Raw genomic sequence first — 52886 nt, 5'->3', positions numbered from 1 at the left:
TTGATGTCTTCACGAACTGGCATGGCAGATGTGGAGAAATGAAAATGCCGGGAGGCGTTCGACCTGCCCGGCATCTGGAGACTGGCTGATGAAGGCTGATACTGTCCTCTGGAAGTCAGAAAAAATGTTAGTATTATAGCTGGTAGAAATATTATATAAATATATTTATATAATATATTTTAATGTGCTACAATTGTAACGCAACTCCACTTTGAAATTGCTTTGGCGGCTGCGAGAGCAACCGCCTGCCACAAAGGCGTGCGCGCAATGTATTTGCGCAGGTAAACGCCGAAGTGGGCGTCCTTACACGTTACGAATGCACATTCTTAACGTTAATCTGCCCGAGAGCGGACCGTTTTCAGCAGCACACATGCCTCGCGCGGCGTCCGGAGAACGGGCGTCGCGTTTTTTATCGCGCGCCGAAGCCCGGTACGTGGAAGCGCCGCTCCAGCCAGCGCAGCAACCAGGTCGCCAAGGTGACCATGATCAGATAATAGGCCCCCACGGTAAGAAAAACTTCGGTGAAACGGAAGGTGTCCGAGGCCACCACTTTGCCCTCGCCCATCAGTTCCATACAGGTGACCAGATAGGCCAGGGAGCTGTATTTGATCAGATAGATGATTTCGTTGCCGCAACCGGGCAGGGCCCGCCGGGCGGCCTGGGGCACCACGATCCAGACCACGGTCTGCCAGGTGTTGAAGCCCAGGGCCTGGGCCGCGCTGATCTGGCCCTGGCGGATGGAAAGCAGCGCCCCGCGCACGTATTCGGACTGATAGGCCGCCGTGCAGAGAATGAAGGAGGTCAGGGCCGCGCCATAGGGCGCAAAGTAGATGCCCAGCTTGGGCAGGGCGTAGTAGATCATCATCAGCTGCACGGCCAGGGGCACGCCGCGCAACAGAGCGGTGTACCAGTCGCCCAGGCGGCGCAGCCAGCGCGGCCCGAAGGCGCGCATACAGCCGATAAGCACGCCACCCACAAAACCCAGACTGCCCGCGGGGATGATCAGGGCGAGGGAGACCAGCAGCCCTCTGTTCAGGGCGGGCAGCAGATCGTGGCTGAAAAAGACCGTATCCAGCATGCGCGTTCCCGGCGGTTAAGCGCCCATCTCCAGAAGGCGGGCGCAAAAATCGCGGGTGCGCGTGGCCGAACCTTCGGCCAGCAGCACGTCCGGGACGCCCTGCTCAATAATCCTGCCGCGTTCCATGAACAAAATTTCCGAGGCCAGAGCCCGGGCGAAATCCATCTGGTGGGTGGCCATGATCATGGTCATGCCGCCGCGCGCCAGATCCCGGATCACAGCCAGCACCTCGCCCACCAGTTCCGGGTCCAGGGCCGAGGTGGGTTCGTCCAGCAGAATGACTTTGGGGTCCATGGCCAGGGCGCGGGCAATGGCCACACGCTGCTTCTGGCCGCCTGAAAGCTGGGCGGGGTAGAGCAGGGCGCGCCGGGCCAGGCCGACGCGGCCCAGTTCTTCCAGGGCGCGGGCTTTGGCGTCCTTGCGGGACATGCCGCGCACCTTGCGCAGGGCAATGGCCACGTTTTCCTCGGCGGTGAGGTGGTCAAAGAGGTTGAAGTCCTGAAAGATCATCCCGACCTGGGCGCGGTAGGCGCAGAGTCTGCGCCTGTCGTTCATCACCAGGGGTTCGCCTTCCAGCCAGATTTCTCCGGAGTCCGGCGGGATCAGGCAGTCGATGCACTGCAAAAGCGTGCTCTTGCCCGCGCCCGAAGGGCCGATGAGCACCTTGAGTTCGCCCCGGTGGACCGTCAGCGAGCAGTTGTCCAGAATGGGCTTGCCGCCCAGCTCCTTGGAGATGCCCTTGATCCGCAATACCACTTCCCGTTCTGCGCTCATGGCTTATCCCACGCCCATGCCTTCCATGCCCATTCCTGTGGAATAGCCCGGCACATGGACTTTGTCTTCCAGGCGGCGCAACAGCTTGAGCACCACCAGAGTCAGCACGAAATAGATCAGGCCCGCGGCGGCGTACAGCGCCAGATGTTCGTGGGTGCGCGCGGCCACAAAAGAGGTGCGGGCCATGATGTCCTGGGTGCCCAGAACGTAGCAGATGGCCGAGTCCTTGAGCAGGATGGAAAATTCGTTGGCCCAGCCGGGGATGGATAGCCGCAGGGCCTGGGGCAGGATAATGCAGCGGATGCCCGTGAGGTCGCGCATGCCCAAAGCGCGCGCCGCCTTGAGTTGCCCCTGGGGCAGGCTTTCGATGGCCCCCCGGAAAATCTGGGACTGGTAGGCCGTGCTGGTGCAGCCCAGCACCAGGCAGCAGATCAGAAAGGGATCGGCCGGCAGGCCCAGGCTGATGAACAGACCGTAACAGAGGAAGAGCAGTACCAGGATGGGCACGCCCCGGAAAAACCAGACATACAGAGCCACCAGCCGCCGCACCCACTGATTGCCGTATACTTGGCCGACGGCCAGAGGCACGCCCAGCACCAGCCCCATGGCCAGGGACGCGGTCACGTTGCCGATGGTCACGAAACTTCCGGCCAGAATGGCGGGCAGGGCGTTGAGTACGACTGTCAGTGAGTCCATGGGCGGCGTCGGGCAGAAGGTTGACGGGACGGGCGCGGCGTATCCGTGGGCCGACCACGGGACAGTTACGGACAAGGCAGGCAACGCGGACCGCCGGAAAAGGCCGGCAATCCGCGTTGCCCCGGAAAATGGAAACTGCGGGACGCGCCGCGCCGCCGCTTACTTGTTCAGATACTTTTTCTGGAGTTCCTTCCAGTAGGGATCGGCCATGAGCTTGCGGTAACCCTCGTCGATAAGGGCGCGCAGCTCTTTGTCGTCCTTGCGCAGAGCCACGCCGAAGCCGTCGGGCTTGCCGTGGGTGCCGGCCTTTTTCACGGCGCGGCCTTTGGCGATGGCGTCGTCGGCGGGCAACTCGTCCATGAGCGCGGCCTGGATGCGGCCGTTGAGCAGGTCCTCCACGGCCAGGGGGGCGGATTCATAGAAGCGCAGTTCAAAGGGATAGCCCTTTTCCTGCTGTTCCTGCTTGATGGCGTTGGCTTCGGAAGTGCCGCGCTGCACGCCCAGCTTGATCTTCTGGCTCAGAATGTCGGCGGCCGTCAGATTGGAGTTGGCGGGCACCAGAAAAACGCGGGAAACGGTCCAGTAGGGATCGGAAAACTGCACCACTTTGGCCCGTTCCGGGGTGATGCTCATGCCGGAGCCGACCATGTCGATCTGTTTGGCCACCAGAGCCGGAATAATGCCGTCCCAGGCCATGGGCTTGTGGGTGATTTCAAAACCCATGGTCTTGGCGATCCAGTTCAGGGAGTCCACGTCAAAGCCGGCGGGCTGACCGGTTTTTTCATCCACATAGGCAAAGGGCGGATAGTTGGGGTCAATGCCGTTTACATAACTTTTTTGGGCAAAAGCAGGCACGGCGGCCAGCAGCGTCGCCATCAGCGCGCAGACAAAAAATTTCTTCATGCTCATTTTCCCCCTCAGAAAAAAGAAAGGTCAGGCAAAACAGCCTCGGGCGCACGTGCGTCGGCCCGGCCCCCGGCAAAACAAGGATTTTTCTTACCAGAAGCGCGCGGCCGACGCAAGGGCGCTTTTGCCGGGGCTTGCCCGCCGCGCGGCCGCCGTCCGCGGCAATACCGCTGCGGAAACGCTTGTGCTCCGCACAGGGGAAGGCTATAAAAAACAGAAAAGCTGTTTTTCTCTGCGCCGCTCCGGTTCATCGCCCGCGGAACAGGGCGCGTCGCCTGTGGTTTGCAACAGCCTTTCATCCGTGTATGCTCAGCTTTGCCATGTCCCAGTATCCTTCCCTCATCAGTTTGTTGCGCCGCTTCGGTCTGCCGCCGCAGAAAGTCGTGCTCACGCTGGCCGATCTTCTGGCTCTGCTGGGGACGGCCGTCGCGGTTTTTCTGTTGCGCGCGGCTTTCGGCGATCTTGACCCCATTCTCTACCGCTGGGTGATGCCCCTTTTATTGCTGGGGCCGGTGCTCGGCGCGAGTCTGGGCCTGTATCAGAACATCAGCCTGCCGCCGCAACGCGAACTGAAGGCCCTTTTTCTTCTGACCAGCCTGCTGTATGGCCTGATTCTGGCGGTGCTCTTTCTGGCGAAAACCGGCGATATGTATTCGCGTCTGGTCATTCTGGGCAGCTGGGCCGCCACGGTGTTCACCCTGCCGATTCTGCGCGGCCTCTGCCGCCGTCGTTTTTCCCGGAAACGCTGGTGGGGCACGCCCCTGATCATTCTGGACCGCAGCGATATGGGACGCGAGCTCTGGCACTATCTCCGGCGTCATCCGGAGCGGGGCCTGACGCCAGTGGAAATCTTCGACCTGCCTGAGGATGGACCGCGCGTGCGGGAACTGCTGGCCACCGCCGCGCGCCGCTGGCCCAAGGCCATGGCTCTGATTCTGCAGGGGATCGGGCAGGGCCAGGCCCTGGATTACGTCACGGAAGTCAGCCGTTATTTCAGCACAGTGCTGCTGGTGCCTTCCTTCAACGACGGCTTCAAGGTGCACTGGCTGACGCCGCGTGACCTGGGCAACGTGGTGGGCCTGCTCCTGCGCCAGAATCTGCACGACAAGCGCCGTTTGGGCATGAAGCGCTGCATTGATCTCTTTCTCTGCCTGCTGATTCTGCCCGTGCTGCTGCCGTTGGGGTTGATTCTGGGCCTGCTGATCCGGCTGGACACCCCGGGTCCGGTCCTGTACCGGCAGCGGCGCATCGGTCAGGGCGGACGGACGCTGCACATATACAAATTCAGGACAATGGCGGCCAATGCCGACGCCGTGCTTGAAGACTGGCTGGCGCGCGACCCGGCCCTGCGCGAAGAATGGAAACGTGACCATAAGCTCAAGCACGACCCGCGGGTTACCCGTATGGGAACTTTTTTGCGCAAGACCAGTCTGGACGAGCTGCCGCAACTCATCAATGTGGTTATGGGCGGCATGAGTCTGGTGGGGCCGCGTCCCATTGTGGCCGAAGAAATCGAGAAATACGGCGAAGTCTATGGCGAATATTGCCGCGTCAAGCCCGGCATCACCGGGCTGTGGCAGATTTCCGGGCGCAATGACACCAGCTATGAAGAGCGGGTGGCCTACGACCACTATTATATCAATAACTGGTCGGTCTGGATGGATCTGTGGATTCTGGGCAGAACCGTGCCTGTGGTGCTTTCCGGCTACGGGGCCTACTGATTTTCCGCTATGCGGCGCTGCGCCGTCCGCGCCAGTTCCACCTGGCGTGCGAATTCCCGTCTGAAGCGCTCTTCGCCGAAATTTTCGGCATGGCGGCGCAGGACCTGCGGGTCAAAACCCTGTTCCCGGCGTTCGAACTCCAAAATGGCGGCTTCCATTGCCTCTACGTGTTGTTCCGCGAAAAAGAGGCCGGTAATGCCGTCCCGCACTGTTTCCGTGGCCCCGCCCCGGCCGTAGGCCAACACCGGAACACCCGAAGCCGCCGCTTCCAGAGGAACGATCCCGAAATCCTCTTCGCCAGGGAAAAGCAGGGCCCGACTGTGCGCCAGCAGATCCGCCACGGCGGCGTCGCCCTGACGGCCAAGAAAGCGGACGCAGGGCGCGGCTTCGGCCTGGAGGGCTTTAAGCGCCTCCCCTTCTCCGACCACCACCAGCGGCCGGTTCAGACGCGAACAGGCCCTGACCGCCAGATCCACTCGCTTGTAATGCGTCAAACGGCCAAGGCAAAGATAAAAATCGCCGCCTGCCCGTCGGCGCGCGGTAAAGGAGGCGATGTTCACCGGCGGATAGACCACGGCGGCCTCGCGCCGCCAGTGCTTGTGGATGCGCCGGGCCACGGTGCGTGAATTGGCTACAAAATGATCCACGCGGAAGGAGCTGGTCAGATCCCAGCGCCGCAGACCCGGCAGCAAGAGGCGCATGCCCAGACGGGTCAGCGGCCCGACGGAAGCCATGTAGTCGGGCCAGGTGTCCCAGATGTAGCGCATGGGCGTATGGCAATAGCAGATATGCAGGCTGTCCGCCCGGGTAATCACGCCCTTGGCCGGACCGGACTCGCTGGAAATGATCAGATCGTAGCCGGTAAGATCAAGCTGTTCCAGCGCCAGCGGCATAAGCGGGAGGTAGCGCTGGTAGTGCTTTTTGCTGCCGGGCAGGCGGTGGATGAAAGTAGTTTCAATATGATGCGTGGCGATGACCGGGGAAATGGCCGCCTGGTCCAGAACATGCGTGAAAATGTCGGCCTGGGGATACATGCGGCAGAGCGCCTCCAGCACCCGCTCTCCGCCGGCCATGCCGACAAGCCAGTAATGGACAAGGGCCACGCGCATGTCAGGCGCCCGGCCTGTCGCCGATGGCCGCGGTGATCAGGGCCTCGGCGGCTAGCTTGCCGTCCACGAAGGCGCGGGCTTCCATCTTGCAGAGTTTGAGCTTCATACGCATATTGGAACATTCCAGATCCAGGCGGTCGCCGGGAACTACCTGGCGGCGAAATTTTACGCCGTCCAGACCGGTGAAGAGAAAGAGCTTGTCCGTGAGGTCGCCCATGCCCGCCGCGGCCAGCAGACCACCGGTTTGGGCCAGGGCCTCCAGAATCAGCACGCCGGGCATGATCGGCACGCCGGGAAAGTGCCCCTGAAAAAACGGCTCGTTGACGCTGACGTTTTTATAGGCCCTGATGTGTGAGCCCGGCACGCATTCCACCACCCGGTCCACCAGCAGAAAGGGATAGCGGTGGGGCAGAATGCTCAGAATGCGTTGGATGTCCATGCGCTGGCTCTGGGGTTCGGTATTCTGCATATGTTCTCCCTGGCGCGTCCGGCGCCCGTAAAAGGTAGAAAAAAGCCTCTCGCCCCGTCCAGGGTCGAGAGGCTTTTTGCTTGCGGCGAAAAATATCCGGCGCTTATTTCTTGTCGTCCTTCTTGGCGCCGCCGGCCTTGTACAGCTTGTTCACTTCGGCCAGCACATCCTGGGTCAGGTCCATGGACTGGTCGGCATAAAGCACGCCGCCGGCCGTAACGTCCACCACAAAGTTGAAGCCTTTGGCGCGGGCCACTTCATAGGTGGCGCTGAACACCAGGGTAACCATGTCCTGACGCAGCTTGACCTCGTCCTGTTCCACCTTGCGCAGGAAATTACGGGTCTTCTGATCCAGTTCCTGCTTGGCGCGGATGAAGGCCAGCTTCTTTTCCTCGCTGGCTTTGGGATTCTTCAGATCCTCGGCTTTTTTCTTCAGCGCTTCCCCCTGTTTTTCCAGGCTCTGGCGCTCTTTGCCGTATTTGGACTCCATCTGCTTCTTGGCGGCCTGGGCGGGTTCGCTCTGGGTCGCCACGGTCTGCATGTCCACCACGCCGATTTTGGCCGCGGGCACGGCGTTTTCATCGGCGGCGAAAGCCGCGCCGACCATCAGCAGGCATGCCGCAAGGGTCATCAACACAACATTACGCATGAAAGTTCTCCTTCCCCAATTGCTGAAATTTTATGTCGCCCTTGCGGAACAGGTGTGGTCCACGCGCCGTAAGAAGCTCGTCTGCAAAAAAGAAACTCCGGGCAAAATCTCCGCTGGCGCGAAAGCAGCGCAAAAAAGCCCGGTCCACTTGCTGCGCGCGGTTTTTTGACGGGCGCGACGCAACAATGAAATACCGACTTCACATAGCACCGGGGCCGGTGGGCGTCAAGGAATTCTGCGCGGTCTGGCGTTTGAGAAGGCGATCTTTGTAGGCCAGGATGCCCTCGGCCAAGCCTTCAGCCAGAGCGTGGCGGTATTTGGGATTGCTCAGGTTGCGGGCCTCGGCCTGATTGGTGCAGTAGCCGAGCTCCACCAGCACCGCGGGCATCTGCGCGCCGAGCAGCACATGGAAGGGCGCGGCCTTGACGCCGTTGTTTCTGACCGTGAAATCCCGCCGCTTCAGGCGGAACATGGACAGCCGCTGGATATCCGTGGCCAGGCGGCGCGATTCCTCCACCCGGGCGTTGAGCATGACGTCAGCCAGCATGTTCTGCATGTCGCCGAGGCGGCGGTCACTGCCGGCGTTTTCCAGAGCGGCCACGCGCGCGGCCTGCGGATTGCTGGCCAGATCCAGGTAATAGGTTTCCAGGCCGCTGACCCGCTGGTCGTCGCTGGCGTTGACATGCACCGAGACGAAGAGGTCGGCGCGCGCCGCGTTGGCCTTGCGGGTGCGCTCGCTCAGGGAAACGGCCATGTCGCGCGTACGGCTGTAGACGACCTCCAGGCCGTTGGCCTCCAGAAGACGGCCCAGACTCAGCGCCACGTCCAGAGTGATCAGGCGCTCCAGCACGTTGTTGTGACTGGTGCCCGGATCCCGGCCGCCATGACCGGCGTCAATGAACACCGTGTGCACGGTCAGGCCGAGCTGGCTGGCCATATCGCTGACCTGACGGCTCCTGATGTCGGCTTTATCGGCGCGGGGAGTCGCATCTTCCCCCCCGGCGGAAGCGAAAGCCGCCGCGGCTCCGGCCTTGCGGGGAAGCGGCGTCTTGCCGGCGGCCACACTGAGTATGATGCGGCAGGGATCGTCCTCTGTACGGGCGTCAAAGCGCCGCACTTCACGAAAATCGAATTGCAGACTGGCCCCGCCTTCCTTGCGGTCACGCACGCGCACAGCCTGCAAGAGGCTGCCGCGCACGGTGACGCCCTTGCGCACGTCATTGACCACGGCGGCATTTTCCAGATCCAGATACAAGCGGGCCGGAACGCCTTTCTGGGCCTTGACCAGACGGGTGGAGTAGCGGGCGGGGCCGCTCATTTCCAGCACGATTTCCACGCTGTTTTTGTTCAGGGAATCCCAGGAAAGCACCTGAAGTTCCGGCGTTTCCAACCGGGCCGGAACCTTGGACGCCGTTCGCGCGCGCCCGACGCCCGGCGCGCCCGCGACGTCACCGGCGTCCGCCAGACCACCGCTCCACTGCGCCCGCAGGGCGCGGGCCTCAGCGGCCATGTCGCCGCGCGGATAGCCGGCGGCGATTTCGTCCAGCAGGGTCAGAGCTTCTCCGGGTCGGCCCAGATGTCCGGCCTGGATCCGGGCCGCGCGCAACAGGGCGTCGTCGGCCAGGGCGCTCTGAGGAAATTCGCGGGGCAGGGCCAGATAAAGTTCCAGAGCCCGCCGGTAATCGTCGGATAAATGGGAGCAGTCGGCCAGGGCCTCCTGGCTTGCGGCGGAGCGGAACAGCGCGCCGGGAGCTACAGCCCAGTTCTTGCGGCTTTCATAGATACGCTGGAATTCCGTCTGCAATTCTTCCCATGGCTGCCGCCAGCAGGACCTGACTTTGTCCGCCTTGAGGGCGTCCATACGAACCTTGGCCGCGCGATAGCGGGGCAGCAGCTGGCCTTCCGGAACCGGGGGGACGGAAGCGGGGCTGTCGCCGCGCGCGGCGGACGCCGCTGCGCTAACGGTAGCGGGTTGATCCTCCACGGCCTCTTTCTTGTCGGCCGCCGCCACCTGACGGGCCTCCGGCGCGGTACGGCCGTTGGCCGAGGCCTTGAGGGTCTTTTCCAGGGCCAGAGCTTCAGGCAGCATATCGCCTTTAGGGTACTGGCTCTTGATCCGGGCCAGCAGGGCCAGCGCGCCCTTGTCGTCCTTGAGCCAGGCCGCGCGCATCTTCGCCGCCCGGAACAGGGCGTCGTCGGCCAGACGGCTGTCCGCATGGCGCAGGGCCAGGGATTCATAACATTCTATGGCCTTGCGGGCGTCCGCTTTGGCGAAGGACCGCCTGGCAAGTTCCTCCAGACTTTCGGCGGCACGGAACAAGGCCGCCGGGCGATTGGGCCAGGACGGGTCCGTGTCGTAAATGGCCCGGAATTCCGTGGCCAGTTTTTCCCAAGGTTCGCGCAGATTGCCTTTTTTATCGTCCAGCTTGAGGCTGGCGATGTCCGCCTTGGCGGCGGCATAGCGCTTTTCCGTGGGCGGCAGGGCGCTGTATCCGGCGTCATAGCAGCAGATGACCAGCAGACAAAGCGCCAGCAAAAAAGCCAGCGGCGGCGCGAGGCGCTTAAAAACGGCTTTGTCCGTCTGTTTCTGTCGTTTGCTTTTTCCGGCCACGGTGCTTTCCTGTTCTCTATTCCGGCGTTTTTCGTCAGTTTTCTGACGCCGGTTTCCGTCCGAGTATATATCGTATCGGCCGTCCGGCGTCACCCTTAAGGGGACGAGCGGCATGGCGGCATGGGAAAAACATGCCCCGGGCGCTTCTTCGCGAGGCTTTGCAGATTTTGTGCCATAAAGAGCCGAGCGTAAAATTCGGGGCGGGTTATGCGGGAGACGGGCTTTTTCTGGAAAACTCTGATGAAGGATTGCGCGCGGAACACGGGAATGCTGTTTATCGGCAAGGCAAAAGCGCCAGCCGTAAGTCCTGGCGGACAACGACTGGCGCTCCCAGATTAAAAGACGTTGTTACGCGCCGATCTTAGAAGAACTGGCCCATGCTGAACTCCAGCCTTCCGGATTCCATTTCCTTGTCATAGTCCTGAACCAGAGGGATGCCGTAGGCGATGCGCAGATCGCCCATGGGCGAACGCCAGCGCAGTTCCAGACCGGCGGAGGCCACCAGATATTTATCCAGATCATTGCCCATGGTTTTATGGTCAATGTTGAAGCCGCCGTCGAAGAAAGGCACCAGCGCCAGGCCCATATCTTTCTGGAAGGTCCAGATGTACTCCACGTTGAGCACGCCCATGCGGTCGCCGCCGATCTGTTCGCCGGCATACTTGTAGTCGCGGGGCGAAAGATCGGAGTAGGAATAGCCGCGGATGGTGTCCATGCCGCCCAGCCAGAAGCGTTCGAAGACGGGCACGGGGTCATCGGTGTTCTGGAAGATGCCGCCCAGGCGGGTGCGCACGTGGAAGGTATTCTGGGGATTAACAGACCAGAAACCCTGCCAGTCGGCCACAGCCTTGACGAAGTTGTCCGTGCCGCCCAGGCCGCCGCCGCCGTATTCCGCCCAGAGGCGGGTGATGGTGCCCGAGGTGGGCCGGTCCTTGGCGTCGGTGGTGTCGCGCAGCACGCGGCCGGAAACGGCGCTGGTCCAGTTCACGCCCTTGTAGTCGCTGATGTACGGCGAGGCGTTGTGTTCCACGTCATAGAGTTCGTAGCGTTCCAGGCGGTAGGCCAGACCCACCGAGGTGTATTCGCCGATGGGATAGGAGGCGCGGATGGTGTCGCCGATGGTATCCTTGGTAAAGTCGTCCCAGTAGTCGTGGGTGTAATAAAGATCGTTGCCTATGGAAAGATCCGTGTCATAGACGCGGGGATTGGTGAATGAAAGCATGCCGGTGGTGCGCCGCCAGGAGAAGAAGCCCTGCAGCTGGAGCCAGTAGCCCCGGCCGAAGAGGTTGCGCTCCATGATGGAGGCCGTGACGCCCACGTCATAGTAGGTGGAGTAGCCGATGCCGCCCATGATGGCGCCGGTGTTGGCTTCCTTGACCTTGACCTTGAGGTCCACCTCGTCCTCGTTGCCGGTGGGGATCAGCTCCGTATCCACGGCGGAGAAGTAGCGCAAACGGTTCAGGCGTTCGGTGGAGCGGCGCAGTTTGGCGCCCTCGTACATGTCGCCGTCGCCCAGGCGCATTTCACGCAGGATGACGTTGTCGCGGGTCTTGGTGTTGCCTTCCACCGTGAGACGGCGGATGAAGACCTTCTGTTTTTTGTTGACCAGGTAGCCCACATCCACCTGGGCGCTGCCGTCGTCGGCCTTCATCAGCTTGGTGTCCACTTCGGCAAAGGCATAGCCGTAGTCGGCATAAAAATCCGTCATGCGCTTGGAGTCTTCCTGCATGACCGTCAGGGAGAAGTATTTGTTGGACTTCTTCCAGTCGTCCATCTGCACGACCTGAAGCATGTTTTCTTCGCTGTCGATGACGTCACCGGCGAATTTCACGTCGCGCACGGCATAACGCGGCCCCTCATGCACGGTGAAGGTGATGTAGATGCCGTCGGGCTTGTAGTCCACCTGCGGCGCGGAAACCTGTATGTCCACAAAGCCTTCGTTCAGGCCGAAGGCGGCGATGGCGTTGGTGTCGCGCTCCAGATATTCATCCTTGAGTACGCCGCTGCCCGTGAACCAGGAGAAAATGTTGCGGGGCTTGAGCGCCAGGTACTTGTCCATGTCGCCTTGGCTGAGCTCCTTGAGGCCTTCGATCTTCACTTCCTTGATGTAGAGCTTGTTGCCCTCGTCCACGGAAATGATCAGCACCGCGCCCCGTCCGCCCTGGCGGTCTTCCAGGCGGTAGTTGGCCTTGGCCAGATAATAGCCTTCCTTGCGGTAGAGCTCGGTGATTTTCTGCAGGTCGTCGGAAAGCATCTGCTCGTTGAGCACGCTGCCGGACTTGGTGCCCATGGCGGCCAGCACGTCTTCCTGGTCGATGTCCTTGGAGCCTTCCACCACGATATTGTCGATGCGCGGTTTTTCCACCACGGTGAAGACCAGAACGCCGCCTTCCAGAGAGGCCTGCACGTCGCTGAAATAGCCCATATCCCAGATGCGCTTGACTTCTTCGTTGATGGCGTTGGCGTCGGGCTTGTCGCCTTTGCGGATGGTCAGGCGCATAAGCACGGTATCCGGATCCATGATTTTCATGCCGCGCACCTGCACGTCGGTCAGACCGCCTCCGGCGGCCGCCGGCGAATGCATGGGCACAAAACCGGGACCATTGTCGGCCTGCGGGGCGGGAGCCTGCGCGGCGGAACCCAGCATGTTGGAGGCGCGCCCGGCAACGGCCGCGGCGCATTCGCTCAGCGCCACCAGAGAGTTGCGTTCAAAACCGGCGGGTACGGCCTCGCCTTTCTCCACGGGCACCAGGCGGGTGTCCATGGTGAAACCGTCGCCCAGTTGATTGAAGCTGCCGTAGATGACCAGCTTGGCGCCGGCCTGACGCCCCAGACGGCGGGCCGCGGCCAGATCAATAGTATTGTCGCCGCTGCGTTCGAACAGGGCGCGGGCCCGGTTCATGGGCACGGCCTTGAGGCCGTTCTGCTCCAGCTGGCTGGCGATGAGCTGCGGCACGTCGCGGGAAGCGTTGGGCATGTCCGGCCCGGCATTGACCTGAAAGGGCAGGACCAGCACCAGCGGCTGTCCGGCCTCGGCCGCCATGACGTTCTGGGCGGACAGCGCCTGGAAGGCGCAGGCCAGGACCGCAAGGCACACGGCCCTGAACAGCACACTATGCAAAAGACTTCTCATACAGAGCCCCCGCTCTAAGTTCCAGGCCGCGGTCCATTCTGGCGGCCAAATCCAAATTGTGCGTCACCACCACCAGGGTCATGCCCAGTTCACGGTTGAGTTCATTCAGCATATCCCCCACCTGCGCGCCGGTGATTTCATCCAGATTGCCGGTGGGTTCGTCAGCCAGAAGGACGCGCGGCCGCAGCAGGACCGCGCGGGCTATGGCCACCCGCTGGCGTTCGCCGCCGGACAGGGTGGCTATTTTGCTGTCCGCACGGTCGGCCAGGCCGACCCGTTCCAGCATGGCGCGTGCCTCGGGCAGCACGGCGGCACGTCGCGCGCCGCCGATGACGGCCGGCATGGCCACGTTTTCCAGTGCCGAAAATTCCGGCAGAAGATGGTGGAACTGAAAAACGAAGCCCAGGGTTTTATTGCGGAAAGCGGCTTTCTGATCCGGGCTCATCAGAGCCATATCCCGGCCGTCAAAGGCCACAATGCCAGTGCTTGGAGTATCAAGAGCACCCATAAGATGCAAGAGGGTGGACTTGCCGGAACCGGAAGCCCCCACGATGGCCAGGGCTTCTCCCTCTTCCACAATCAGGTTGATATTCTTGAAAATTTCAAGATTTTCTCCAGGCCCGGAAAACTTTTTTCCCACGTCAGAAAATTTATAGAGCTCGGACATAATTATTCGTAGCGCAGGGCTTCGGCTGGTTCCAGACGGGCGGCCTGGCGCGCCGGATAAAGAGTGGCCAGAAAGCAGAGCAGCATGGCGCTGGCCCCCACGATGAGCACGTCGGAAACCGTGATGATGATGGGGAGGTGGTCGAGCGTGTAGACGTTCTCCGGCAGTTTGATGAACTGGTAGCGCTTGAGCAGCCAGCCCAGGCTCAGGCCGAAGGCGTAGCCCAGCAGAGTGCCGATGACGCCGATGATGGTGCCCTGCAGCATGAAAATGCGGCGGATCATGCCGCGCGTGGCTCCCATGGACATCATGATGGCGATATCGCGGGTTTTTTCCATAACCAGCATGACCAGGGTCGTGACAATGGAGAAGGACCCGATCAGCACCACCATGGCCAGAAGAATGAACATGCCCACCTTTTCCAGCTTGAGGGCCGCGAAAAGATTGGCGTTCATCTCCATCCAGGTGCGCACGTAAAAGGGCGAACCCAACTCGGCGGCCAGACGCGCGGCGGCCTCGTCAGCCTTGAAGACATCCTTGACCGTGATTTCAATGCCCGACAGGAATCCCGCGGGCAGGCCAAGCACGTCGCGTGCGGCGTCCAGTGTGACGAAAGCCAGGGAGGAATCGTATTCGAACATGCCGGTCTTGAAGACGCCGACCACCTCGAAAGGCCGGATGCGTGGGGAATAGCCCGAGGCGGTCTTCTGCCCCGAGGGCGAGAGGAGATTGACCCGGCTGCCCACGGTCAGGCTCAGGCGGCGGGCCAGCTCTTCGCCGATAATGATGCCCGGCGTGCCGTCCTTTTGCAGGGCCTGGGCAGAACCGGAACGCATCTGGCGCAGCAGGGAGAGCACCTCGGGCGCGCTGGCCGGGTCGATGCCGCGCAGCACAACGCCCTTGACCCCGCCGCCCGCGGAAAGCATTACTTCCGTATAGATGAAGGGCGTGGCCCCGGTGACGCCTTCCACCGAGCGGATGCGTTGCGACAGGTCCGGATTGTGCTCAAAGGCCGAGGGCACATAGGACATGACGATGCCGTGGGCGTTTGCCCCCAGAATCTTGTCGCGCATGTCGGTGGTCAGGCCGTTGTAGACGCCCAGCACCACCACCAGAGCGCCTACGCCGATGGCTACCCCCAGAATGGACATCAGGGATATAATGTAGATAAAGGTCTGCTTGCGCCGCGAAAAAAGGTAGCGCAGGGCCACGAAGAGTTCGAAAGACATTTGCGGCATTCTGGCCCAGCTTGGCTTGAGATTCAAGACTTTTTTTAGAGGAAGCGCGTATCCCCGCACTCCTTAACGTGAATTACGCCTGCGGGCTCAGCGGTGGCGTTATCTTGGCACGGGCCGTCGCGTCGGCTTCCGCCGCTCCGGTCACTGTAAGTTGTACTGCAGGCATCGCAGGCCCAGAAAAAGCGCCCGTCATCCCGGCGTCGGCGTGGTTCCAGACGACCTTTGCAGCCCTGCCTCATGCAGGCAGTCCAGATTCTCATTTGCCAGGCGTCCGGTACATTTGGGGCCACTTCACCGATATGGGCCACATACCATGTGTGTGCTTTTTCTGAAAAGACCAAGCCATCTTTTTTGGCGCGTTCTGCATCGTGAACCCCAATCTTCGGGCTGTCGGCATGCACCAATGGGGCGGGCGGCAACGGAGCGGGCGCGTGCGGCGCGAGCGCGGTTCGCAGAACGTCACGACAAGCGAGCGGCTTATTCTCTTTTAGTTGATGCAGCAGGCGGGGAACGGAAAAACGCAGCACCTGCCAGCCCGCGTTCGTCAGGTCGTTCTGGCGGGAGAGCTGTTTATTGAAATCTTTCTTGCTTAATTTTGCATGTGTGCCGTACCCGTCAAGTTCCACGGCGATGCGGCGTCCGTCCCGACTGCCCACGGCAAAATCAATCCGTGCGTTGCCCGACGGCAGTACAACGTTATACTGTCCCCAGAACGTCCCGTCGCCCGCCTCAGGTTTGAGAACCTTCTGGCAAAACAGTCTTTCCACGGGATTGCAGGTTTCATAGGGCGTGCAACATGTGCCGTCGCAGTCCAGCGGGCCGAAAACCTTCTCAATGTCCAGCGGCGGAGTTGGGGTGGAGGTTGCCTGCTGATCCGTTTCCAGGCGGACAAGACTCAATTGATCATCGCCATCTGCGGGCCGGGAAAAGAATTTTTCGCGCAGCCCGCGAAAAATGATGACCGCCAGTGCGCCTGCAATAAAGGACAGCAGGTTCATATGCTCTTTGTGATGTTCCGCCAGAAAGTTATGAAATAAATTCCGGCCGCAGCAACGGGAAGAGAATCACCTCGCGGATGGAGGCTGAATCCGTGAGCAGCATGACCAGGCGGTCAATGCCCACGCCCTGTCCGGCAGCCGGGGGCATGCCGTATTCCAGGGCGCGCAGATAGTCTTCGTCCATGCTGTGGGCCTCGTCGTCGCCGGCCTCCCGTTCGCGCACCTGTTCCTCAAAGCGCAGGCGCTGGTCCACGGGATCGTTGAGTTCGGAAAAGGCGTTGGACAGTTCGCGTCCGGTGATGAACAGCTCGAAGCGGTCGGTGATTTCCGGTCGCTGGTCGTTGCGGCGGGAAAGGGGCGAAATTTCCGTGGGGTAATGGTAGATGAAGTGCGGCTGGATCAGCTTGCCTTCCACATCCAGGTCAAACAGTTTGGCCTGAAGTTTTTGCAGGCTTTCGCTGTCGGCGGCCTTTTCGCCGCGCTCGCGGATATAGCTGCGCACTTTGTTGTAATCATTGTAAAAATCTGGGGAATGTCCGCCGATTTCCGTCAACGAATCGTAAAAACTGAGACGCTTCCAATGACCGGGCGTAAGGTCGATTTCCTGGCCCTGATAGGGCACCACCGTGGAACCGCAGGCCGCCAGGGCCAGATGGGCGAAAAGCTGTTCCGTAAGGTTCATCAGGTCTTCAAAGGTGGCATAGGCCCAGTAGAATTCGCACATGGTGAATTCCGGATTATGGCGGGTGTCGATGCCCTCGTTGCGGAAGCTGCGGTTCAGTTCGAAGACCTTTTCAAAGCCGCCCACCAGCAGGCGCTTGAGGTACAGCTCCGGCGCGATGCGCAGGAAAAGATCCAGATCCAGCGCATTGTGATGGGTCTTGAAGGGCTTGGCCGTGGCGCCGCCGGCCAGGGGCTGCATGATGGGGGTTTCCACCTCCATGAAGCCGTGGTCTTCCATGAAGCGGCGGAATTCGCGCACAATCAGGCTGCGCTTGGCAAAAATTTCTCGCGCGCGCGGCGTGACGATGAGGTCCACGTAGCGCTGGCGGTAGCGCGTCTCCATGTCCTTGAGCCCGTGGTATTTTTCGGGCAGAGGCCGCATGGAGCGGGTGATCAGCTTGAGGCTGCGGCAGGCAATGGTCAGTTCGCCGGTCTTGGTACGGAACAGATGGCCGGAAACGCCGACAATGTCGCCCACATCCAGCTTCTTGACGATCTTGTAGGTCTCCTCGTCCAGATGCTCGCGCGAGGCGTAGCACTGGATGCGCCCGCTCTGGTCCATGAGGTGAAAAAAAGCCACCTTGCCGAAAGAACGCAGGGAGACGATACGCCCGGCAACGGCGAAGACGTCTTCCTGCTTTTCCAGAGCGTCCTCCTCCAGGCTGCCGAATTTTTCCAGCACCCAGGAAACGGCGTGTTCTTTGCGGAAATCGTTGGGGAAAAGGGGCACGCCCGCGTCCAGCAGATCACAGGCTTTGCTGACCCGGTTTTTGATGACCTCGTTGAGGTCATCCCGCGCGGCGAAACTTTCCAGCATGGGCATGAAATAGGCCGCATGCGAAGACTTGGTGCCCAGCTTGACCACAGGCTTTTTGCTCTTTTCCCGGTTTTCCACAGAATTCCCCCGCTCTGACCCTGCCTTGGCGGCCTGCGGGAACATCCCCGCGCCGTCGTGCCCGTCCCCGTTCAGGAAAGGAGCGTTACGGTATGCCATTCGGTCGGGAGCGTCAAGATTGTCCGGCGGCCGGCATGGGCATGCCGTTGCCTCGGCCGCACGAAGAACTCGCCGTTTTTACAAAATGTTCACAATTCCGGCCATCGGTTACTTGCCGGTTGCGCCGGATGCGTTCGCGGGGACAGGGAATCAGCATGCGTCTGTCCGCCGGAGGCGCTTTACGGGCTTGAACTGCGTCCGCTTTTGCGTGTATAGAAACGCTTTCCGCCGGACGCGCGATTTTCAGGGCGGTCGGCGCTTTTCCCAAGGACTGTGCCATGCAGAAATACACTGCCTCCTTTCTCGGCCGCGACTGCCCCGGCGTGGTGGCCTCGGTGAGCCGCATCCTGGGTGAAACGGGCTGCAACATCGTGGAAGTGACCCAGACCATCCTTTCCGGCGAATTCGCGGCCATTTTCGTGGTTCAGGCCCCGGAGGGCCACAGCGCCGAGAAACTGCGCGAGCAGCTCACCGCCGGTCTGGCCGAAGCCCAGGTGGATCTCTCCGTCCTGGTGCGTCCGGCCATTGAAGGGCAGTGGGGCCAGGAGCTCAACTGCGATCCCTTTGTGGTTACCGCCGACGGCCCGGACAAGCCCGGCCTTATCGCGGCCATGAGCCGGGTGTTCGCCCGCCACGGGGTGAACATCGAAAGTCTTAAGGCCATTCTGGGCGAGGGTGGAGCGGACCATGCGCTTTTCGTGTTTGAAGTCATGGTGCCCGAAAGCGTGGACCTGGGGCGCCTGCGCCGCGAACTGGCCTGTGAGGGCCAGACCCGCCACCTGCGCGTGAGCGTGCAGCATCGTGATATTTTCGAGGCCGTTCACCGGGTGAGTTCCTTTTAAGAACCGCCGTTCAAAACGCCTCTTGCCCCCTGGGCTGCGTCAAAAGCCGGGCGCGGCCCGGGTCTGTGCCGGAAGAGTACTCTCCCTGGTCCGCGCCCGGCTTTTTCCCGCCAGGGAACAAAATCCATCTTTGCAGCGGCAGCCCGAGCCGGTCTTCGGAGGCGGCAGGCCGCGCATGCTACACAGGATACGCCATGCTTTCAGAACGCGAAGTCACCAGCACCCTGAACATGCTCCGTAACGAGCATCTGGACGTGCGCACCGTCACACTCGGCGTGAGCCTGTTTGACTGCGTGAGCCATGATCTGGACCTCTTCACCGCCAACGTGCGGGCCAAACTGCGCCGCTACGCCTCGCAGCTTGTGGCCGTCTGCGATGAAGTAGGCGACAAGTACGGCATCCCGGTGGTCAACAAGCGCATCAGCGTCAGTCCCGTCGCTGTGGTGGGCGCGCCCTTCGGTCCGGACGGCATGGTGCGCATCTGCCGCGCCCTGGACGAGGCCGCCAAGGAGGCCGGGGTGGATTTTCTGGGCGGCTTCACGGCCCTGGTGGAAAAAGGTTTCGCCAGGGGCGACCGCGCCCTCATTGAAGCCCTGCCCGACGCGCTGGCCCAGACCGACCGCATCTGCTCATCCATTAACGTGGCTTCCTCGCGCAGCGGCATCAATATGGACGCGGTGGCCCTGATGGGCGAACAGATTCTCAAAACGGCCCAGGCCACGGCGGAGCGCGGCGGCATCGGCTGCGCGAAATTGGTGGTTTTTGCCAACATTCCGCAGGACGTGCCGTTCATGGCCGGGGCCTATCTGGGCGTGGGCGAGCCGGATGTGGTCATCAACGTGGGCGTTTCCGGCCCCGGCGTGGTCAAGAAGGCCATCGACCGGGCCTTGGCCGCCGGACGTAACGAGCAGGGCGGCCGCCTGACCCTTCTGGACATGGCCGAAGTCATCAAGCGCACGGCCTACAAGGTGACCCGCGTGGGCGAAATGATCGGCACAGAGGTGGCCCGACGGCTGGGCATTCCCTTCGGCGTGGCCGACCTTTCCCTGGCGCCCACCCCGGCCGTGGGCGACTCGGTGGGCGAAATTTTCCAGAGCCTGGGCCTCTCCAGCATCGGCGCGCCCGGCAGCACTGCCGTGCTGGCCATGCTCAACGACGCGGTGAAAAAGGGCGGGGCCTTCGCCTCCTCCTCGGTGGGCGGCCTGTCCGGGGCTTTCATTCCCGTGTCCGAAGATTCCAGTATTGAGGCCGCGGCCATGTCGGGCCGTCTGAGCATTGAAAAACTGGAGGCCATGACCAGCGTTTGCTCGGTGGGGCTGGACATGATCGCCATTCCCGGCGACACCCCGGCGGCCACCATTTCCGGCCTGATCGCCGACGAAATGGCCATCGGCATGATCAACCACAAAACCACGGCGGTGCGTGTGATACCCGTGCCCGGCAAGGGCGTGGGCGACGAGGTTTCTTTCGGCGGTCTGCTGGGCAAGGCCGCCATCATTCCGGTGACTCAGGGCGACGCCTCCGCTTTTATCGGTCTGGGCGGGCGAATTCCCGCGCCTATCCACAGCCTGAAAAACTGAGGGCTGTCCCTATTGGCCCTTTTGACTTCCGGCTGTGCCAGAGGAACTTTTTGCTCCGGTCGGATGGGGTAGAACTACACTCCCTCCGCGAAAAGTCCCTCTTTCTTGCCGGAAAGCCAAAAGCGCCAATTTAGGCCAGTCCCGGCAAAACGGCGCAAGACGGTGAAGGATGGGCGTTTATTTTGAGTACGGCGAAAAAGAAATGGCCCATCTCAAGGCGCGGGACAAGCGTCTGGGCGAGGCCATTGATCTGATCGGCCCGGTGCGCCGCGAAGTTGTGCCGGATCTCTTTGAAGCCCTGATCCACGCCATTGTGGGCCAGCAGATCGCCACCAAAGCCCAGCAGACCATCTGGGCGCGTATGCGCGCGGGCTTGGGCGAAATCACGCCCCGCGTCATCCAGGAGACGGCGGAGACGGATTTGCAGGCCTTCGGCCTGTCCTTCCGCAAGGTGGGCTACATGAAGGGGGCCGCCGCCAGAGCGCTGAGCGGCGAGTTTGACGTGGAGGCCCTGCGGAGCCTGCCCGACGACGCGCTTTGCGCCGAGCTGGCGCGTCTTCCCGGCGTTGGTGTCTGGACCGCTGAAATGCTGATGACCTTTTCCCTGCAACGGCCCGACGTGATCAGCTACGGCGATCTCGCCATTCAGCGCGGCCTGCGTATGCTCTACCGCCACCGCCGCATCGGCCGCAAACTTTTTGACAAATACCGGCGGCGCTATGCTCCCTGCGCCACCGTGGCCTCTCTCTATCTCTGGGCCGTGGCCGGCGGGGCCATCGCGGGCCTCACGGACCCCGCGTCCCGAACCGCTCCACGGCGCGAGACGAAACAGAAAGACAGGCCTGAATGAAAAAGCCCGGCTTACGCCGGGTTTTTGCATGGAACGTCAATTGTCCGTTACTTATTCTTTTTAACCGACTCGAATGCCGCCGCCCCAGCCTTGGCCACATTGGTGTCCTCGGCCACTGAACCGCCGCTCACGCCGATGGCGCCCACAATGACGCCGTCTTTGACCAGCAGCTCGCCGCCACCGAAAATGGCCAGGCCGTCGTTGGTGACTTCAATGCCGTAGAGTTCCTTGCCGGGTTGGGAGGCAGCGCCCAACTGGGCTGTGGACATATTGAAGAAACGGGCCGTGCGGGCCTTTTTGGTGGCCACGTCGATGCTGCCCAGAAAAGCGCCGTCCTGGCGCACAAAAGCTTTGAGGTTGCCGCCAGCGTCCACCACGGCGATATTCATGGGCACGCCCTGGGCCTCGGCTTTGATCAGAGCCGTTTCAAGCACTTTCCGGGCCTCAGCCAGGGTAAGGTCGCCGGGCAGCTGTTTTTTGACTTCGGCGGCCTGCACCGTGGCGGCCAGCAGAAGAAACATCAGCACAAGAGGAAGAATGCGACGCATAACGCTGCTCCTTGTATAAGGGGTGAGGAGCCGTCGCGCGGCGGTTCCGCCGGGCTGTCCTCATTCTATATGCGCCGGAATGTCAAGGCAAGGCCGCGTTGTGGTCATATCCGCATAAAAAACGCTGATTCTGCAAAATTTCCACATTGCGGCAATCGCGCTCCGCGCATTCTCCCACTGTCCGGCGGCGTTCGTATTAAGGTCGCACGATGCGGCGGCCCGGCGGCCTGTCCGCCTCGTAAGCGAAATGCATTTTCGAACTGAAGCGCCGAGCGAGCGTTTCAAAAAGGAAAATGCTCTAACGGGCCGGGGCCAGAAAATATTCCCAGATCAGGGTGAGCAGCAACAGGGAAAGGGAGATGGTCAGGAAGCGGCGTACAGCCTTGGCCCCCACCCGGATGGCCGTGCGGCTGCCCAGCCAGTTGCCCGCCACGGAACCCGCGGTCATGGCCAGAGCCAGGGGCCAGAGCACTTTGCCGTGCCAGACGAAGGCCACCACCGCGCCGAAGTTGGAGGCCAGATTGAGCACTTTGGAGGTGGCCGAGGCTTCGATGAGCCCCACGCGCAGTATCCAGTGGAAGGCCAGGATCAGGAAACTGCCCGTGCCCGGTCCGAAAAAGCCGTCATACGCGCCGATCAGCAGACAGACCAGGGGCACCAGGGTCCAGAAGCGCGCTCCTTCGAGCGGGCGCGGCGCGCACTCCCGTTCTTTTTTGGGCAGCAGGGTGGCGCACATGCCCACGGGCAGCAGGCCCACCAGGATCTTGCCCAGAATCTCGCTGTTCACATACAGCGCCAGGATGGACCCGGCGTAGGCTCCCAGCAGGGAAAAAACCAGACCCGCCAGGGCCAGACGCCAGAGTACCAGATGACTGCGGGCGAAGTTGCCCAGGGCCACGCTGGTGCCCACGCAGGAGCTGACTTTGTTGGTGCCCAAAGCCAGATGGGGCGGCACGCCGGTCAGCAGCAGGGCGGGCATGGTGATCAGCCCGCCGCCCCCGGCGATGGCGTCAATGAAGCCGCCCAGCAGGGCCGCGCCGGCGCAGATCAGGATGGCGCTCAGGGTGAGAGTGAACATGCGGCTTTACCATTCCTTGAAGATGACCCAGGCTGCCAGCACGATCAGCGCGAAGCCCAGAATGTGGTTCCAGCGCAGGGATTCGTGCAGCCAGAAGGTCGAAAAGAGCATGAAGACGGTCAGGGAAATGACTTCCTGAACGGTTTTCAGTTCCGCGGCGGAAAAATAGCCGTAGCCGATGCGGTTGGCCGGAACCTGGAGCATATATTCGAAAAAGGCGATGCCCCAACTCGAAAGGATGACCAGCGGCAGGGCCAGGCTTTTGTAGCGCAGATGGCCGTACCAGGCGAAGGTCATAAAGATGTTGGAGAGCGTGAGCAGGCCCACGGTGACGAGAGGAACGGGAATCTGCATGGCCTTTGCCCCGGACGAAAAAAAACGCCTATGAGATCATAGGCGTGGTATTTCTGGAGCCCTTGTCCGGGATTGAACCGGAGACCTCATCCTTACCAAGGATGCACTCTACCGACTGAGCTACAAGGGCGCTGTTGACGAAGAAGGCTTCTACCCTATCGACGCCGTGCCGTCAAGCTTTGCGGCGGACTTTTTTTACACCCGGCGCGTTGCCGTGTCCTTGATGGTTCCGGCGGCCAGGGACATGAACAGGCGCAGGGCCGGACTCAGGGCCTTGTTCACATGCCGGGCGCAGACGGCGCGCAGGCTGTGAACCGGCGCGGCAAAGGGCAGTTCGCGCAGCAGGCCGTGACGCAATTCCTCCTCCACGCAGAAGCGGGGCAGATAGGAAACGCCGAGACCGGCGGCCACGCAATTTTTGATGCTCTCAATGCTCATCAGTTCAATGGTCCCGGCCAGACTGATATTGCGTTGCCGCAGCGTGTTTTCAAAAAGCAGCCGGAACATGCACTGCGGCTCGTTGATGATCAGGCTGACGGGCAGCTTCTGGTCCGGACGGGTGAAATCCAGGTCCGCCGGACCGGGCGCGGCCACCAGAACCAGAGAAAAATCCGCCAGCGTTTCCTGAATCAGCGAGACGTCCCGCCCCTGGCTGTAGAACACGCCCACATCCGCCGCGCCGCTGAGCAGGGCGTCCCGGATCACATAGCAGTTGAGCGATTGCAGATCCAGGCGCACGTCAGGAGCGCGGGCGTGGAAGCGGCGCAGCACCTCCGGCAGTTTGTAGGCCAGCAGGCTTTCACCCACGGCCACGCGCAACCGGCCGCGCGGCTCTTCCCGCCGTGCCGCCGCGCGCAGGCTCTCGAGCATCCGGGCCAGCTCGCGCACCTGGGGCATAAGCCCCTGGCCCGCCTCGGTGAGACGCATGCGGCGACCCACTTTTTCGAACAATTGCAGACCAAGCTCCTGTTCCAGCTGGCGGATCTGAAAGGTGACCGTGGATTGCGCACAGCAGAGGCGGCGGGCGGCCTTCTCAAAGCTGCCTTCGTCCACCACGGCGCTGAGGGCTTCCAGGCGGCGCAAGTCCATGAATACTTCCTTAAATCGGATTTATTGAATTATAAATGCAAAAATATTTGCTATTTCGATGGAACTGTCAGCGCTATTCTGGAAAAAAGCAAGGAGAATGTCATGCCGTTCGTCGTGTTCTGTTCTTTTCTGAGTTATGCGCTGATTGCCGCCGTCACGCCGGGCCCCAACAATATCCTGGCCCTGAGCAGCGCGGCTGCGCACGGTCTGCGCCGCAGCGCCCCGCTGCTGGCGGGTATGAGCGCCGGATTTCTGGCCGTCATGCTGCTCTGCGGCGGCGCGGCGCTCGCCCTGGCGCGCGCACTGCCGGGGTTGGCGGCCTGGATGATCTGGCCGGGCGCGGTCTATATTCTCTGGCTGGCTTGGCGCATGGTCGCGGGCGGGGTGGGGGAAAACGGGGACGGCAACAGCGAGGGACAGCCGCTGGGGTTCTGGAGCGGCCTTACGCTGCAATTCGTCAATGTGAAGGTGCTGCTCTGCGGTTTTACAGCCCTGACCACGTTTGTGCTGCCCCATGCGCCGGACGTCCCGCATGTGCTGGGCTGCGCCCTGCTTTTTGCGGCGTTGGGTGTAGCCTGCAATCTGCTTTGGGCCGCGGCGGGCGGCCTGTTAAGGGAAGTGTTCCGGCGGCACGGGCGGGCGCTTAATTTCTTGCTGGCCGGTCTGCTGGCAGGCAGTGTGGCGCGGATGTTTCCGTAGCCCGGCTTTACCGTACAGACCGGGTTCAAACCTTGTTCAGTCTTTACCAGGAGCGGGAGCCAGCGCGCGGTTCAGAGCCCGGAACAGGGCGCGGGAGGCATGGGGCGCGACAACGCCCGCTGTGGCCTTCCGGGCGGCGCGGGCTTCCCGCGCTTCCCGCACAAGACGGCGCAATTCCTCGGGCGTGGGGCGGTCCGCCACGGCCTGGCCGTCAGTTAGGGGCGGCATGGCCTGCAGGATGGTTTGCAGCAGACCTTCCACGTCCGCCTCGGGCGCGGCCAGCAGGCGCTCGCGCCATTGTTCCACCAGATGGAAACGCGCGGTGTCGGCCGACACCGCCTCCCGCCGGGCCGCCAGGGCCGCGCGCAGGCGTTCGGCGTCGGTTTCGCGCATCAGGCGGCCGATGTACTGCATCTGCCGGCGGCGGCCTTCATGGTCGCGGATGCGGGCATACAGGGCCAGGGCTTCGAGCAGATCCGGCGGCAGATCAAAATCGCGCAGTTCGGCCGGGGCCAGCCGGGTCAGTTCCTCGCCCAGGTTCTGAAGGGCCAGACTCTGGCGTTTTTTGGCCGAACGGCTGGGCGCGGCTTCATGTTCCGCCTCGCCGTCCGCCTGCCACTGATAGGTTTTTTTACGGGGCATGCTTATTCCGGTCTAGAGGTAAATGCCCAGAATCACGCCCGCCAGCACCACCGGAGAGATGATTCCGTTGAGCGTGAAAAAGGCGGTGTTCACATGCCGCAGATCCTGAGGTCGCATCAGCCGGTGCTCCAGCAGAAGCAGCGCGGCGATGCCCAGACAGATTACGTACCACGGCCAGGAGAGTCCGGCCGCCAGACCCGTCAGCAGCAGGAAAATGGCGGTCATCACATGGGAGAAGGCCGCCAGGGCCAGGGAGGTGTCCGGTCCGTAGACCGAGGGCACGGAGCGCAAATCAAAGGCAAGGTCGAAATCCAGATCCTGAAAGGCGTAATAGATGTCAAAGGCTCCGACCCAGAAGGTCACGGCCAGAAAGAGCAGCACGGGCGAGAGGTCCATGCCCGCAGGATTCACGCTGATCCAGCCCGCCAGGGGGGCCAGGCCCAGCGTGGCTCCGAGCCAGAAATGACAAAGAGCGGTGACGCGTTTGAGCAGGCTGTAGGCGGCCGCAAAAAGCAGGGCCGGCACGGCCAGCCAAAGGCAGAGGCTGTTCAGGCAGGCGCAGGCCAGAATGAAAATCAGAGCCATGACTCCGCAGAAGGCCCAGGTCTGCGCCTTGTTGATGGCCCCGGTGACCAGCGGGCGGTCACTGGTGCGCGGATTGTCGCGGTCAAAGGGCAGGTCCACCAGGCGGTTGAAGGCCATGGAGAAGGAACGCGCGGCCACCATGCCGATAGTCAGAAAAATCAGGCTGCGCAAGGGCGGCAGGCCCCGCGCGGCCAGAAAAGCCCCGGCCCAGGCATAGGGCAGGGCAAAGATGGAATGCTCGATTTTGATCATCCGGCAGATGTCGGCGAATTGGCCGAAGGGCGTGCGCATGCTGCTATCCTCCACAATCGGCGGGGTCGCCGTGCAGTTTGTCCAGAGCGTGGGGCAGGGCGGGCAACACGGCGGCCAGATTTTCCAGTACGCCCTTGCGGCTGCCCGGCAGGTTGATGACGATGCTCCGGCCCAGCACTCCGGCCACGGCGCGGGAGATGGCGGCGTGCGGCGTTTTGGCCAGACTCGCGGCCATCATGGCCTGGCTGAAGCCGGGCAGGGACATGTCCAGCAGGGTGGCCGTGACCTGAGGCGCGATGTCGCGCGGCGAAAGACCCGTGCCGCCGGTGGTGCAGATCAGGTCATAGCCTTGGTTCAGGGCCAGATCCGTAAGCAAAGCGCGGAGCAGCGCGGGTTCGTCCGGCAGCAGAAAGCCCTGGCTGTGGCAGAGCGGCAGGCGCGCGGCCGCCATATCCTTGATCACCGGACCGCTCAGATCCTCGCGCAGCCCCTGGGAGCCCTTGTCCGAAAGCGTGATCCAGGCCAGAGAGCGGCCTTCCTTGCGAACTTCCAGGCAAAGGGCGTCGTTGTCCGGAATCGGAATGGGCGCGATATCCGTCAGGGCCGTGACCAACGGGCAGTCATGGGCATGCGGGTTGTTGAGGCCGGAAGGTGAGGGCAGCCAGATGCGTCCGGTGACCTTGAGCAATTCCGTTCCGTCCGCGTCGTACAGGCGGCTGCCCACGGGCAGGCGGGGCAGGGGACGCGGAATGGGTTCCGCGAGGCAATGCGCGGGCCAGACGTCTACCCCCGGCAGTTCGGCGGGAAGCAAAGGCAGACAATCTCCAGCCCGGCAGGGCCGCAATCGCAGGCAGAGATGCATAAGTGCGCGCTCCGAAGAGGAATTGGCCGTCCAGGACGGCGCTTGAATAGAATATTGTAGCCGTAAGCGCAATGGGTTACAAGTCCGGTACGCGCCGATCGCTCTGGCGTTTCATAAGGATGTTTGAAGGAGTTGCGCATGCCCACCCGTAGTCAGGACGAAACCCGGAACCTGCATATCCTCGGCACGGGCCGTCTCCCGGCCCTTGAGGGCGGCCCCGGCGTCGGTCTGCTGGAATCCTTTCCCAACTGCTATCCGCGGCGGCCCTATGTGATCAGCATCAGTTTTCCCGAATTCACCTCTCTTTGCCCGGTGACGGGACAGCCGGACTGCGGGACCATCAGCGTGGAATACGTGCCGGACAAGCTCTGCGTGGAATCCAAGAGCTTCAAACTCTATATGTTCGCGTTCCGCAACCACCAGTCTTTTATGGAAACCATCACCAACACCGTGCTGGAGGATCTGCGCGAGCTGCTCGCCCCCTGCTGGTGCCGGGTCAAAGGCCTGTTCGCGCCGCGCGGCGGCACGCGCATCCATGTTTTCGCCGAAGAGTTCAAGGAAATGCCCGAGGAGCAGAACCAACGCGTGCGTGAGGCCGTGCGGGCCTGGCGGTCGGAAACCGATCCGCACCGGCCCTGAGCGGTTGCGGCAAGGCAAGTGATCTGAGCATGCTGCGGAGTACCAGCCCTCAGTCGGCGCGGGCCGCGCCGGGCCGGATGCTGCGCACGGCGGCCCTGCTGGGCGGTTTCACACTCGTCTCGCGCCTGCTGGGTCTGGCCAGGGATATGGGCATGGCATGGCTGCTGGGCGGCGGGGCGACGGCTGACGCTCTGGTGGCGGCCATGCGGCTGCCTCATGTGTTGCGCCGTCTCCTGGGCGAAGGGTCCCTGTCCATGACGCTTACCGCCGCCCTGGTGCGCCGCGCCCACGGCCCGGCGGGAAAAAACGGGACCGGACAATGCGGCGCCGACGGAACGGCGGGGCAACGCGGACGGATGTTGCGCCCTCTGGCCGCGGCTCTGGCCCTACGTCTGGGGCTGACTCTGGCGGCTCTGACCCTCTTGGGCCTGCTGGCCGCGCCCTTGCTGGCGGCCTTGCTGGCCCCCGGTTTTTCCGGCCCGGAAGCTGCGCGGGTGGCGGAACTGCTGCGGATCTGCCTGCCTTATCTGCTGACGGCGGGCATGGCCGCTCTGGGTATGGCGTTTTTGCACAGCATGGATGTGTTCTGGCTGCCCGCCTTGTCGCCCGCGCTGTTCAATCTGACCATGCTCCTGTTCACGGTCGCGGCCGCGCTGGGTGGCTGGCCGCCCGCGCAGACGCTGGCTCTGGGCATGCTCTGCGGCGGCCTGGTCCAGTGGCTGGCGCAGTGGCTGGCCCTGCGGTGTCTGCTGAGCGGAGCGACGTCGGCGGCGGGTGAATGCGGGCCTGATGCCGTGGAAGCCGAAGGGGAAAGCATCGGCCGGGCCGCCTGGCGCTGTCTGGCGCATGTTCCGGCCGGTCTGCTGGGGGCCGCCGCGCCGCAGCTGGCCATGCTGGCGGCCATGGGCCTGGCTTCGGGCTTGGGCCAGGGGCAGGTGGCGGCGCTGTATTACGCTGAGCGCCTGCTGGAATTGCCGCTGGGGCTGGTGGGCGTCTGCCTGGGCATGGCCAGTTTGCCGTCCCTGAGCCGTCTCGCGGCGGAACGGAATTTTTCGGCTGTTGGCGACCAGTTGAACGCGGCCCTGCGCTGGACCACGCTTTTCAGCCTGCCCGCCGCCATGGGGCTTTGGGCCGTGGGCCCGGATCTGGTGGACGCCCTGCTGCGGCACGGGGCCTTTGACGCCCGGGCCGCGCGCGAAACCGGGCTGGCGCTCTGGGCCTATCTGCCGGGCCTGCCCGCGTTTGCGCTCAACCGCAGCTTGCTTGCGGGCTGCAACGCGCTGGGCGCGACGCGGCGCACGGCGGTCAGCGCGGGCTGGGCCGTGGCGGCCACACTTGCGGCCGGGGCCGTGCTGGGCCATAGTCTTCCCACTGCCTGTTCGGCCATGGGACCGGCCCTGGCCGTGAGTCTGGGGCTCTGGCTCCAGACCTGCCTGCTCTGGTCCGGCTTGCGCCGGGCGTTGCGCGATTGCGGGCAGCCCGCGCGGGCCGTGCCCTGGCGGGCGCTGTTTCAGCAGGCGCTGGCCGCGCTGGCTGCCGGTGTGGCCGCCTGGGCGGTGCTGACCGCGCGGGCCGTTATGGTTCCCGGAGGCTGGTGGGGCGGCGTGTGGAGCGCTCTGGCCCTGGCTATTGCCGTCGGGCTGACGGCCTGGCTGCTTTGCTTGGCCGCGTTGGGCAATGAGGATCTGGCTGCCCTGACGGGCCGCCTGCGTGGAATGAAATGAGAAGGAGGGCGCAAGGCCGTCGGCTTTTGCGCGCATAACGCCATATGCCTTACATCACACACCGCACGCGCCGCTGGCTGGCATTGACCGCCTGGGCGGCGGGGCTTCTGCTTTTTCTGCTGCTCGGCCTCTGGAATCTGAACGGCAGCCGCCGGGACGCGGAAAACCGGCTCATCAGCGAAGCCGGGCACATGGCCTCGCAGTTGGCGGCCCTGCTTTCGCTGCCCGCCTGGGAACTGGATGAACTGACGGCCCGGACCATAGTCATGGCCGCCATGGAAGACGACAGGATTTACGCCGTCAAGGTCCAGACCCGGCAGGGCATGCTGGAGGGCCAGCGCCGCAATTACCAGTGGGAGCCTGTGCCCTGGGATGACGAAATTGCGGAAAATACCGTGCAGGGCATGAATCCGCTCAAGATGGAAGGCCGGAGCATCGGCTCGGTGGAAGTCTATCTTTCGCCGCGTCTGAGCGCCGAGGAGCAGGCGCTGGTGGCCCGGCGCGAGGTTTGGCGCTTCGCCCTGGCGGCGTTGTTCTGCACCGGCGCGCTGCTTCTGCTGCTCTGGCACTGGGGGGATCTGGCCCGCCTGCGGCGTTTGCTGGCCCGTAAGGCGGACGAGGCGCTGGCCGGAGGCGGCGAAGCCGCGCCGGACAGGATCGTGCTGGGCCTGAGCGCGCCGGCCGCCGACAGCGTCGAGGCTCCGGACGTGGGCGCGCCCGCCGCGGTTTTTCCGGTCAATCCGGCTCTGGGCCGGAGTTTCCAGCGTAAGCACGCCGACGCCTGGCGGGTCACCGCCGGGCTGTTCCGGCAGAGCTTCGCCCGTGCGCCCGAGCTCTTGAGCCGTCTGTATGCGGACGGCGAGGTGGCGGGCCTCTGCCATCTGGGGCGTATGCTGGAACTGGCGGCCCCCTGCCTGGGCGCGGCCCGGCTGGAGGATACGGCTCGGGACATGCAGGCCGCCCTCAATGATCCGCAGTGTGAAACCGCCGCGCTGGCCGTGGAAGCCTGCGTGCACGCCCTTGAAGACGTGCTGGCGGCGCTGGGCGGAGAGAAATAAGCGCTGTTGCGCAAGGAGTTTGCTATGGGCTTTTTTTCAGCCGTTAAAAAAATCTTCGGCGGATCGCGCCAGGATGAAGTTGCGCCACCTTCCGAAGCCGTATCGGCGCAGGAGCCTGAAGCCGGGGCCGGACCCGCGGAACCGGAAGGCGCGCCTGTAAGCCCGGCGAAACCTGCTCCGGAAGCTGCTGTGCCGCGGGCCGCGTCCGTCCCGGCCGAAACCCCGGCTCCGGCCGGGACTTCCGATATTTCCGAAGAGGATGAAGCGCTGACCCTGCGGCTGCGCGAGGCCGAACCCCGGCTCTCGGTCTGGCTGGGCATCATTCTGGAGGGCGTGGACAGCGCCGGCGACCTGCTCTGGCAACGGCTGGCCTTTTTGCTGCGCGCTCTGGACGCGCCCCAGGATGAGGTCCAGAACTTTGTGGATGACTTCCGGGCCTGGCTTGAGCGCATGGAGTACCGCCATGTGGAGGAATTCCGCTCCGAGTTGCAATACCGGCTGGCTCTGGCCCTGGATCTGGAGGACGAGGAGGACGAGCGCAGCCGTCTCTTCCTGAAGATCAGCGAAGGCCTCTCGCGTACCCGCGAGCAGTTTGCCCGCCGTCTGGACACGCTCTTCGCCGACCATGGCGAACTGGACGACGCCTTCTGGGAAGAGCTGGAAGAGCTCTTCATCATGGCCGACCTGGGCTATGAACCCTCGCTGGAACTGGTGGAACGCCTCAAGGAGCGCGCCCGGCGGGAAAAAGTCACGCGCGCGGAGCAGGCCCGCGAGCTGCTGCTGGCCGAGCTGGAAGAAATTTTCCGCGCGCCGCGCCGTATTTCGGCCGTTAATCCGCCGGAAGTGGTGCTGATGATCGGGGTCAACGGCGTGGGCAAGACCACCACCATCGCCAAGCTGGCCCACCGCGCGCGCATGCAGGGCAAAAAGGTGATGATCGCGGCGGCGGACACCTTCCGCGCGGCGGCCATCGAGCAGTTGCAGGTCTGGGCCGAGCGGGTGGGAGCCCTGTTCCATGCCCGTCCGGCGGGTTCGGATCCGGCCTCCGTGGCCTTTGAGGCCGTGGACCGGGCGGTGAAGGAAGGCGTGGACGTGCTCTTTGTGGATACGGCCGGGCGCTTGCAGACCAAGGTCAACCTGATGGAAGAACTGACCAAGATCCGCCAGGTGCTGAGCAAGAAGCATTCCGGCGCGCCGCATCGCAGCATTCTGGTTCTGGACGCCACCACCGGCCAGAACGCCCTTTCCCAGACCAAGCTCTTCAAAGAGGCCGCCGGGGTGGACGAACTGATCCTGACCAAACTGGACGGCACGGCCAAGGGCGGCGTGGCCATCGCCGTGGCCATGCAGCACCATCTGCCCATCACTTTTGTGGGCCTGGGCGAAAAAATGGAGGATCTGCGCCCCTTCAACGGCGCGGATTACGCCCGCGCATTGCTGGGTGAACCGGCCGCCGGGGACTAGAGCCGATTAACGTTAGGAATTTATATTCTTAACGTTTGAAGCCGCCAACTTCGGCGCTTAACAGCGCAAATAACTTGCGCTTACGCCTTCGTGGCGGACGGCTGCTCTCGCAGCCGCCAGGGCAAGTTTAAAGTAAACTTGCTCTAAAGCCGCTTGAGGGGAGGCACGCACTTGTACTACGCCTGCATCTGCGCCATCGCCAAGGACGAGACGCCTCATCTGCGTGAATGGGTGTTGCACCACTTTTCCGCGGGCTTCGAGCACATCGTGCTCTATGATAACGGCAGCGTGGAGCCTGTCTCGCGGACGCTGTCGGATCTGGCCGCCGCCGGGCTGGTGACGGTCATTGATTTTCCGGTTCGTGAGGCTCCGCAACTTTCAGCCTATTTTCACTGCCTGCGCACGTGGAAGGACCGCAGCCGCTGGCTGGCCTTCATTGATATTGATGAATTCGTGCTGCCGCTGGCCCGCCATGACGTGCGGGAGCTGCTGGAAGACTATGAAGCCTTCGCCGGTCTGGCCGCGCACTGGATGATATTCGGCTCCGACGGGCATCTGCGCAGGCCGGCGGTCGGCGTGACGGGCAGTTATACCCGCAGCCTGGGCCTCCATCATCATGTCAAAAGTCTGGTGCAGCCGCGCTGGACGCTCAAACCCGTGTCGCCGCACCACTTCGCTTACGCGGAGGGGCGCTTTTGCGTCAATGAGGATCGCGTGCCCGTGCCGGCGGCCTCCTCCTATCCCGTGGCGGAAAAAATCCGCATCAATCATTATTTTTACAAGTCACAGCAGGATTTTGAGGAAAAGATGCGACGCGGTCTGGCGACCGCCGTGCGCGACGCCACGGGCCGGACCCTGGAGGATTTTTATCGTCAGAGCCGCCAAAGCGGCGTGCCCGATACGGCCATCGCGCCTTTTCTGCCCGCCCGGAAATCCCTCAGCCGTTTGCCGCCCAAGGAGCTTGCCGCCGTGGTGACGCAATACTGCGCCAGCGGCCCGGAGGAAGAAATTGCGGCCATCGCGTCTCTGGCCCAGTCCGGCGACATGGCGCGGGCGCTCCGGCGTTACGCCCGGCTGCGCCGCTATCACGCTACGCCCCTGGCGCTGACGCTGGGAGCCAACCTGCACTTCATGCGGGATGAAACGGAAAAAGGCCTGGAACTGCTGGGCGAAGCACTGTTCGCCGCAAGCGGGGACGCGACCCTTCAGACCTGGATTTATGAAGAAATCGGACGCTGCTACGGCCGCCTGCGAAAAACGGAAAAGGCCGAGGCCTTAAAGCGTTTTCTGCAGAGCGCTGCCCGTCATTGAGTGGCCGTCGCGGGCGGAACCGGCCTGAGTTCCCGGTTCCGGTCATGGTAATGGCGGCGCTTGTCCTCATACATGCGTTTGTCGGCAAGGCGGGCCATCTCGGACGGGCTGGCCTCGCTTTTTTTCCAGACGCTGCCCAGCGCCAGAGCCCCGGGATACAGGTTTTCGGCCTCTGCGCGCATGGAGCGAAGCTTTTTTTTGAAAAGTTGCGCGGAAATGCCCCGGCAGATGATGACGAACTCATCGCCGCCGATGCGAAAGAGCTCTTCCTTGCTGAAATGCCGGGCGAAGACTTCGCTCATGCGTTTGAGAAAGATGTCCCCCGCCGTATGCCCCTCGCGGTCATTGAGCGATTTCAGACCGTTGAGATCCACAAAGGCCACGCCTGTCTCGGCGTTTTCAGCGCTTTCCAGCTCGCTCAAAAGCCGCATGTAACTGTGGCGGTTGCCCACTCCGGTGAGGCTGTCATACTGGCTCAGAAACAGAATATTGCTTTCCATACGCTGTTTTTTCTGTTCCATGGTCACAAAATAGGACAGGGACCAGAGCAGGGAAAGATCCTCCCCCAAGTGCCGGGGATTGTCCACGCCGATGAAACCGCTGGCGACGCCGTCCACGTTCAGTTGCGAGATCATCAGACTTCTGATCTCCTGCATCTTCAAAATATCGTAGGTCTGCGGAAAATTCTCCCTGATCTCTTCCAGATCCCGGATGACAATGCTTTGCTCGGGACCCAGAAATGTTTTCCAATCGGGAAGAAGGTCCAGGGACAGGTCCTGCAGCTTGTCTTTCTGTGGCGCAACGCCCTCGGCGCACCATTCATGCGTATTGCTGCAAAAAACCTCATCCCGTTCGCCACTTGTATATTCGAAGACATAGGCCCGGTCGGCCTGATGGATCCGTCCCAGGATGCGCAGAATAATATTGATGGCTTCATTGAAGGTCGGGGCGGTATAGAAGGTGCGCACGCAGTCCACCAGAGCGCGCTGCATTTCCAGCTTGTCCTTGATGGCGCGACTGGTGTTTTCTTTGTCCGTGATGTCCACGGCCACTTCCATGCGCACGGTTTTACCCCGCCAGTCCACCAACTTGTCTTTGAGCAGGTAATGCCGCCCGGTGATGGGATTGGTATGTTCCCAGACGTGAAAGAATTCCCTGACCAACAGATGGTTGGTGCAGAACGGGCATGGTTCGTCTCTGCCCTGAAGGACGCGGTAACAGGCCTGACCCACGACGTCGCCGGGGCCGAACAGTTTTTTGCCGCGCTCATTGATGTAGAGCACCTCGCAGGTTTGCATGTCCACGAGGTAGATCAACGCGTCGAGTTGCTCCACAAGATATTGGGCGAAAGAAGTGCTCATGCGGAATCCGCTGTCAAAAGGCGCCCGTTAGCCGCCGGCACGTTTGAGTCCGTCCCTGGCCGCGGGAAAATCGGGCCGCAGTTGGAGAGCCAGCCGAAAAAACTGGGTCGCCCGTTCCCGGTCTTTGGACTGAAGGAAGACCGCGCCGAAATTGTACGCGATATTGGGGCTGGCGTTGGGAATTTCCGGGTTGAGGTCCACAGCTTTGAGCAGATTGGCTTTGGCCTGCAAAAAGTCGCCGCCTTCGGCGAAGGCCATCCCTATATTGTAATAAATATTTTCATCTTCGGGCGCGATCTTGATGGCCCGCTTGTATTCGATGATGGCGTCTTTCCAGCGGCCCTGCTTGCGCAGGCTGATGCCCAGCTGGTTGAAGAGCATGATGTCGCCCTTGGAAAGATACTTGCCTTTGACTTCCAGACTGTTACGCAGAAATTTTTCAGCCTTGACCGGGTCGCTGTCGGCATAGATGGCCGCGATGCGGCCGGAAAGGGCGCTGATGCCGTCCATAGCTTCCTTAGTAATCTGGGCCATGGCCTTGTCAAAGAGTTCCTCGGCCTTTTCCGGCTCACCCATGGCCAAGTGGATTTCCCCCAGGCTCACCTTGCGGTTGACGTTGAGCGGCGAGATGGCGTCGAGTTTCTGCAGATAGCGCAACTGGGACTGCCGGTCGCCCAGCTCCTCGTACATCTCGGCCAGACGTTGCAGAGGCGCGAGATAGAGGTCGGCGGACTTGGCCGCCGTCTCATAAGCGATGCGCGCTTTTTCATAATCCTGCATGGCGCGTTGCGTATCGCCTATGACCAGATAAGCCGCCGCGCTGCCGGGTTTAAGCGCCAGGATTTTCTGGCAGGCGGCCAGAGCTTCGGCGTATTTTCCCTGGGCCAGAAAAGATTTGGCCAGATCGATGGCCTGCCCGAGCTTGCTCTGAGGCTTGAGCGTGAAGGCCATTTTTTCGATCAGCGTGTTCACGGACACCGGCTTGGCAATGAAGTTATCCGCGCCCACTTCGTGCAGCAGCATGAGCCGGTCGCGCTGCACGTCGGTGGTCAGAATAATGATCCGCAGTTTGTTGTAAGCCTGCTTGATCTGGTTGACCAGAAAACTGAGATCCTGGCCGCCCATGATCCGCTCCAGAAAGAGAATCGGTGCCGGATGTTTGGGGGTCACTTCGCGCAGCACGCGCAACAGCTGGTGCGGGTCGGACAGGGCCGTGAGCATGTTCGGGGAGGAGAGGCCCAGCTCTTTGGCCAGGGTCAGCCGCAACTGGGTGGTAAAGGCCTGGTCGTCGCTGAGCACGATGACGTGGCCGTCTTCCTTGCCCATATAGTGGATGACCGTGTCTTCATAAAGATTCTGTTTGGCCTTGAGCGCCGGATCAATAGGCATGTGCCGCTCCTGCTGTCGCAGATAAAATGATCTGTAATGTTTGTAAAGATTGTCGTGCATGGGGAAGCGCGCTTGGATTTCCCCCGGGAAAGCCGGCTGGGCAAGGCAGGCTGCGTCAGATGCAAGCAATAGTTTTTATCGATTACATGTAGTCGCCGCCCCCCGCCTTGTCAAGCGATACGCCGGTGTGATTATGAATACGGCGTATTGCCCGCCGAAAAAAAATTTGAAAAAGCCTTGACGTCAGGCTGTCTTTTGGCTAAAACCAGCACCGCTTCAACGGATTCTTGTCCGGCGAAGCGTCCCTGGACGGCAGGGAAGGGCAGGTTGAGCCTGTCCTGCTGCGCCCGGAAGCGACCGGATGCCGCTATGGCTCCTTTCCGCAACGGGCTTTGACATTCGCAGGCGTTACCAAATGCCGGACAATGTCGAGCCGTTCCAGCCCGAGGACGGACCCCACGTAGGCCAGAGCCGACGTGACCCGGGGCTGTAAGGTGTTGGGGGTAATCCCCATTTGGTGACCCTGCGGGACCGCCGCGCCGCCGTTTTCATCGGCGGCCAGGCCTGGGCTGCGCCGGGGAGCATCACACGGATGATGCCGGATCGCCCAGGCGTCCATCATCTTCCGAATTCCTGATTTCAGGTGTGATGCGCGCGCGTTTCGCGCAGCCCCTTACGTCGCCTCGTTCCGTCCGTCACCAGGGTGTGGTGGCCTTCGGGCCGTGCTTCATGGCCCGCGTATGCTGTGAAGGAGCCCGCGCCGGGCCATGTGGCTGCGCGGGATGTTTTTGCAAACGGAGTAGGCACAATGACAACTGTTAGCAGTGATCGCATTCGGATCAAGCTCAAAGCCTACGATTACCGCATTCTGGATAAGGCCGTTGCGGAAATCGTGGATACGGCGCGCAATACCGGTGCCGGTGTGGCGGGGCCCATTCCCCTGCCCACCAACATTCATAAGTACACCGTTCAGCGCTCCGTGCATGTGAACAAAAAGTCCCGTGAGCAGTTTGAAATGCGCATCCACAAGCGGCTTATGGATATCCTGGAACCCACGCAGCAGACCGTCGACGCGCTGGGCAAGCTCTCCTTGCCCGCCGGTGTGGACGTGGAAATCAAGCTCTAGCGAGAGGCAGTCATGGCTGAGAAATTGGGAATTTTGGGTCGCAAGCTTGGTATGACCCGCATCTTCGCCGGTGACGGCGCCGCCGTGGCCGTGACGGTCATTGAGGCCGGGCCCTGCCCCGTCACCCAGGTCAAGACCGTGGAAAAGGACGGCTACAACGCCCTGCAGATCGCACTGACCGAGGCCAAGGAAAAGCATGTGGGCAAAGCCATGCGCGGCCACTTCGCCAAGGCCGGTGCCGGACTTTTCCGCCACACGCGCGAAATCCGCCTTTCGGGCGCGCCCGAGCAGCAGCCCGGCCAGCAGCTCACCGTGGACATCTTCGCCGCCGGCGAAGTGGTCAAGGTGACCGGCAAGAGCGTGGGCAAGGGCTACCAGGGCCGTATGCGCCGCTGGAATTTCGCCGGCTCCAAAGATACGCACGGCTGCGAAAAGGTGCACCGCAACAATGGTTCGGTAGGTAACAACACCTTCCCCGGCCACGTCTTCAAGGGACGTAAGATGGCGGGCCATTGGGGCAATGAAACCGTGACGGAAATGGGCCTTCTGATCGTGGGCGTGCGTCCCGAGGACAACGTCATTCTGGTCAAAGGTTCCGTGCCCGGCCCCAAGAACGGGCTGGTGCTGATCCGCAAGCAGTAGGGGAAGCAACATGGCTACCGTGAAAGTATATGACCAGAACAAGCAGGAAAGCGGCGAAGTGACGCTGGCTTCCGACGTGTTCGAAATCGAGGTGAGGCCCGAAATCCTCAATCTCGTGGTGCGCGCCCAGATGGCGGCCAAACGCGCGGGCACGCACAATGCCAAGACTCGCGCGTTCGTCTCCGGCGGCGGCGTCAAGCCCTGGAAGCAGAAGGGCACCGGCCGGGCCCGCTCCGGCTCCAACCGTTCGCCCGTGTGGCGCGGCGGCGCCGTCATCTTCGGACCCAGCCCGCGCGATTACGGCTTCAAGGTCAACAGCAAGGTGCGCGCTCTTGCCCTTAAGATGGCCCTGTCGAGCCGTCTGGCTGGCGAAAGCCTGCTGGTGGTCAAGGGCATTGAGCTGCCCGAAGCCAAAACCAAACATTTTGCCAAGGTGGCTGGCGCGCTCGGTCTCAGCAAGGCGCTTATCGTGGCGCCCGAGGACAACGAGACCCTGAGCCGCTCGGCCCGCAACATCCCCGGCCTGACCCTGACCACGCCCGACCGCCTGAGCGTGCTGGAAGTCCTTAAGCACAAGCAGCTTGTGCTTCTGGAGGGGGCCGTGGAATCTGTTCAGGCGCGCTTTGCCGGAAAGAAGGGGGCTTAAGATGGAATCGACCTATGTTCTGCTCAAGCCCCTGCTGACGGAAAAAACGACCCTGCTCAAGGATGAGGCGCAACAGGTGGCCTTTTATGTCCACCCCAAAGCCAACAAGATCGAGATCAAGCAGGCGGTGGAAAAGGCTTTTGACGTGAAAGTGGAAGCGGTCAACGTGGTGCGCCGCGCCCCCTCCGTGAGGGAGCGCCAGGGCCGCGTGGTGGGCCGCAAGCCCGGCTGGAAGAAAGCGTATGTGACGCTGCGCCAGGGCGATAAAATCGAGTTCTTCGAGGGAGTGTAATCATGGCTGTCCGTAAGCTGAAACCGACCTCCGCGGGGCGTCGCTTCCAGACGGTTTCCGACTTTGAGGAAATCACCCGGACGCGCCCTGAGAAGTCGCTCACCGAAGGTCTGCCCAAGAAGGCCGGCCGCAACAATCGGGGCCGCGTCACCAGCCGTCGTCGCGGCGGCGGCGTCAAGCGTCTGTACCGCATCATCGACTTCAAGCGGGACAAGACCGGCATTGAAGCCACCGTGGCGCACATTGAATATGATCCCAACCGCACGGCCCGCATCGCGCTGCTGCACTATGCGGACGGCGAAAAGCGCTACATCCTCGCGCCCGTGGGCTTGAACCAGGGCGACGTGGTGATGAGCGGCGTCAACGGCCGCAGCGGCGAAAGCGCCGACATCAAGCCCGGCAACGCGCTGGAAATGGCCCGCATTCCCGTGGGTACCGTGATCCACAACGTGGAGCTTTATCCCGGCAAGGGCGGCCAGCTCTGCCGCGCCGCCGGCACCTATGCCCAGCTTGTGGCCAAGGAAGGCAAATACGCCCTGCTGCGCCTGCCCTCGGGCGAAGTGCGCAAGGTGCTGGCCTCCTGCGTGGCGACTGTGGGCCAGGTGGGCAACATCCACCACGAAAACATCTCGCTGGGCAAAGCCGGCCGCAACCGCTGGCTGGGCCGTCGCCCACAGGTGCGCGGCGTGGCCATGAACCCCATCGACCATCCGCTGGGCGGCGGTGAAGGCAGAAGCTCCGGCGGCCGCCATCCTGTGTCGCCGTGGGGCATGCCCGCCAAGGGTTACAAGACCCGTGACAAGAAGAAAGCCTCTTCCCGGCTGATCATCAAACGCCGCGGCCAGAAGTAGGAGTAGCTCATGCCGAGATCATTGAAAAAAGGGCCGTTCGTGGACGGTCATTTGATGAAAAAGGTCGACAGCGCGGTGGCCAACAGCGACCGCCGCGTGCTCAAGACCTGGTCGCGCCGCTCGACCATCCTGCCGGAAATGGTGGGACTGACCTTTGCGGTGCACAATGGCAAGAAGTTTGTGCCGGTGTTCGTCACCGAAAACATGGTGGGTCACAAGCTGGGCGAATTCTCGCCCACCCGCACTTTCCATGGGCACGCCGCCGACAAAAAGGCCAAGGCCGGCAAGAAGTAGGGTAACATTATGGAATCGAAAGCTATTGCGAAGTTCCAGCGCGTTTCGCCGCGCAAGACCCGGCTTGTGGCCAAGAACGTGCAGGGCCTCGGGGTTGAGGAAGCCATGAATCTTCTGCGCTTCACCCCCAACAAGCCCGCGGGCGTGCTCTTCGGCGTGCTCAAAAGCGCGCTGGCCAATGCCTCGCAGCTGGGCGGCGTGGACGTGGACGCCATGGTGGTGAAGGAAATCGTGGTCAACGAGGGCCCTTCCTGGAAGCGCTTCATGCCCCGTGCTCAGGGCCGGGCCAGCAAGATTCACAAGCGCACCAGCCACATCACCGTCATACTCGCAGAAGGGCAGGAATAGGCTATGGGTCAGAAAGTACATCCGTTCGGCTTCCGGCTTGGGTATAACAAGAACTGGCAGTCCCGCTGGTTCAGCAAGAAGGAATATCCTGCCTTTGTCTACGAAGACAGCAAGATCCGCGCGTTCGTCAAAAAGCTCCTCTATCATGCGGGGCTTGCCAAGATCGAAATAGAACGCGCCGGCGGCAAAGTGCGCCTGATTCTTTCCACGGCCCGCCCCGGTATCGTCATCGGCCGCAAAGGCGTGGAAATTGAAAAATTGCGTGGGGATTTGCGCCAGAAATTCGGGCGCGAGTTCTCCTTGGAAGTGAATGAAATCCGCCGTCCCGAAGTGGACGCCCAGCTTGTGGCCGAAAACATCGCCCAGCAGCTGGAGCGCCGCGTGGCCTTCCGGCGCGCCATGAAGCGCACCGTGTCCATGGCTCGCAAGTTCGGCGGCGAAGGCATCAAGGTGACCTGCGCCGGCCGCTTGGCCGGGGCCGAAATCGCCCGTACCGAATGGTACCGCGACGGCCGTGTGCCCTTGCAGACCCTGCGCGCCGACATTGATTACGGCTTTGCCGAGGCGCGTACCACCTATGGCATCATCGGTGTCAAGGTGTGGATCTACAAGGGTGAAATCCTTGACAAAGAGGTTGAACAATAATGCTTGCCCCCAAGAAAGTTAAATTCCGCAAATGGCAGAAGGGCCGTCTGCGCGGGCTGGCTACGCGCGGCGCCTCCATTGCCTTTGGCGACATCGGCCTGAAGGCCGTGCAGCACGGACATCTGTCCAGCCAGCAGATCGAGGCCGCCCGTATCGCCATGATGCGCCACATCAAGCGCGGCGGCAAAGTCTGGATCCGTGTTTTCCCGGACCGCCCGGTCACCGCCAAGCCTCTGGAAACCCGTCAGGGCTCCGGCAAAGGCGCTCCGGTGGGCTGGTGCGCCCCGGTCAAGCCCGGCCGCGTGCTCTATGAAATCAAGGGCGTCAGCCTTGAACTGGCCCGCGAGGCGCTGACCCGCGCCGCGCACAAGCTGCCCGTCAAGACCGTGATCGTGGTGAGGGAGGGCTTCTAAATGGCTGCCAAGAAGAAAAGCGACAAGGCCGTCCGCGACGCCGCCAAGGTTCTGCGCGATATGAGCGCGGAAGAGCTGCGCGGCAAGCTGGCCGAGCAGCGGCAGGAACTGATGAACGCCCGTTTCAAGCACGCCGCGGCGCAGCTTGAGAAGACTTCCGAGCTGAAAGCCATGCGGAAGCAGGTGGCGCGCATCGAGACCGTGTTGAACGAAAAGGAACAGAGGGCCTGAAAATGCAAGCTCTGGAAGAACGCAAGGGCAGAACGCTGACCGGCATTGTGGTGAGCGACAAGAACGACAAAACCATTGTCGTGCGCGTTGAGACCCTGGTCAAGCACCCTCTGCTCAAAAAGTATGTGAGGCGCCGCAAGAAGTTCACGGCTCATGATCCCATGAACGAATGCGGTATGGGCGACAAGGTCAAAATTGTGGAGTTCCGCCCCATGTCGCGCAACAAGCGCTGGCATCTGGTCTCCATCATTGAAAAAGCCGTGTAGGGTAGTGCCATGATCCAGGTAGAATCGACGCTTCAGGTGGCCGACAATTCCGGCGCCAAAAAGGTGGCCTGCATCAAGGTGCTGGGCGGTTCGCACCGCCGTTACGCCTCGGTGGGCGACATCATCATGGTCTCCGTCAAGGAAGCCATGCCCCACAGCAAGGTGAAAAAGGGCGACGTGATGAAGGCAGTCATCGTGCGCACCGCCAAGGAAGTGCGGCGCATGGACGGCAGCTACATCAAGTTCGACGGCAATGCCGCCGTGCTGCTCTCCAATCAGGGCGAGCCGGTGGGCACGCGCATCTTCGGCCCTGTGGCCCGCGAGCTGCGCGCCCAGAACTTCATGAAAATTATTTCCCTTGCCCCGGAAGTGCTTTAGGAGATCGTCATGAAAACGTATCGCATCCGCAAGGACGACAAGGTGATGGTGATCACCGGCAAGGACGCGGGCAAGATCGGCAAGGTGCTCAAGATCCTGCGCAAGAAGGATCGCGTGCTGGTGGAAAAGACCAATATGGCCAAGCGCCACATGCGTCCCAACCCCTACGCCCAGCAGCCCGGCGGCATCGTGGAAAAGGAAATGCCCATCCATGTCTCCAACGTCATGGTGGTCTGCTCGGCGTGCGGCAAAGCCACCAAGGTGGGCTATAAGTACATCGAGTCCGAAGGCAAGCAAAAGAAAGTGCGCTTCTGCAAAAAGTGCAACGAAGTCATGGAATAAGGTGATACGATGACACGCCTTGAAAAGATATATAGAGAGAAAGTGGTTCCGGTGTTGCAGAAGGAGTTTAATTACACCTCCTCCATGCAGCTGCCCGGAATTGAAAAAATCTCTCTGAACATCGGCCTTGGCGCCGCCACCCAGAACAACAAGGTCATGGAAGAAGCGGTGGCGGAACTGACCGCCATTGCCGGCCAGAAAGCTGTGGTGACCCGCGCCAAGAAATCCATTGCCGCTTTCAAGCTGCGCGAAGGCATGCCCATCGGCGCTCGCGTCACCCTGCGCAAGGACCGCATGTGGGACTTCTTGGACAAGCTCATGAACTTCGCCCTGCCCCGGGTGCGCGACTTTCGCGGCATCCCTGACCGCGGTTTTGACGGTCGCGGCAATTTTACCTTGGGCATCAAGGAACACACCATCTTTCCCGAGCTGGAAATCGATCGTGTGGAAAATCCCAAGGGCATGAACATTACCATTGTCACTTCGGCGGCCACGGACAAGGAAGGCAAGTTCCTTCTGGACCAGTTGGGCATGCCGTTCCGTAAATAGGAGTTTGCCGTATGTCCCGTACTTCGCTGGAAGTGAAGGCCAAACGTAAGCCCAAGTTCAGTGCGCGCGCGTATAACCGTTGCCCGCTCTGCGGCCGCTCCCGCGCCTTTTTGCGTCAGTTCGGCATCTGCCGTATCTGCTTCCGCAACATGGCCCTGCGCGGCGAACTGCCGGGCGTGCGCAAGTCGAGCTGGTAAAGCATTTCCGGACGCTGGCGCGTCCGGGCGGCGCGGCTGATCCGCGCCTGCGGGAAGTGGCGGCATAGGGCCGTCAACCCCGCGTCTAACCTCTCAGGAGCTTTCGATGTTGACAGATCCCATTGCGGATATGCTGACCCGCATCCGCAACGCACATTTGGCCCTGCACAAGGAAGTGAATGTGCCGCGCTCGAAGATGAAGGAATCGTTAGCCGCCATCCTCAAGCAGGAAGGTTACGTCGAAGACGTGGCCGTGGCCGACAGTACCATCACCATTACCCTCAAGTACCTGAAGGGCAAGCCCGTCATTTCGGGCCTGAAGCGCGTGAGCACCCCGGGCCGCCGGGTGTACGTGAATTCGCGTCAGATTCCCAAGGTGCAGAACGGCCTCGGTATTTGCATTCTGTCCACGTCCAGCGGCGTGCTGGACGGCATGACCGCCCACGAGAAGAAAGTGGGCGGCGAACTTCTGTGTGAAATCTGGTAGGCGGTGCGTTATGTCTCGCATAGGTAAACTGCCCATTCCCGTTCCCAATGGCGTTGAAGTCAAGATCGGAACGGATGTTGTGGAAGTGAAAGGCCCCAAGGGCTCGCTGAGCACGCCTGTCTGCTCTCTGCTCAAGTATGAGCTGGCTGACGGACATGTGACATTGACCCGCCTCGAAGAAACCCGTGAGAGCCGCTCGCAGCACGGTTTGCGCCGCACGCTGCTGGCCAACTGCATCGACGGCGTGACCAAGGGTTTTTCCAAGGCTCTGGAAGTCATCGGCGTGGGCTATCGCGTGGCCGTGAAGGGCAATATCATTGAGCTGGCCGTAGGCTATTCCCATCCCGTTGTGGTGGAAATGCCCGCCGGCATCAAGGCCGCCGTGGAAGGCCAGGTGTTGACCATCAGCGGTCTGGACAAGGAACTGGTAGGCGAAATGGCCGCCAGGATCCGCCGCATCCGCAAGCCCGAACCTTACAAGGGCAAGGGCATCAAGTACGTGACCGAGACCATCCGCCGCAAGGTGGGCAAGTCCGGCGGCAAGAAGTAGGGGCTGCGTCATGAGTTATAACAAGAATGAATCCCGTCAGCGCCGCAAGATCCGCATCCGCAAAAAGGTCAACGGCACGGCTGAACGTCCGCGTCTTGTGGTCTACAGGTCCAACCTGCATATTTACGCCCAGATCGTGAACGATCTGGAAGGCGCGACCATGGTGTCCGCCTCCACCCTGAGCCTGTCCAAAACCGAACCCGGCCTGCACTGCAACAAGAGCGGCGCCGAACGCGTGGGCAAGGAAATCGCCCGCTTGGCCAAGGAAAAGAATATCAGCAAAGTGGTATTCGATCGCAACGGGTATATTTATCACGGTCGCGTTAAAGCCGTAGCCGACGGTGCCCGCGAAGGCGGCTTGGAGTTCTAATATGCGTCAGGATAGCTCGAACAATAGCGAAACCCAGCAGAACGAACTGGGTGAAATCGAAAAGATCGTTTCCCTCAACCGTGTGGCCAAAGTGGTCAAGGGCGGTCGCCGTTTCAGCTTCAGCGCCCTGGTGGTGGTGGGCGACGGCAAGGGCGGCGTGGGCTTCGGCCTGGGCAAGGCCCAAGAAGTGCCCGAAGCCCTGCGCAAGGCCACCGAGCGCGCGCGTAAAAACCGCGTGCAGGTGCCCTTGGTCGAAGGAACCCTGCCGTATGAGGTGCTGGGTCGCTTCGGCGCGGGCCGCGTCATGCTCAAACCCGCCTCGGAAGGTACCGGCATCATCGCCGGCGGCGCCGTGCGCGCCGTGATGGAAGCCGTGGGCGTGCGCGACGTGCTGGCCAAGGCCATCGGCACCAACAATCCGCATAACGTGCTTCGCGCCACCATACAGGGTCTGGTTTCCCTGCGCAGCGCCGAGGATGTTTCGGCCCTGCGCGGCAAGAAGCTGGAAGCCCCGAGGAAGTAGCCATGACGGAAATCAAGGTCAAACTCATGCGCTCGCGCATCGGCACCACGCCGGCCCAGCGCAAACTGCTGGACTCTCTTGGCCTCAAGTGTCGCGAGATGGTCAAGACGTTCAAGGACACCCCGGCCATCCGGGGCATCATCGCCAAAGTTTCGCACCTTGTGGCCGTCGTGGACTAACGGCCGCGCGAGGAGTATACTATGCAACTGCACAATCTCTTTCCCTTTCCGGAAGAGCGCAAGACCCGCCGCAGGGTGGGCCGGGGCGGCGGCTCCGGGCTGGGCGGCACGTCGGGCAAAGGTCACAAAGGCCAGAATGCCCGTGCCGGCGGCGGCGTGCGTCCCGGTTTTGAGGGCGGCCAGATGCCCCTGCAACGCCGTCTGCCCAAACATGGTTTCAAAAATGCGCCCTTCAAGGTGACCTACGACGTGATCAATCTGGATATGCTGATCCAGGCTTTTGACGGCAAGGACTGCATCACTCTGGACGACATCTACGCCCGTGGTCTGGCCCGCATGGGCGCGCCGGTGAAAATCCTTTCGCGTGGTGATCTGAAGTCCGCCCTCAAGGTGGAGGCTCACAAGTTCAGCCAGGCCGCGGCGGAAAAAATCCGCCAGGCCGGCGGCGAAGTCACCGAGCTGGAAGCGGCCCCGGCGGCCGAATAATCCCGGGCCGCGCGAGCGGCCGGAACGGAATATTGCGGCGTCATAGCCCGCCGCGCGCGGCGGGCTATGACGTTTACGCGCATACGGCGCCCTTGGGCGCGCAAACGCAACGAGTTTTTCATGGCAGTTGGATCGGCAAACAATATGGCGGGCCAGCCCGCCCTGGCCAAACGCCTGGGCTGGACCTTCCTGATTTTGTGCTGCTACCGGATCGGCGTGCATGTGCCTGTGCCCGGCGTGGACGCCGCGGCCTTGGCTTCTTTCTTTGAAAGTATGTCCGGCACCCTGTTCAGTCTCTTCGACATGTTCTCGGGCGGCGGCCTGCGCAATGTTTCCGTGTTCGCGCTGGGCGTCATGCCGTACATCTCGGCGTCCATCATCATGCAGCTTTTGCAGGTGGTCAGCCCGGACGTCAAGCGCATGGCCAAGGAAGAAGGGCAGGCGGGCCGCCGCAAGATCACCCAGTACACCCGCTACCTCACCGTGCTGATTACACTGGTGCAGGGACTGGGCATCGCCGTTGGGCTGGAGAATATGACCAGCCCGGCGGGCACGCCCATTGTACTCAATCCGGGTTGGCATTTCCGCTTGGTGACCATGGCGACCTTCACGGCCGGTTCGGTGCTGGTCATGTGGCTGGGTGAACAGATCACCGAGCGCGGCATCGGCAACGGCATTTCGCTGATTATCTTCTGCGGCATCGTGGTGGGTATCCCGCGTGGCGTCATCCAGTCCGTGGCCCTGATTCAAGCTGGCGACATGAGCATTTTCATGGCGGTCGTCATCTTGGCCTTCATGGCCGCGGTAACGGTCTGCATCGTCTTTGTGGAACGGGCGCAGCGGCGCATTCCCATCAGTTACGCCAAGCGTCAGGTGGGCCGCAAAATGTTCGGCGGGCAGAACTCGCATCTGCCCCTGCGGCTGAACACGGCGGGCGTTATTCCGCCCATTTTCGCCTCCTCGCTGCTGCTCTTCCCGGCCACTATCGGGCAGTTTTCCACCAACGAGTATGTGAAGCAGGCGGCGGAGCTCTTTTCGCCCCACGGTTTTCTGTACAATGTCATCTATGTGGCCCTGATGTTCTTCTTCTGCTATTTCTACACGGCCATCATCTTTGATCCCAAGGATATGTCCGAAAATCTGAAGAAGGCCGGCGGTTTCATTCCCGGCATCCGTCCGGGCGAAAAGACTCAGGAATACATTGATACCGTGCTTTCGCGTCTGACCCTTTCGGGCGCGGTGTACATCTCCATCGTCTGTCTGCTGCCCATGCTTCTGATCAGCAACTTCAACGTGCCGTTCTACTTCGGCGGCACCAGTCTGCTGATTCTTGTGGGCGTGGCCATGGACTTCATGAATCAGGTTGAATCGCACATGATCTCAAGTCAGTACCAGGGCTTGATGCAGAAGGCGCGCAAGGGCGGAAAGGCATAAGCGCGCGGGACAAGGGCAATGAAGAAATATCACGGCGCATTCATCAAAAATGAACGGGAAGTGGGCTGCCTGCGGGAAGCCAACCGCATGGTCGCCAACATACTGGACGCCGTGGGCGATATGGTGGCGCCCGGTTTGCCCACCATGCGCCTGGAAGAACTGGCGCGCGACATGTGCGCCGATTACAAGGTGAAACCGGCTTTTCTCGGTTACTACGACTATCCCTTCGCCATCTGTTGTTCGGTCAACGAGCAGGTGGTGCACGGTTTTCCCTCCGCGCGGCTGCTCCAGGAGGGGGATATCGTCAGCGTTGACATGGGGGTGGTTTACGAAGGCTTTGTGGGCGACGCCGCACGCACCTACCCTGTGGGACAGGTGAGCGACGAGGCCCGACGGCTGATGCGGGTGACTGAGGAAAGTCTTTACGTGGGCATTGAACAGGCGCGGGCCGGTAACGATGTCTATGCCATCGGCGCCGCCGTGCAGGACTATGTGGAGGCCGCCGGTTTCAATGTGGTGCGTCGTTTCGTGGGCCACGGTGTGGGCGCGAAGATGCACGAAAAACCGGAGGTGCCCAACTTCAGACCCGGCATGCATGGGCTGACCCTGCAGAACGGGATGGTCATCGCCATTGAACCCATGGTGACGGCCGGAACCTATGAAGTGGACATCCTGGACGACAAATGGACCGCTGTGACCCGCGACGGCCTATGGGCCGCGCACTTTGAACACAGCGTGGCGATCACCCCGGAAGGGCCGAGAATCCTGAGCGTTTCGGATCGAGGTCTGAACCGGCACACAATTGATGGTTGACAGAATAGGCAAAGATAGATAAAGATGCCTGTTCCTGCCCCGAAATAGCCGGGGCCGTCAGGACGGGCCGTCACAACGGCCAAACGGCTATCAGTGGAGATATGCGATGAAAGTCAGACCTTCCGTCAAGAAAATATGCCCCAAGTGCAAAGTGATCCGGCGCAAGGGAGTGCTTCGAGTTATCTGCGAAAACCCCCGGCACAAGCAGCGCCAGGGCTAGGGCAGGAGACATATTGTGGCGAGAATAGCAGGTGTTGATTTGCCGCGCGGCAAACGGGTGGATATTGCGCTTACCTACATTTACGGCATCGGCCGCACCACGGCCCTGAAGATCCTTGACTCCACCGGCGTCAACTGGGAGCGCAACATTGATGAGCTCTCCGCTGACGAAGTGAACGAGATCCGCAAGGAGCTCGAACAGAACTACAAGGTGGAAGGCGATCTGCGCCGCGAAATTTCGGGCAACATCAAGCGGCTGATGGACATCGGCTGCTTCCGCGGGCTGCGCCATCGTCGCGGCCTGCCCGTGCACGGCCAGCGCACCCACACCAACGCGCGCACCCGCAAGGGCCCGCGCCGCGGCGCTGTGGGCAAGAAAAAGTAGGCGTGCTCATTTACTCGTTTTTTAGCCAGATTGAGGGATAATCATGGCCAGACCCAAGAAAGCGGTCAAGAAAAAGGAAAAGAAGAACGTGCCCGTGGGCATTGCCCACATCCAGGCTTCGTTCAACAATACCATCATCACCTTTACGGACACGCGCGGCAATGCCGTCTCCTGGGCCTCTTCGGGCCAGAGCGGCTTCAAAGGCTCGCGCAAGTCCACGCCTTTCGCCGCCCAGGTAGCCGCTGAAACCGCCGCCCGCAAGGCGCAGGACAACGGCATGCGGACCGTGGGCGTTTATGTGAAGGGTCCCGGCTCCGGCCGCGAGGCCGCCATGCGCGCTATTGCCGCCGTGGGTTTCCGGGTGGCTTTCATCCGTGACGTGACGCCCATCCCGCATAACGGCTGCCGGCCGCCCAAGCGCCGCCGCGTTTAGTTTTACGCTGCCCCGAGCAGCGCCGTACAAACGAAGAGGACTCATTCATGGCCAAATATACTGAAGCCAAATGCCGCATGTGCCGCCGCGAGGGCTGCAAGCTCTTCCTGAAGGGAGACCGTTGCTTTACCGACAAATGCGCTTATGATCGCCGTCCCTACGCCCCCGGCCAGCACGGCCGCGCGCGCAAGAAGGTCAGCGAATACGCGGTGCAGCTGCGGGAGAAGCAGAAGACCCGTCGCGCTTACGGCGTGCTGGAACACCAGTTCCACGGCTACTTTGAAAAAGCCGAAATGCAGAAGGGCGTTACCGGCACCAATCTGCTGGTCATTCTGGAGCGTCGGCTGGACAACGTGGTCTACCGTCTGGGCTTTGCCAACTCCCGCAACCAGGCTCGCCAGCTGGTGCGTCACGGCATCTTTACGCTGAACGGTCACAAGGTCACCATTCCCTCGCTGCAGGTGCGGGTGGGCGACACTCTGGAAGTGCCCGAAAAGAATCGTAAAATTCCTGTTCTGGCTGAAGCCCAGGAAGTGATCGCCCGTCGTGGCTGCCCCGGTTGGCTTGAAGCCGACGGAGCCGCTTTCAAGGGCACCGTAAAAGCCTTGCCGCAGCGCGATGATATTCAGTTCCCCGTCAACGAGCAGTTGATTGTCGAACTTTACTCGAAATAAGCGGGGGGCGCATGCTAATTAAACAAGGCGAACGCCTTATTAATGCGCGCAACTGGTCGGAGCTCGTGAAGCCCGACCAGATTTTGCGTGAGGAAGAGACGGCCAGCGGCACGCACGGCAAGTTTATTTGCGAACCTTTGGAGCGGGGCTACGGCACCACCATCGGTAACGCCATGCGGCGCGTCCTTCTGGCCTCCCTGCAAGGGGCGGCCTTTGTCTCGGTGAATATCACCGGCGTGCAGCATGAGTTCACGACCATTCACGGCGTTTTGGAGGACGTGACCGACGTCATCCTCAACCTCAAGCAGGTCCGCCTGCGCATGGATACGGACGAACCCCAGCGGCTGACCCTGCGCGTGGACCGGAAAGGCCCCGTAACCGCCGCCCAGATACAGACCAACCAGCATGTGGAGGTGCTCAACCCCGAGTTGCACATCGCCACCCTCACCGAGGATATTGAGCTGGAGATGGAGCTGGAGGCGCGCATGGGCAAGGGCTATGTGCCCGCCGACATGCACGAGGGCCTGTCCGAGGAAATCGGCCTGATCAAGCTGGATTCCAGCTTTTCGCCGGTGCGCAAGGTGGCCTATACCGTGGAGCAGGCCCGTGTGGGCCAGATGACCAACTATGACCGTCTGCTGCTGGAAGTCTGGACTGACGGTTCGCTTACGCCTGAAGACGCCATTGCCTACAGCGCCAAGATCATCAAGGACCAGATTTCGGTCTTTATCAATTTTGATGAGCGTGTTTCCGGCGATATGCGTCTGGGCAGCAGCGACGGCGGCGAAGTGAACGAGCATCTCTTCAAGAGCATTGACGATCTTGAACTCTCGGTGCGCGCCACCAACTGCCTGCGCAGCGCCAATATTGCCCTTGTGGGCGAACTGGTGCAGCGCTCCGAGGCCGAAATGCTCAAAACCAAGAATTTCGGTCGCAAGTCGCTGGATGAAATCAAAAGCGTTCTTTTGGACATGGGCCTTGACTTCGGCATGAAGGTCGACGCCTTCGACAAGAAATATCAGGAATGGAAAAGGAAGCAGCAAAATGAGGCATAGCAATTCCGGCAGGAAACTCTCGCGCACGCCCGCGCACCGTAAGGCCCTGTTGCACAATCTCGCCAAGGCGCTGCTGATCCACGGCAAAATCCGCACCACGGAGATGAAGGCCAAGGAATTGCGCCGGGTGGTGGAACCCCTGATTACGCTGGCCAAGCGTAATGATCTGCATTCCCGTCGTCTGGCCTACCGGGTGCTGAATGATCATGCCCTGGTCAAGCGTCTGTTTGATGAAATCGGCCCGCTGTTTGCTGGCGTGCCCGGCGGCTACACCCGCGTGCTCAAACTGGCCATGCCGCGCAAGGGCGACAACGCCCCCATGGCTGTCATTGAGCTGTCCCGTGCGGCTGAGCAGCCCGCTGACGCCAAGGGCGGCAAGGACAAGGCCGCTGAAGCGCCCGTCAAAGCCAAGCGCACCCGCAAGCCCAAAGTTGAAGAAGGGGCCGCGCAGGAAGAAAGTGCCGCCCAGTAGGGCGGAAGCGCAGCAGCTTTTGCGAAAGGGGGCCTACGAGCTCCCTTTCTGTTTATGAATCCGGGACGGGCTCACGTGCCGTCCGCAAGGGAGCGCCACCATGAAATTGTTGGAAAAAGCCCGCGCCGCCGGCTGAGCGGCCAAACTGGCTCCAGGGGCTCTGGAGCGGCTTTTGCGTGGCCTCGCGTCCGAAACCTCGCCCGAACTGGAAGCCAGGGTGCTGGCGGGCCGCGCCCCGAATGAGGACGCGGTGGTGCTGTCCGTTCCGGCGGGTAAGGCTCTGGTGCAGACGGTGGACATTCTTGCGCCCATCGTGAACGACGCCTTTACCTTTGGGCGCATCGCGGCGGCCAACGCCTTGTCCGACGTCTACGCTCTGGGGGGCGAGCCCTGGTGCGCCATGAACGTGGCCTGCTTTCCCCAGGCTCTGGCCGAGGACGATCCCGAGCATATTCTCAGCGACATTTTGCGCGGCGGCCAGTCCGCCCTGCTGGAGGCCGGAGCCGTTCCGGCCGGCGGCCATACCGTGCAGGATGACGAATTGAAGTACGGCCTGGCTGTGACCGGCATTATTGACCCCGCCCATATCGCGGTTAACAGCGGCCTGCGTCCGGGCCAGCGCCTGCTGCTGACCAAAGCTCTGGGCACCGGCATCCTGGCCACGGCGGTCAAGGCCCGCTGGGACGGCGCAGCTGAAAGCGAGGCCGAACTGGCGCGCTGCTGCGGCCGTCTGAACAAGGTGGGCGGCGCGGTCATACGCGAATTCCATTTGCCCGCCGCCACGGACATCACCGGCTTCGGGCTGGGCGGCCATGCCCTGGAAATGGCCTTGGCCTCGGAGGTCTGCGTGGCTCTGGATACGGCGGCCCTGCCGCTGCTGCCGCGCGTGCTCGACTATGCGCGCGACGGCCTGATTCCCGCGGGCAGCCATCTGAACCGCAAGCATTGGAGCTGTTCCACCCTGGTGGGAACAGACGTGGACGAATCTCTGGAAAGCGTGGTGTTTGACGCTCAGACCTCAGGCGGACTGCTGCTGGCCGTGCCGCCGGATCTGTTGGGCGCGGCGCGCGCCATGCTGGAGGCCGACGGAGATCTGGCCTGTGAAGTAGGGGAAGTGCTGCCGCCTCGGCGGGACGGCAAGGCCTTGTTGCTGCGCTGACAACAGCCCCTGGGAGCATATCCTTTCGCCCGCAAACCGCGGTGCCCGGAGCGCGGATTTTGCCCTAACCGGCACGGCTTTCACGGATTCCGTTCCTCCTTGACGGATTACCTTGGCTTGCGGCTGATGCTTAGCTATGCTATTAAAATTTGATTTGCGAGAGTGGCGGAATTGGTAGACGCACTGGACTTAGAATCCAGCACCTATGGTATGGGGGTTCAAGTCCCCCCTCTCGCACCAAAAGAAAAAATGGCGCTTGTGCGACCCTGGCAAAAGCCTCCCCGTTACGCCTTGAGCGTTTCAGAGGAGGCTTTTTACATGGCGTTTATCCTGT

The 52886-nt window shown here is 61.8% G+C and carries 63 protein-coding genes and 2 tRNA genes; 42 read left to right on the top strand and 23 right to left on the bottom strand.

Going from position 1 to position 52886, the window contains the following annotated elements:
• Window positions 1-409: 409 nt before the first annotated feature.
• The 4 genes from FYJ44_RS04135 to FYJ44_RS04120 all read right to left on the bottom strand — a co-directional run bounded on the left by FYJ44_RS04135 (window position 410) and on the right by FYJ44_RS04120 (window position 3451).
• Window positions 410-1078: an amino acid ABC transporter permease gene (locus tag FYJ44_RS04135; RefSeq protein WP_154509442.1), complete on the bottom strand. Its 669-nt coding sequence runs from the start codon at window positions 1076-1078 to the stop codon at window positions 410-412.
• A gap of 15 nt (window positions 1079-1093) precedes the next feature.
• Window positions 1094-1852: an amino acid ABC transporter ATP-binding protein gene (locus FYJ44_RS04130; protein WP_154509440.1), complete on the bottom strand. Its 759-nt coding sequence runs from the start codon at window positions 1850-1852 to the stop codon at window positions 1094-1096.
• A 3-nt stretch (window positions 1853-1855) separates the two neighbouring features.
• Complete coding sequence (locus tag FYJ44_RS04125; protein WP_154509438.1) at window positions 1856-2548, bottom strand: amino acid ABC transporter permease; 693 nt, start codon at window positions 2546-2548, stop codon at window positions 1856-1858.
• 159 nt (window positions 2549-2707) lie between these two features.
• Window positions 2708-3451, bottom strand: a complete 744-nt coding sequence (locus FYJ44_RS04120) for an ABC transporter substrate-binding protein (RefSeq protein WP_154509436.1) — start codon at window positions 3449-3451, stop codon at window positions 2708-2710.
• Between the two features lie 323 nt (window positions 3452-3774).
• Here FYJ44_RS04120 and wbaP point away from each other — a divergent pair, with 323 nt between their 5' ends.
• A complete protein-coding gene (gene wbaP, locus FYJ44_RS04115; protein ID WP_154509434.1) occupies window positions 3775-5175 on the top strand; it encodes an undecaprenyl-phosphate galactose phosphotransferase WbaP in 1401 nt (466 codons plus the stop codon).
• Here the strand turns inward: wbaP and FYJ44_RS04110 are convergent.
• The 3 genes from FYJ44_RS04110 to FYJ44_RS04100 form a co-directional block, all read right to left on the bottom strand.
• On the bottom strand, window positions 5169-6284 hold the full coding sequence (locus FYJ44_RS04110; RefSeq protein WP_154509432.1) for a glycosyltransferase: 1116 nt from the start codon (window positions 6282-6284) through the stop codon (window positions 5169-5171). The genes wbaP and FYJ44_RS04110 overlap by 7 nt on opposite strands.
• Window position 6285: 1 nt before the next feature.
• Window positions 6286-6753 carry a 3-hydroxyacyl-ACP dehydratase FabZ gene (gene fabZ / locus FYJ44_RS04105; RefSeq protein WP_154509430.1) on the bottom strand — a complete coding sequence of 156 codons (468 nt, stop codon included), beginning with the start codon at window positions 6751-6753 and terminating at the stop codon, window positions 6286-6288.
• A 103-nt stretch (window positions 6754-6856) separates the two neighbouring features.
• Complete coding sequence (locus FYJ44_RS04100; RefSeq protein ID WP_154509428.1) at window positions 6857-7402, bottom strand: OmpH/Skp family outer membrane protein; 546 nt, start codon at window positions 7400-7402, stop codon at window positions 6857-6859.
• On the opposite strand from FYJ44_RS04100, the gene FYJ44_RS04095 reads away from it, so the two are divergent.
• Window positions 7401-7571, top strand: coding sequence for a hypothetical protein (locus FYJ44_RS04095; RefSeq protein WP_154509426.1), 171 nt, complete (start codon window positions 7401-7403; stop codon window positions 7569-7571). The genes FYJ44_RS04100 and FYJ44_RS04095 overlap by 2 nt on opposite strands.
• A 30-nt stretch (window positions 7572-7601) precedes the next feature.
• On the opposite strand, the gene FYJ44_RS14925 is transcribed toward FYJ44_RS04095, so the two are convergent.
• The 6 genes from FYJ44_RS14925 to lysS all read right to left on the bottom strand — a co-directional run bounded on the left by FYJ44_RS14925 (window position 7602) and on the right by lysS (window position 17667).
• Window positions 7602-10013 (bottom strand): N-acetylmuramoyl-L-alanine amidase, encoded by a 2412-nt coding sequence (locus FYJ44_RS14925; protein WP_326833665.1) that lies wholly within the window; start codon window positions 10011-10013, stop codon window positions 7602-7604.
• Window positions 10014-10374: 361 nt separating this feature from the next.
• Window positions 10375-13146 carry an outer membrane protein assembly factor BamA gene (gene bamA / locus FYJ44_RS04085; RefSeq protein WP_154509422.1) on the bottom strand — a complete coding sequence of 924 codons (2772 nt, stop codon included), beginning with the start codon at window positions 13144-13146 and terminating at the stop codon, window positions 10375-10377.
• On the bottom strand, window positions 13127-13813 hold the full coding sequence (locus tag FYJ44_RS04080) for an ABC transporter ATP-binding protein (RefSeq protein WP_154509420.1): 687 nt from the start codon (window positions 13811-13813) through the stop codon (window positions 13127-13129). Before FYJ44_RS04080 ends, bamA begins: the two co-directional genes overlap by 20 nt.
• Before the next feature lie 2 nt (window positions 13814-13815).
• Window positions 13816-15042 (bottom strand): lipoprotein-releasing ABC transporter permease subunit, encoded by a 1227-nt coding sequence (locus FYJ44_RS04075; protein WP_195840945.1) that lies wholly within the window; start codon window positions 15040-15042, stop codon window positions 13816-13818.
• Window positions 15043-15086: 44 nt separating this feature from the next.
• Window positions 15087-16049: a putative endonuclease domain-containing protein gene (locus FYJ44_RS04070; RefSeq protein WP_154509416.1), complete on the bottom strand. Its 963-nt coding sequence runs from the start codon at window positions 16047-16049 to the stop codon at window positions 15087-15089.
• A gap of 28 nt (window positions 16050-16077) precedes the next feature.
• Window positions 16078-17667 (bottom strand): lysine--tRNA ligase, encoded by a 1590-nt coding sequence (lysS, locus tag FYJ44_RS04065; protein WP_374042605.1) that lies wholly within the window; start codon window positions 17665-17667, stop codon window positions 16078-16080.
• A 377-nt stretch (window positions 17668-18044) separates the two neighbouring features.
• Between lysS and FYJ44_RS04060 the strand changes: the two genes are divergently transcribed.
• From FYJ44_RS04060 to FYJ44_RS04050, 3 genes are all read left to right on the top strand, one after another.
• Complete coding sequence (locus FYJ44_RS04060) at window positions 18045-18608, top strand: glycine cleavage system transcriptional repressor (RefSeq protein WP_154509414.1); 564 nt, start codon at window positions 18045-18047, stop codon at window positions 18606-18608.
• Window positions 18609-18802: 194 nt separating this feature from the next.
• Entirely contained in the window at window positions 18803-20188 is a 1386-nt protein-coding gene (locus FYJ44_RS04055; RefSeq protein WP_154509412.1) for a PFL family protein, read from the top strand.
• Window positions 20189-20357: 169 nt separating this feature from the next.
• Window positions 20358-21038 (top strand): DNA-3-methyladenine glycosylase family protein, encoded by a 681-nt coding sequence (locus tag FYJ44_RS04050; protein WP_154509410.1) that lies wholly within the window; start codon window positions 20358-20360, stop codon window positions 21036-21038.
• Window positions 21039-21085: 47 nt separating this feature from the next.
• Here FYJ44_RS04050 and FYJ44_RS04045 read toward each other — a convergent pair whose 3' ends face one another.
• From FYJ44_RS04045 to FYJ44_RS04025, 5 genes are all read right to left on the bottom strand, one after another.
• On the bottom strand, window positions 21086-21586 hold the full coding sequence (locus FYJ44_RS04045) for a GlcG/HbpS family heme-binding protein (protein ID WP_154509408.1): 501 nt from the start codon (window positions 21584-21586) through the stop codon (window positions 21086-21088).
• A 298-nt stretch (window positions 21587-21884) separates the two neighbouring features.
• Window positions 21885-22664, bottom strand: coding sequence for a sulfite exporter TauE/SafE family protein (locus tag FYJ44_RS04040; protein ID WP_154509406.1), 780 nt, complete (start codon window positions 22662-22664; stop codon window positions 21885-21887).
• A gap of 6 nt (window positions 22665-22670) precedes the next feature.
• A complete protein-coding gene (locus FYJ44_RS04035) occupies window positions 22671-23018 on the bottom strand; it encodes a DMT family protein (RefSeq protein WP_154509404.1) in 348 nt (115 codons plus the stop codon).
• A gap of 54 nt (window positions 23019-23072) precedes the next feature.
• Window positions 23073-23148 (bottom strand) — tRNA-Thr (locus FYJ44_RS04030).
• Window positions 23149-23213: 65 nt separating this feature from the next.
• Entirely contained in the window at window positions 23214-24107 is an 894-nt protein-coding gene (locus tag FYJ44_RS04025; RefSeq protein WP_154509402.1) for a LysR family transcriptional regulator, read from the bottom strand.
• Between the two features lie 102 nt (window positions 24108-24209).
• Between FYJ44_RS04025 and eamB the strand changes: the two genes are divergently transcribed.
• Window positions 24210-24806, top strand: coding sequence for a cysteine/O-acetylserine transporter (gene eamB / locus FYJ44_RS04020; RefSeq protein ID WP_154509400.1), 597 nt, complete (start codon window positions 24210-24212; stop codon window positions 24804-24806).
• Between the two features lie 36 nt (window positions 24807-24842).
• Here the strand turns inward: eamB and yjgA are convergent, their stop codons facing one another.
• Genes yjgA through FYJ44_RS04005 form a run of 3 tightly spaced genes read right to left on the bottom strand, consistent with a single transcriptional unit; the run spans window position 24843 to window position 27147 of the window.
• The gene (gene yjgA, locus FYJ44_RS04015) at window positions 24843-25448 is read right to left on the bottom strand and encodes a ribosome biogenesis factor YjgA (RefSeq protein ID WP_154509398.1); all 606 of its coding nucleotides are present in this window, start codon (window positions 25446-25448) and stop codon (window positions 24843-24845) included.
• 12 nt (window positions 25449-25460) lie between these two features.
• Window positions 25461-26324, bottom strand: a complete 864-nt coding sequence (locus FYJ44_RS04010; protein ID WP_154509396.1) for a UbiA-like polyprenyltransferase — start codon at window positions 26322-26324, stop codon at window positions 25461-25463.
• 4 nt (window positions 26325-26328) lie between these two features.
• A complete protein-coding gene (locus tag FYJ44_RS04005) occupies window positions 26329-27147 on the bottom strand; it encodes a MogA/MoaB family molybdenum cofactor biosynthesis protein (RefSeq protein ID WP_154509394.1) in 819 nt (272 codons plus the stop codon).
• Window positions 27148-27285: 138 nt separating this feature from the next.
• On the opposite strand from FYJ44_RS04005, the gene queF reads away from it, so the two are divergent.
• From queF to FYJ44_RS03980, 5 genes are all read left to right on the top strand, one after another.
• Entirely contained in the window at window positions 27286-27786 is a 501-nt protein-coding gene (gene queF / locus FYJ44_RS04000; protein WP_154509392.1) for a preQ(1) synthase, read from the top strand.
• Between the two features lie 29 nt (window positions 27787-27815).
• The gene (gene murJ, locus FYJ44_RS03995; protein ID WP_154509390.1) at window positions 27816-29510 is read left to right on the top strand and encodes a murein biosynthesis integral membrane protein MurJ; all 1695 of its coding nucleotides are present in this window, start codon (window positions 27816-27818) and stop codon (window positions 29508-29510) included.
• A gap of 44 nt (window positions 29511-29554) precedes the next feature.
• Window positions 29555-30568 (top strand): hypothetical protein, encoded by a 1014-nt coding sequence (locus FYJ44_RS03990; protein WP_154509388.1) that lies wholly within the window; start codon window positions 29555-29557, stop codon window positions 30566-30568.
• Window positions 30569-30592: 24 nt separating this feature from the next.
• Window positions 30593-32032 (top strand): signal recognition particle-docking protein FtsY, encoded by a 1440-nt coding sequence (gene ftsY, locus FYJ44_RS03985; RefSeq protein WP_154509386.1) that lies wholly within the window; start codon window positions 30593-30595, stop codon window positions 32030-32032.
• Between the two features lie 171 nt (window positions 32033-32203).
• Window positions 32204-33343 carry a glycosyltransferase family 2 protein gene (locus tag FYJ44_RS03980; protein WP_154509384.1) on the top strand — a complete coding sequence of 380 codons (1140 nt, stop codon included), beginning with the start codon at window positions 32204-32206 and terminating at the stop codon, window positions 33341-33343.
• Here the strand turns inward: FYJ44_RS03980 and FYJ44_RS03975 are convergent.
• Window positions 33337-34704, bottom strand: coding sequence for a sensor domain-containing diguanylate cyclase (locus tag FYJ44_RS03975; RefSeq protein ID WP_154509382.1), 1368 nt, complete (start codon window positions 34702-34704; stop codon window positions 33337-33339). The genes FYJ44_RS03980 and FYJ44_RS03975 overlap by 7 nt on opposite strands.
• 27 nt (window positions 34705-34731) lie before the next feature.
• Window positions 34732-36093: a response regulator gene (locus FYJ44_RS03970; RefSeq protein ID WP_154509380.1), complete on the bottom strand. Its 1362-nt coding sequence runs from the start codon at window positions 36091-36093 to the stop codon at window positions 34732-34734.
• 808 nt (window positions 36094-36901) lie between these two features.
• Here FYJ44_RS03970 and rpsJ point away from each other — a divergent pair.
• The 31 genes from rpsJ (at window position 36902) to FYJ44_RS03815 (ending at window position 52792) form a co-directional block, all read left to right on the top strand.
• The gene (rpsJ, locus tag FYJ44_RS03965) at window positions 36902-37219 is read left to right on the top strand and encodes a 30S ribosomal protein S10 (protein ID WP_154509378.1); all 318 of its coding nucleotides are present in this window, start codon (window positions 36902-36904) and stop codon (window positions 37217-37219) included.
• A 12-nt stretch (window positions 37220-37231) separates the two neighbouring features.
• Window positions 37232-37861: a 50S ribosomal protein L3 gene (gene rplC, locus FYJ44_RS03960; protein ID WP_154509376.1), complete on the top strand. Its 630-nt coding sequence runs from the start codon at window positions 37232-37234 to the stop codon at window positions 37859-37861.
• Window positions 37862-37871: 10 nt separating this feature from the next.
• Window positions 37872-38507, top strand: coding sequence for a 50S ribosomal protein L4 (rplD, locus tag FYJ44_RS03955; RefSeq protein ID WP_154509374.1), 636 nt, complete (start codon window positions 37872-37874; stop codon window positions 38505-38507).
• A 1-nt stretch (window position 38508) separates the two neighbouring features.
• Window positions 38509-38799: a 50S ribosomal protein L23 gene (rplW, locus tag FYJ44_RS03950; RefSeq protein WP_154509372.1), complete on the top strand. Its 291-nt coding sequence runs from the start codon at window positions 38509-38511 to the stop codon at window positions 38797-38799.
• A gap of 2 nt (window positions 38800-38801) precedes the next feature.
• Complete coding sequence (gene rplB, locus FYJ44_RS03945) at window positions 38802-39650, top strand: 50S ribosomal protein L2 (protein ID WP_154509370.1); 849 nt, start codon at window positions 38802-38804, stop codon at window positions 39648-39650.
• A gap of 9 nt (window positions 39651-39659) precedes the next feature.
• On the top strand, window positions 39660-39944 hold the full coding sequence (rpsS, locus tag FYJ44_RS03940; RefSeq protein WP_022656149.1) for a 30S ribosomal protein S19: 285 nt from the start codon (window positions 39660-39662) through the stop codon (window positions 39942-39944).
• Between the two features lie 9 nt (window positions 39945-39953).
• Window positions 39954-40292, top strand: a complete 339-nt coding sequence (gene rplV / locus FYJ44_RS03935) for a 50S ribosomal protein L22 (protein ID WP_008685838.1) — start codon at window positions 39954-39956, stop codon at window positions 40290-40292.
• Between the two features lie 3 nt (window positions 40293-40295).
• Window positions 40296-40937: a 30S ribosomal protein S3 gene (rpsC, locus tag FYJ44_RS03930; protein ID WP_154509368.1), complete on the top strand. Its 642-nt coding sequence runs from the start codon at window positions 40296-40298 to the stop codon at window positions 40935-40937.
• Window positions 40937-41350 (top strand): 50S ribosomal protein L16, encoded by a 414-nt coding sequence (gene rplP / locus FYJ44_RS03925; RefSeq protein WP_154509367.1) that lies wholly within the window; start codon window positions 40937-40939, stop codon window positions 41348-41350. The genes rpsC and rplP overlap by 1 nt, the downstream gene beginning before the upstream one ends.
• Complete coding sequence (gene rpmC, locus FYJ44_RS03920; protein ID WP_154509365.1) at window positions 41351-41581, top strand: 50S ribosomal protein L29; 231 nt, start codon at window positions 41351-41353, stop codon at window positions 41579-41581.
• A gap of 2 nt (window positions 41582-41583) precedes the next feature.
• On the top strand, window positions 41584-41847 hold the full coding sequence (gene rpsQ / locus FYJ44_RS03915) for a 30S ribosomal protein S17 (protein ID WP_008685834.1): 264 nt from the start codon (window positions 41584-41586) through the stop codon (window positions 41845-41847).
• Window positions 41848-41856: 9 nt separating this feature from the next.
• Complete coding sequence (gene rplN / locus FYJ44_RS03910) at window positions 41857-42225, top strand: 50S ribosomal protein L14 (protein WP_008685833.1); 369 nt, start codon at window positions 41857-41859, stop codon at window positions 42223-42225.
• Window positions 42226-42234: 9 nt separating this feature from the next.
• On the top strand, window positions 42235-42567 hold the full coding sequence (gene rplX / locus FYJ44_RS03905; RefSeq protein WP_008685832.1) for a 50S ribosomal protein L24: 333 nt from the start codon (window positions 42235-42237) through the stop codon (window positions 42565-42567).
• 9 nt (window positions 42568-42576) lie between these two features.
• Complete coding sequence (gene rplE, locus FYJ44_RS03900) at window positions 42577-43116, top strand: 50S ribosomal protein L5 (RefSeq protein WP_154509363.1); 540 nt, start codon at window positions 42577-42579, stop codon at window positions 43114-43116.
• A gap of 11 nt (window positions 43117-43127) precedes the next feature.
• On the top strand, window positions 43128-43313 hold the full coding sequence (locus FYJ44_RS03895; protein WP_008685830.1) for a type Z 30S ribosomal protein S14: 186 nt from the start codon (window positions 43128-43130) through the stop codon (window positions 43311-43313).
• Window positions 43314-43419: 106 nt separating this feature from the next.
• Window positions 43420-43800 (top strand): 30S ribosomal protein S8, encoded by a 381-nt coding sequence (gene rpsH, locus FYJ44_RS03890; protein ID WP_008685829.1) that lies wholly within the window; start codon window positions 43420-43422, stop codon window positions 43798-43800.
• 10 nt (window positions 43801-43810) lie between these two features.
• Window positions 43811-44350, top strand: coding sequence for a 50S ribosomal protein L6 (gene rplF / locus FYJ44_RS03885; RefSeq protein WP_154509361.1), 540 nt, complete (start codon window positions 43811-43813; stop codon window positions 44348-44350).
• A 10-nt stretch (window positions 44351-44360) separates the two neighbouring features.
• A complete protein-coding gene (gene rplR, locus FYJ44_RS03880) occupies window positions 44361-44720 on the top strand; it encodes a 50S ribosomal protein L18 (RefSeq protein ID WP_154509359.1) in 360 nt (119 codons plus the stop codon).
• Between the two features lies 1 nt (window position 44721).
• A complete protein-coding gene (rpsE, locus tag FYJ44_RS03875) occupies window positions 44722-45243 on the top strand; it encodes a 30S ribosomal protein S5 (protein ID WP_154509357.1) in 522 nt (173 codons plus the stop codon).
• Window positions 45244-45245: 2 nt separating this feature from the next.
• Window positions 45246-45422: a 50S ribosomal protein L30 gene (gene rpmD / locus FYJ44_RS03870; RefSeq protein ID WP_154509355.1), complete on the top strand. Its 177-nt coding sequence runs from the start codon at window positions 45246-45248 to the stop codon at window positions 45420-45422.
• A gap of 21 nt (window positions 45423-45443) precedes the next feature.
• The gene (gene rplO, locus FYJ44_RS03865) at window positions 45444-45908 is read left to right on the top strand and encodes a 50S ribosomal protein L15 (protein ID WP_154509353.1); all 465 of its coding nucleotides are present in this window, start codon (window positions 45444-45446) and stop codon (window positions 45906-45908) included.
• Window positions 45909-46028: 120 nt separating this feature from the next.
• Entirely contained in the window at window positions 46029-47342 is a 1314-nt protein-coding gene (secY, locus tag FYJ44_RS03860) for a preprotein translocase subunit SecY (RefSeq protein WP_154509351.1), read from the top strand.
• An 18-nt stretch (window positions 47343-47360) separates the two neighbouring features.
• On the top strand, window positions 47361-48155 hold the full coding sequence (gene map, locus FYJ44_RS03855; RefSeq protein ID WP_154509349.1) for a type I methionyl aminopeptidase: 795 nt from the start codon (window positions 47361-47363) through the stop codon (window positions 48153-48155).
• 106 nt (window positions 48156-48261) lie between these two features.
• On the top strand, window positions 48262-48375 hold the full coding sequence (gene rpmJ, locus FYJ44_RS03850) for a 50S ribosomal protein L36 (protein WP_005027799.1): 114 nt from the start codon (window positions 48262-48264) through the stop codon (window positions 48373-48375).
• Window positions 48376-48390: 15 nt separating this feature from the next.
• A complete protein-coding gene (gene rpsM, locus FYJ44_RS03845; RefSeq protein WP_287704537.1) occupies window positions 48391-48759 on the top strand; it encodes a 30S ribosomal protein S13 in 369 nt (122 codons plus the stop codon).
• 43 nt (window positions 48760-48802) lie between these two features.
• Complete coding sequence (rpsK, locus tag FYJ44_RS03840; protein WP_008685806.1) at window positions 48803-49192, top strand: 30S ribosomal protein S11; 390 nt, start codon at window positions 48803-48805, stop codon at window positions 49190-49192.
• A gap of 47 nt (window positions 49193-49239) precedes the next feature.
• Window positions 49240-49866, top strand: a complete 627-nt coding sequence (rpsD, locus tag FYJ44_RS03835; protein WP_154509347.1) for a 30S ribosomal protein S4 — start codon at window positions 49240-49242, stop codon at window positions 49864-49866.
• Between the two features lie 11 nt (window positions 49867-49877).
• Window positions 49878-50921 carry a DNA-directed RNA polymerase subunit alpha gene (locus FYJ44_RS03830; RefSeq protein ID WP_154509345.1) on the top strand — a complete coding sequence of 348 codons (1044 nt, stop codon included), beginning with the start codon at window positions 49878-49880 and terminating at the stop codon, window positions 50919-50921.
• Window positions 50911-51393 carry a 50S ribosomal protein L17 gene (gene rplQ, locus FYJ44_RS03825; RefSeq protein WP_154509343.1) on the top strand — a complete coding sequence of 161 codons (483 nt, stop codon included), beginning with the start codon at window positions 50911-50913 and terminating at the stop codon, window positions 51391-51393. Before FYJ44_RS03830 ends, rplQ begins: the two co-directional genes overlap by 11 nt.
• A 100-nt stretch (window positions 51394-51493) precedes the next feature.
• The gene (gene selD, locus FYJ44_RS03820; protein WP_154509341.1) at window positions 51494-52552 is read left to right on the top strand and encodes a selenide, water dikinase SelD; all 1059 of its coding nucleotides are present in this window, start codon (window positions 51494-51496) and stop codon (window positions 52550-52552) included.
• A 156-nt stretch (window positions 52553-52708) separates the two neighbouring features.
• Window positions 52709-52792 (top strand) — tRNA-Leu (locus FYJ44_RS03815).
• Window positions 52793-52886 lie beyond the last annotated feature (94 nt).

This window comes from Desulfovibrio porci, assembly GCF_009696265.1.
In the GTDB taxonomy this organism is placed as follows: Bacteria; Desulfobacterota; Desulfovibrionia; order Desulfovibrionales; family Desulfovibrionaceae; genus Desulfovibrio; species Desulfovibrio porci.
Note: the sequence above shows the minus strand (reverse complement) of the source record. Positions and strands in the feature narration are given on the sequence as shown.

What these genes read in the sequence shown, in the direction of transcription:
- FYJ44_RS04135 (WP_154509442.1), bottom strand. Translation starts at nt 1,078, where the DNA reads ATGCTGGATACGGTCTTTTTCAGCCACGATCTGCTGCCCGCCCTGAAC.
- FYJ44_RS04130 (WP_154509440.1), bottom strand. Translation starts at nt 1,852, where the DNA reads ATGAGCGCAGAACGGGAAGTGGTATTGCGGATCAAGGGCATCTCCAAG.
- FYJ44_RS04125 (WP_154509438.1), bottom strand. Translation starts at nt 2,548, where the DNA reads ATGGACTCACTGACAGTCGTACTCAACGCCCTGCCCGCCATTCTGGCC.
- FYJ44_RS04120 (WP_154509436.1), bottom strand. Translation starts at nt 3,451, where the DNA reads ATGAAGAAATTTTTTGTCTGCGCGCTGATGGCGACGCTGCTGGCCGCC.
- wbaP (WP_154509434.1), top strand. Translation starts at nt 3,775, where the DNA reads ATGTCCCAGTATCCTTCCCTCATCAGTTTGTTGCGCCGCTTCGGTCTG.
- FYJ44_RS04110 (WP_154509432.1), bottom strand. Translation starts at nt 6,284, where the DNA reads ATGCGCGTGGCCCTTGTCCATTACTGGCTTGTCGGCATGGCCGGCGGA.
- fabZ (WP_154509430.1), bottom strand. Translation starts at nt 6,753, where the DNA reads ATGCAGAATACCGAACCCCAGAGCCAGCGCATGGACATCCAACGCATT.
- FYJ44_RS04095 (WP_154509426.1), top strand. Translation starts at nt 7,401, where the DNA reads ATGAAAGTTCTCCTTCCCCAATTGCTGAAATTTTATGTCGCCCTTGCG.
- FYJ44_RS04100 (WP_154509428.1), bottom strand. Translation starts at nt 7,402, where the DNA reads ATGCGTAATGTTGTGTTGATGACCCTTGCGGCATGCCTGCTGATGGTC.
- bamA (WP_154509422.1), bottom strand. Translation starts at nt 13,146, where the DNA reads ATGAGAAGTCTTTTGCATAGTGTGCTGTTCAGGGCCGTGTGCCTTGCG.
- FYJ44_RS04080 (WP_154509420.1), bottom strand. Translation starts at nt 13,813, where the DNA reads ATGTCCGAGCTCTATAAATTTTCTGACGTGGGAAAAAAGTTTTCCGGG.
- FYJ44_RS04075 (WP_195840945.1), bottom strand. Translation starts at nt 15,042, where the DNA reads ATGTCTTTCGAACTCTTCGTGGCCCTGCGCTACCTTTTTTCGCGGCGC.
- FYJ44_RS04070 (WP_154509416.1), bottom strand. Translation starts at nt 16,049, where the DNA reads ATGAACCTGCTGTCCTTTATTGCAGGCGCACTGGCGGTCATCATTTTT.
- FYJ44_RS04060 (WP_154509414.1), top strand. Translation starts at nt 18,045, where the DNA reads ATGCAGAAATACACTGCCTCCTTTCTCGGCCGCGACTGCCCCGGCGTG.
- FYJ44_RS04055 (WP_154509412.1), top strand. Translation starts at nt 18,803, where the DNA reads ATGCTTTCAGAACGCGAAGTCACCAGCACCCTGAACATGCTCCGTAAC.
- FYJ44_RS04050 (WP_154509410.1), top strand. Translation starts at nt 20,358, where the DNA reads ATGGGCGTTTATTTTGAGTACGGCGAAAAAGAAATGGCCCATCTCAAG.
- FYJ44_RS04045 (WP_154509408.1), bottom strand. Translation starts at nt 21,586, where the DNA reads ATGCGTCGCATTCTTCCTCTTGTGCTGATGTTTCTTCTGCTGGCCGCC.
- FYJ44_RS04040 (WP_154509406.1), bottom strand. Translation starts at nt 22,664, where the DNA reads ATGTTCACTCTCACCCTGAGCGCCATCCTGATCTGCGCCGGCGCGGCC.
- FYJ44_RS04035 (WP_154509404.1), bottom strand. Translation starts at nt 23,018, where the DNA reads ATGCAGATTCCCGTTCCTCTCGTCACCGTGGGCCTGCTCACGCTCTCC.
- FYJ44_RS04025 (WP_154509402.1), bottom strand. Translation starts at nt 24,107, where the DNA reads ATGGACTTGCGCCGCCTGGAAGCCCTCAGCGCCGTGGTGGACGAAGGC.
- eamB (WP_154509400.1), top strand. Translation starts at nt 24,210, where the DNA reads ATGCCGTTCGTCGTGTTCTGTTCTTTTCTGAGTTATGCGCTGATTGCC.
- yjgA (WP_154509398.1), bottom strand. Translation starts at nt 25,448, where the DNA reads ATGCCCCGTAAAAAAACCTATCAGTGGCAGGCGGACGGCGAGGCGGAA.
- FYJ44_RS04010 (WP_154509396.1), bottom strand. Translation starts at nt 26,324, where the DNA reads ATGCGCACGCCCTTCGGCCAATTCGCCGACATCTGCCGGATGATCAAA.
- FYJ44_RS04005 (WP_154509394.1), bottom strand. Translation starts at nt 27,147, where the DNA reads ATGCATCTCTGCCTGCGATTGCGGCCCTGCCGGGCTGGAGATTGTCTG.
- queF (WP_154509392.1), top strand. Translation starts at nt 27,286, where the DNA reads ATGCCCACCCGTAGTCAGGACGAAACCCGGAACCTGCATATCCTCGGC.
- murJ (WP_154509390.1), top strand. Translation starts at nt 27,816, where the DNA reads ATGCTGCGGAGTACCAGCCCTCAGTCGGCGCGGGCCGCGCCGGGCCGG.
- FYJ44_RS03990 (WP_154509388.1), top strand. Translation starts at nt 29,555, where the DNA reads ATGCCTTACATCACACACCGCACGCGCCGCTGGCTGGCATTGACCGCC.
- ftsY (WP_154509386.1), top strand. Translation starts at nt 30,593, where the DNA reads ATGGGCTTTTTTTCAGCCGTTAAAAAAATCTTCGGCGGATCGCGCCAG.
- FYJ44_RS03975 (WP_154509382.1), bottom strand. Translation starts at nt 34,704, where the DNA reads ATGAGCACTTCTTTCGCCCAATATCTTGTGGAGCAACTCGACGCGTTG.
- FYJ44_RS03970 (WP_154509380.1), bottom strand. Translation starts at nt 36,093, where the DNA reads ATGCCTATTGATCCGGCGCTCAAGGCCAAACAGAATCTTTATGAAGAC.
- rpsJ (WP_154509378.1), top strand. Translation starts at nt 36,902, where the DNA reads ATGACAACTGTTAGCAGTGATCGCATTCGGATCAAGCTCAAAGCCTAC.
- rplC (WP_154509376.1), top strand. Translation starts at nt 37,232, where the DNA reads ATGGCTGAGAAATTGGGAATTTTGGGTCGCAAGCTTGGTATGACCCGC.
- rplD (WP_154509374.1), top strand. Translation starts at nt 37,872, where the DNA reads ATGGCTACCGTGAAAGTATATGACCAGAACAAGCAGGAAAGCGGCGAA.
- rplW (WP_154509372.1), top strand. Translation starts at nt 38,509, where the DNA reads ATGGAATCGACCTATGTTCTGCTCAAGCCCCTGCTGACGGAAAAAACG.
- rplB (WP_154509370.1), top strand. Translation starts at nt 38,802, where the DNA reads ATGGCTGTCCGTAAGCTGAAACCGACCTCCGCGGGGCGTCGCTTCCAG.
- rpsS (WP_022656149.1), top strand. Translation starts at nt 39,660, where the DNA reads ATGCCGAGATCATTGAAAAAAGGGCCGTTCGTGGACGGTCATTTGATG.
- rplV (WP_008685838.1), top strand. Translation starts at nt 39,954, where the DNA reads ATGGAATCGAAAGCTATTGCGAAGTTCCAGCGCGTTTCGCCGCGCAAG.
- rpsC (WP_154509368.1), top strand. Translation starts at nt 40,296, where the DNA reads ATGGGTCAGAAAGTACATCCGTTCGGCTTCCGGCTTGGGTATAACAAG.
- rplP (WP_154509367.1), top strand. Translation starts at nt 40,937, where the DNA reads ATGCTTGCCCCCAAGAAAGTTAAATTCCGCAAATGGCAGAAGGGCCGT.
- rpmC (WP_154509365.1), top strand. Translation starts at nt 41,351, where the DNA reads ATGGCTGCCAAGAAGAAAAGCGACAAGGCCGTCCGCGACGCCGCCAAG.
- rpsQ (WP_008685834.1), top strand. Translation starts at nt 41,584, where the DNA reads ATGCAAGCTCTGGAAGAACGCAAGGGCAGAACGCTGACCGGCATTGTG.
- rplN (WP_008685833.1), top strand. Translation starts at nt 41,857, where the DNA reads ATGATCCAGGTAGAATCGACGCTTCAGGTGGCCGACAATTCCGGCGCC.
- rplX (WP_008685832.1), top strand. Translation starts at nt 42,235, where the DNA reads ATGAAAACGTATCGCATCCGCAAGGACGACAAGGTGATGGTGATCACC.
- rplE (WP_154509363.1), top strand. Translation starts at nt 42,577, where the DNA reads ATGACACGCCTTGAAAAGATATATAGAGAGAAAGTGGTTCCGGTGTTG.
- FYJ44_RS03895 (WP_008685830.1), top strand. Translation starts at nt 43,128, where the DNA reads ATGTCCCGTACTTCGCTGGAAGTGAAGGCCAAACGTAAGCCCAAGTTC.
- rpsH (WP_008685829.1), top strand. Translation starts at nt 43,420, where the DNA reads ATGTTGACAGATCCCATTGCGGATATGCTGACCCGCATCCGCAACGCA.
- rplF (WP_154509361.1), top strand. Translation starts at nt 43,811, where the DNA reads ATGTCTCGCATAGGTAAACTGCCCATTCCCGTTCCCAATGGCGTTGAA.
- rplR (WP_154509359.1), top strand. Translation starts at nt 44,361, where the DNA reads ATGAGTTATAACAAGAATGAATCCCGTCAGCGCCGCAAGATCCGCATC.
- rpsE (WP_154509357.1), top strand. Translation starts at nt 44,722, where the DNA reads ATGCGTCAGGATAGCTCGAACAATAGCGAAACCCAGCAGAACGAACTG.
- rpmD (WP_154509355.1), top strand. Translation starts at nt 45,246, where the DNA reads ATGACGGAAATCAAGGTCAAACTCATGCGCTCGCGCATCGGCACCACG.
- rplO (WP_154509353.1), top strand. Translation starts at nt 45,444, where the DNA reads ATGCAACTGCACAATCTCTTTCCCTTTCCGGAAGAGCGCAAGACCCGC.
- secY (WP_154509351.1), top strand. Translation starts at nt 46,029, where the DNA reads ATGGCAGTTGGATCGGCAAACAATATGGCGGGCCAGCCCGCCCTGGCC.
- map (WP_154509349.1), top strand. Translation starts at nt 47,361, where the DNA reads ATGAAGAAATATCACGGCGCATTCATCAAAAATGAACGGGAAGTGGGC.
- rpmJ (WP_005027799.1), top strand. Translation starts at nt 48,262, where the DNA reads ATGAAAGTCAGACCTTCCGTCAAGAAAATATGCCCCAAGTGCAAAGTG.
- rpsK (WP_008685806.1), top strand. Translation starts at nt 48,803, where the DNA reads ATGGCCAGACCCAAGAAAGCGGTCAAGAAAAAGGAAAAGAAGAACGTG.
- rpsD (WP_154509347.1), top strand. Translation starts at nt 49,240, where the DNA reads ATGGCCAAATATACTGAAGCCAAATGCCGCATGTGCCGCCGCGAGGGC.
- FYJ44_RS03830 (WP_154509345.1), top strand. Translation starts at nt 49,878, where the DNA reads ATGCTAATTAAACAAGGCGAACGCCTTATTAATGCGCGCAACTGGTCG.
- rplQ (WP_154509343.1), top strand. Translation starts at nt 50,911, where the DNA reads ATGAGGCATAGCAATTCCGGCAGGAAACTCTCGCGCACGCCCGCGCAC.